This window comes from Pseudomonas sp. GD04058 (assembly GCF_029836855.1).
GTDB lineage: Bacteria > Pseudomonadota > Gammaproteobacteria > Pseudomonadales > Pseudomonadaceae > Aquipseudomonas > Aquipseudomonas bharatica.
In genome coordinates this window covers 1-42,677 of sequence record NZ_JAOECN010000040.1, presented here as the reverse complement: position 1 = coordinate 42,677, position 42,677 = coordinate 1, and the positions used below count along the sequence as shown (strand labels likewise).

Genomic DNA, 42,677 nt, shown 5'->3' with positions numbered 1-42,677 from the left:
TGCAACATGTTCTGGATCTGCTGCACCGACTCCTGGGTCCTGCGGGCCAGGTTGCGCACCTCGTCCGCCACCACCGCGAACCCCCGGCCGCCTTCCCCGGCGCGGGCTGCCTCGATGGCCGCATTCAACGCCAGCAGGTTGGTCTGTTCGGCGATCCCGCGGATCACCCCGGCGACCTGGGCGATATGCCCGTAGGTGGCCTGGATGCTGGCCTGCTCCCGGTCATGCAGGCTGGCGGCGGTCTTCTCGTCGCTGATCTCGCGCACCGCACCGGTCACCCAGGTCAGCCGTCCCTTGGCATCGCGCAGGCAGCGCCCGCGCTCGCGGAACCAAACCTCGCCACGGGTCTTGTGGCGCATGCGGTACTCCACCGCGTAGACACCGTCGCCACCACTGTCGACCATCGAGGCATTGAAGGCTTTCATCACGTTCTTCAGGTCGTCGGCATTGACCACGCCGAAGTAGCTGTCCCAGCCATCGGGAAACTCCTCGCGGCTGTAGCCGATCAGGGCGCGGAACTGCTCCGACCAGCGAATCACGTTGTGCGGATGGTCCGGATCACCGTTGACCACGTTCATCGCCCAGCAGCCTTCGGTAAGGGTGCGCTGGGTCAACTCCCAGACCTGGCGGTCTTCGCTCCAGCGCTCGCGCTCGGCACTCAACACCTGCAGTTGCTGTGCAACGGCATCGCGCTCCGTGGTCAGCTGCTGCACCCGCGCATCGGCCTCGGCCAGGCGCTGTTGCAGCGCATCCAGCTCATCCGCGGTGCACGGCGGTGCTACATAACCCTCGGCCTGCTGGCGAATCCGTTGCAGTTCGCTCCAGTCCCTTTGCAGATGTTCAAGCGTGCCGAGCAGCCGCGGCTGGCGCTGCAATAGCGGTGAATGGCCCGTAACAGAGCCATTGCGAGAAAGTTGTTCGAGCCACTGGCTGAGCTCGTTGGCCAGGTCGCTGGACGCTTTGCTGAACCACATCGTCAGGTTCTCCATGCAAAAGGGACAATCCCTGTCCCGATTACCTGCAATTTCCCATCCAGTTTCACGCACGCACCCGACGTTTTTCCGGATCGTAGGCGATGGTGCTGGCCGTCACGGTCGCGGTGATGCGTTTCTGCTGGCCATCGAGCTTGCCTACTTCGATCTGCATGCCTGGCGCGCAATGGGCCACGTCCAGGCGACACAGGGCGATGTTGCGCCCCAGCACGGGCGAGCGGGTGGCACTGGTGATGACCCCGACCTGGGCCCGGCCGACCCGCACGCAATCGCCGTGGGCCGCGGTTTCATTGCCCTCCAGCAGCAGCCCGACAAGGCGCCGCTGCGGCTCGGCACTGCGCCGCAACAGGGCGGTGCGGCCGATGAAGTCGGCCTGCTTGCTGTTCAGCGGTACGCAGAAGCCGATGCCGGCCTCGAACGGGTCGGTCTGGTCGCAGAAGTCGTAGCCGGAGAAGATCAGCCCGGCCTCGATGCGCAGCATGTCCAGCGCATCCAGCCCCAGCGGCACCAGCCCCAGCGGATCACCCAACTGCCAGAGCCGGGTCCAGATCGCCATGGCATCCCGTGGGTGACACCAGATCTCGTAGCCCAGCTCACCGGTATAACCGGTACGCGAAACCATCAGTGGCGGGCCGTTGTAGTCGTCGAGGCGCCCGGTGAGGAAGCGGAACCAGCCCAGGTCTTCCAGTGCCGGCTGGGTGCCCGGCGTCCAGATCATGCCCTTGAGCAGGGCACGGGCCAGGGGGCCCTGCACCGCTATATTGTGGATCTGCTCGGAAGCGCTCTTGACCCACACCTTCATGCCCAGCCGCGCCGCCTGCTCGCGCAACCAGTCGCCGGCATGCTCCTCGCCGCCGATCCAGCGGAACGCATCGGCGCCAAGGCGCAGGAGCGTGCCGTCATCGAGCATGCCGCCGTGCTCGTAGCACATGGCGCTGTACACTACCTGGCCCACCGCGAGCTTGCGCACGTCGCGGGTCAGGCAGTAGTCGAGCAGGGCCTCGGCGTCGGGGCCGAGCACTTCGAATTTGCGCAGCGCCGAAAGGTCCATCACCGCCACCCGTTCGCGGCAGCCATGGTACTCGGCGAGGGTGCCGTAGCCGTCGAACTGGCGCGGGGTCCAGAAGCCGCGGTATTCGGTGAATTGCCGGGTAAGGGCGCTGGTGCCGGGGTGGAAGCCGCTTTCGCGGGTCAGTTGCGCTGGAGCGTCGGGGGCTTTGCGAGTGGCCATGGCGAGACTGAAGCGCTCCTTGGCGCAATAGACGCGGATATGGATGTCGGTGGGCTGCCAGCCGTTGGCCGGGTCGATATCGTCCGGGCACGAGCTGCTGGCGCAGACCAGGTCGGTCATGGCGCGCAGCAGTACGTAGTCGCCGGGCCGCGACCAGGGTTCATCGACGGTCAGTTGCTGGTGGGCATCCACAGCGGTGTTGAAGAAAAAGTTGATCGCCGGCCAGCCCGCCCGCGGCGTCACGCCATGGCGGGCCAGCACTCGGCTGATGTTGTCGCTGCAGTTGTCATGGCCGAAATAGCCCTGGGCCTCGTAGTAGCGCGCCGTGCAGGCCAGGGCGAAAGTGTCGTGGCGGCCAACGGTATCGCGCACCACTTCGAGCATGGGTTGCAGGTTGCGGTCGTAGAAGCGGCTGAACAGGCCCGGGCCGGGATAGGCATTGCCGTTGAGCGTGCGCGTCACGGTCGGGTCCAGGTCGATCTGGGCGCCGCTGTCCAGGCCTCGCCGGTCGAAAGCGACGAAGTCCGAACACTGCCGGCCGGCCACATCCAGCACCTGGATGTACTGCCCGGCGCCGACCTGGTAGTCGCGGGCGGTGCCGGGGGTGATGGTGAACTCGTCCAGCACCTCGCCCAGCGGTGCGGGCAACGGCGGTACAAAGGCCGCCCGCGCAGTGGCCCGGCGTACCAGCAGGCGCAGTTCGCTGGCCCGCGCCTGGCTGTCCACCGGCGTGGCGCCGCCGGGGGCGGCCACCAGTACCAGCAGGTTTTCACCGCTATGGAACACCCGGCTGTGTCCCGCCGGTGTTGCCTCGGACCAGAGCCGTGCGGCGTCCGGCAACTGTCGGCAGTCGATGCCACGGCGGGCCAGTCCCGCCGTCACATGGGCTGCCTCGCGGCTGCCGTCATGCAGCAGATGGCCGATAAACGCCGCACCGGGGCTGGGGCGCAAGCCCAGGGCGCCGAGCGCCTGGCGGTTGCCGGCGAAGGCCAGTAGTTCGGCGCGCTGGTCGCCTTCGACGTCGATCACTTCCAGGCGATCACCGGGCTCCAGCTCCACTACCGTGAGCCCACCCGGCGCCACGCGGTGGCGTTCCACCAGCGGATTGCGGGCAAACAGCGCCGGCTCCTGCGGCCGTGAAATCACGGGTGCTTGCATGGGCTGCTCCTCAAGGTGCCGTGCGCTTGCCTGGGCCCGGCTGTTCGGCCAGGTAGGCCTCCAGCGAGTCGTCCAGCGCTTCCAGCCAGGGGGTGTGATGGGGCGTAGCGAGGGTTCCGGTGATCAGCGAGCGATGGCACTTGTCGCGGTAGCCCATGATGTTTTCGTACTTGTCATGCTTCCATTGCAGGAAGGTGCGGTTGACCTCGGCGATATCGAAGCTGGGATAGTCGGTGGCCGCGATCAACTGGCGAATGTATTCACCCTGGAATTCGAACATCTGCTGGGCGTTCTCCAGCTTCAGTTCCTCTTCGCGCCAGGCCTGGTCTTCGGCATGCATGGCGGCCTGGTCGGGCAGGGCGATGCGCCCGAGGATCACGTCGCGGGCATACCAGGCCTGGGCATCGAACATGTTGAAGCTGTACCACTGGTCCTGCATGCCGAGGTAGGCCAGCCGCGGGTTCTGCTCCCAGAACACGCCCTTGTACAGGTTCAGCGGCCACAGGCGGTTGTCGGTCTTCAGGCGCAGGTCTTCCGGAAGGAAGGGGAAATGGTGCTTGTATCCCGTGCAGAGGATGATCGCGTCGATGTGCTTGCTGCTGCCGTCGACGAAGAACGCGGTGCTGCCCGTGACGTGGGTCAACAAGGGTTTTTCCTCCCAGTTCTGCGGCCACTGGTAGCCCATGGGCGCGCTGCGGTAGCAACTGGTGATGCTGCGCGCGCCGTATTTGAAGCATTGCGAACCGATGTCCTCGGCGGAGTAGCTGCCGCCGACGATCAGCACGTCCTTGCCTTTGAATTCCAGGGCGTCGCGGAAGTCGTGGGCGTGCAGGATGCGTCCGGCGAAGCTTTCGAAGCCGGGGAAGCTCGGGACGTTGGGGGTGGAGAAGTGCCCGCTGGCGACCACCACGTAGTCGAAGGTTTCGCTGGAGGTCAGGTCGTCGGCGTAGCTGTGGGCGGTGACCACGAAGGTCTGGCTGTCGGCGTCGAAGCGCACATCGCGCACGGCGGTATTGAAGCGGATCAGCTCGCGCACCCCGGCTTTCTCCACCCGGCCCTTGATGTAGTCCCAGAGCACCTCTCTTGGCGGGTATGAGCCCATGGGCCGGCCGAAGTGCTCGTCGAAGCTGTAGTCGGCGAACTCCAGGCATTCCTTTGGCCCGTTGGACCAGAGGTAGCGATACATGCTGCCGTGAACCGGCTCGCCGTGCTGGTCGAGGCCGGTGCGCCAGGTGTAGTTCCACATCCCGCCCCAGTCGGCCTGCTTCTCGAAGCACACCAGCTCGGGGATGTCCGCGCCCTTGGCCCGGGCGGACTGGAAGGCTCGCAACTGGGCCAGGCCGCAGGGGCCGGCGCCGATGATGGCAACGCGTTGGTTCATGGTATCTACTCCGCATTCGGAACTGTAGTAATCCAGAGGGCGCCGCGGACCCTGTGGGAGCGGGTTTACCCGCGATGACGTCAGTGGGCCCTCCATCGCAATCGCGGGTGAACCCGCTCCCACAGGGTTCGCGGTGTGCTTGAGGGCTAGCGGAAAATCACCGTGCGCTCGCCGTTGAGGAACACCCGGTGCTCCAGGTGGTATTTCACCGCCCGCGACAGGGCCACGGTCTCGGTGTCGCGGCCGATGCGCACCAGGTCGTCGGGCAGCCAGGCGTGATCGACGCGCTGCACTTCCTGCTCGATGATCGGTCCTTCGTCGAGGTCCGAGGTGACGTAGTGGGCGGTTGCACCGATCAGCTTCACGCCCCGCGCATAGGCCTGGTGATAGGGCTTGGCGCCCTTGAACCCCGGCAGGAACGAGTGATGGATATTGATCGCCCGTCCCGAAAGCTGGCGGCACAGGTCATCGGAGAGGATCTGCATGTAGCGGGCGAGGACCACCAGTTCGGTGCCGGTTTCTTCCACCAGTTGCAGCAGCGCGGCCTCCTGCTGGGCCTTGGTGTCTTTGGTCACCGGCAGGTAGACGAAGCGGATGCCCTCGCGCTCGGCCATGGCCCGCAGGTCGAGGTGGTTGGAAACGATGGCGGTGATGCGCATGTCCAGCTCGCCTTTCTGATGGCGATAGAGCAGGTCGGTCAGGCAATGGTCGTACTTGCTGACCATCAGCAGCACCGGCATGGGCCGGTTGCCTTCGAACAGTTCCCAGTCCATGGCGAAGGGCACGGCGGTATCGGTGAAGCCTTCACGCAGGGCATCCAGCCCGGGCTTGATCCCGTCGTTGAACCGGAACACCGCGCGCATGAAGAAGCGCCCGGCCAGTTCGTCGTCGAACTGCGCCAGTTCGCTGATATAGCACTGGCGCCCGGCCAGGTAGGTGGTCACCGCCGCCACGATGCCGGAGGTGGCCGGGCAGCTGATCTTGAGGATGTAGTGGGTCATGGTCGTGGTCTCGTCAGCCCTTGGCGGTGCGCTTTTTCTTTTCCGGATCGTCGAACGGCAGGCTGTGGGCGATGGCCTTGGCGACGAGGCTGCCGCGCACTTCAAGGGGCAGGCCCTGGGTGGCGATCTGCGGCTCGACCCGGGCGATAGCCATGGAGCGTTCGGTCAGGCGCGAGTACATGGCGCAGGTGATCACCCCGACCTGGCGGCCGTCGTGCCACAGGGTGTCGCCGTTCTGCGCGGCACTGTGGCCGTCGAGCAGCACGCCGTAGATCCTGAAGCGCTCCTTGCCCTGCAGGCGCAGGTGCTCGCCGGCGCCACGGAAGTCCTGCTTGCCGGGGGACACGGTGAAGTCCAGCCCCAGTTCCCACAGGGTGTCGCCGGCCTTCTGGTCGGCGAAGGGGTACATCTGCGAGTTGTCGTAGGGGTAGAACAGCAGGTAGCTCTCGACCCGCAGCCAGTCCAGGGCCGTGAAGGCACAGGGAATGATGCCGTGGCCGGCGCCTTGCTCGAGGATGCTGTCCCAGATCAGCGGCGCATCGGCAGCCTTGCAGAAGATTTCGTAGCCGCGTTCGCCGGTGTAGCCGGTGCGGGAGATCATCACCGGGCGCTCGAACAGTTTGGTCTGCAGGTGATGGAAGTACGGCAGCTCGCGGATGCCGGGCACGTGCTCGGCGAGGAAGTCCACGGCCTTCGGCCCTTGCAGCGACAGGTCGTGCAGGTCGTCGTCGAACAGCACCGCCACCTGCCGGCCCTGGGCCGAGCGCACCAGCATCTCGTGGCCGCTGCCGGCGCCGTGGACCACCATGAAGGCATTGGGGCCGGTGCGGTAGACGATGCAGTCGTCGGCGAAGGTGCCGTCTTCATTGAGCATGCAGGCGTACACCGACTTGCCCGGATAGAGCCTGGAGATATCCCGGGTGGTGGCGTCCTGCAGCAGGCTTTCGGCGTGGGGGCCGACATAGTGGACCTTCTTCAGCCCGGAAACGTCCATCAGCCCGGCACGGGTACGGATGGCTTCGTGGTGGTCGGCAAGATCGCTGGCGTAGGTCCAGGCGGTGCCCATCCCGTTCCAGTCTTCGAGTTTCGAACCGAGCGCCAGGTGGCGTTCGCGGAGCGCGCTGATGCGCCAGGAGTTGGCCATGGTAAATGTCCTTTTGTCGTGATGAGTCGGGTTCAGGCTTGGGGATCGAACGGTCGTAGCCAGTCCAGCAGTGGCTGGCGGTACCGGCTGATGCCCTTGTAGTCGGCGATCGGCTCCGGCAGGTCGCGCATCACCCGGTACAGGCGTTGCGCCCAGGCCGGGTTGGTGACCAGTTCGTCCAGGCTGATGAGGTAGGTGCGGATGCTGAACATCAGCGCGTTGGAGCGCGGCAGGCGCACCATCAACTGCAGCTCGACCCGCAGGTGCACCAGGGCCCCGGCGTTGTCGGCGGTGACCTTGCCGCGGTCGCTGCCCCACTGGTGATACGTCTCGGGCGAGGTGTCCAGGCGCGGGTTGATGGTCAGGGTCCAGTTCAGGCGGCGCACCGGCTGGCCGACCTGGATGTTCAGCAGGTATTTCAAGGCCCGCTCGAACACGCCGGCGCGATGGGCCATGGGCACCGGCGCGTGCCATTGCTGGAAGCTCATGCCAGCGTCGAAGCGCAGCGACCAGTCGGCCGGGCAGGTGACCATGCCGGCGTCCATGAACAGGTCGTTGTCGCGCTGGTCGAGCAGGGCGAAGTCGCCCTGCATCTGCCGGGTGATGTACTCAAGAGGCTCGCACGGCAGGGTGGCCGGGTCGCCGAAGGTGAAGCGCTGGTCGATGCCCAGGGCCAGGTTCTGCCAGTGCCAGGCATCGCCGTCGCGGGCCAGGCGGAAGTATTGCGGGTAGTCCGTGGCCAGGCTTTGCATCAGCAGGGCCAGGCTGTCCCAGGCGGCCTGGGCCATGTGCGGCATCACCAGGCAGCGCTGCGGGTCCAGTTCGAGCACGCGGGCACGCTCGGCCATCTCCGAGACGTAATGCTCATCGACGTCGAACAGATGCTCGAACACCGAGCCGGGATCGCGGGAGGTGGCCGGCTCCAGGTTCACCGAGTACATGTACTGGTCTTCCGGGAACGGGAAGGGAAAGCGGGCGATGGCTTCGGCGCTGTTGGCGAAGCTGAAGTCGTCCCGGTAGGTTTCCAGTGGCTTGAAGGTCAGGGTCATGGCGAAGGCTCCGGGTCAGATATCCAGCAGGATCGGGCTGCCGCAGCCACGGGATACGCAGGGCATCAGGCTGGTGGCACGCTCGTTGGCGGCGAGGAAGTGGTCGCGGTGCTCGACGTCGCCTTTCAGGTAGGGCGTCTGGCACTGGCCGCACACGCCGCCACGGCACAGGTTGGGGATTTCGACGCCGGCGGCTTCGAGGGCTTCGAGCAGGCTTTGCTCGGCACCGACCTGCAACTGGCGGCCGCTGCGCTGCAGCTCGACGCTGAAGGGCAGGCCCGGTTCGGCCGCGGCAAAGGCTTCGCTGTGAACGCGGCGCGGACTCCAGCCCTGGGCGGCGGCCTGTTCGGCTATCGCCAGCAGCAGGGATTGCGGGCCGCAGCTGTAAACGTGGGCGCCCAGTGGGCGGTCCTTGAGCAGCGCCCGGGCATCCAGGCGACGGATGCCGGCGGGGTACTCGTGCAGGCGCGGGCCGAGCGACTGGCGCAGTTCGCCCAGGTAGGCATCGCTGCTGCCGCTGCGGTAGGCGTAGTGCAGCTCGAAGTCTTCGCCGCGGCGCAGCAGCTCGCGACTGTGGGCCATGAAGGGGGTGATGCCGATCCCGGCGGCCACCAGCAGGTGCTGCCGGGCCTTGCTGTAGAGCGGGAAGAGGTTGGCCGGGGCGCTGATGCGCAAGCGATCGCCACTGCACAGTACCTGGTGCAGGTAGCGCGAGCCGCCCCGGGAGTTGTCCTGATGGCGCACGGCGATGCGGTATTCGCTGTTGTCCGCCGGGTCGCCGAGCAGCGAATAGGCATTGCGCCGTCCATCGGGCAGGTGCACCTGGACGTGGCTTCCGGCGGAAAAGCCGGGCAGGGCGCCGTCGATGGCTTGCAGGCGGTACTCGCGGATCACCGGGGTCAGTTCATGGATGGCGGCGACGCGGACATCGATCATGGGCGGGGCTCTCCATTCGGCAGGTCGGCATACGGCAGGTCGGCATCGGCGCATACACCCAGGTAGGCGCCAAGGCGTTGCGAGAAGTGGCGCCGCACCTCCAGGTGTACGCCGCAGTGGGCGCAGGTCAGGGATTCGGCGGCGCTGGCCGGCTGGCACTGGGCGCAGTGCACGCAGAACACCCGGCGGCTGCCCGGCAGGCGGCTGAGAAGGATTTCATCGCCCTGCAGGCCGGCGGCCTGGGCCAGGGCTTGCAGCGGCCAGATGAACGCTTCGTCGCCGCGCAATTCCAGGCGCAGGCCGCAGCGGGCCAGTTCAAGGCGGGCGGCGAGGGCCTGCTGCAAGGCAGCGTTGCTGGCGTAATCGCCCTGCACCAGCTGCTGCGCGGCGGGATACCCGGCGTCGCGGTACTGCGTGACCAGCAGATCCGCCGGCCCGGCCTGGGGCTCGTAGCGGGGGACGCTGAAAGGATGATCGGTCATGGCTTTTCTCTGCGGCTGTTTCTTCTTGAGGGAAATAATTTCTCCTCAGGAAATTTCGCTCAATCCGCTAGAGGGGGTATGCCAAAAGGAGTAGTAGGCGCTGCAGGGCACGAAAGTTGCTGCCTTGGCAATCAATTCCCCAGGGGTGCAGGAGGAGAGGGATGGACAACGCCTTGCAGTCGCCCGTCGCGCGGGACGACCTCACCGAGCGCGAGGGCCAGACCCTGGCGCTGATCGGCGCGGGCCTGAGCAACAAGCAGATCGCCCGGGAACTGGGAATCAGCGACGGCACCGTGAAGATCTACGTGCGCAATCTGCTGCGCAAGTTCCGCCTCGGCTCGCGCCTGGCCCTGGCCACGAGGGTGCATCGCGGTGCACCGGTGATGCCTGCTGCACCGATTCCGTTCGCTTCCGGCCTGCTGGATGAACTGCCGGGGCTGATCTACCGCGGGCGCAACGACCGCACCTGGTACATGGAGTACGTTAGCGCAGGGTGCCTGCCATTGACCGGCTATCCACCGCAATACCTGACCTCCAGCCCGGAGCACAGCTACGGCTCGCTGATCCTCGATGAGTATGCGGAGTACATCTGGTACTGCGTGCAATGCGCACTGCTCAAGCACGAGCCCTATCAACTGAGCTACCGGATCCGCAGCGCCGGTGGGCAGATCAAGGACGTGTGGGAGACGGGGGTTGGCATCTATTCCGGCGACGGCGAGGTGCTGGGCGTCGAAGGGGCGATCTTCGAGCGGCTGGTGTGAGGTTCGCGTAGGCTGGAAAGCACTTGCCCGCATACGGGGCCTCGGTCATCCTGAGCCGCTTCCAGTCCCCGCCGAGGAACCCCAAGGTTTGCCCGAGTCACTGCCCAACCCGCTGTTGCAATACCTCGCCCGATTGGCCCCCTCCAGCCAGTTGACCATGAAATATGTGCTGCAGGACGCCGCCGACCGTCTCGGTTTCGACGAGTGCGATATCCGCGACGTGCCCTGGCATCAGCTCGAACCCGCGCATATCACCGATCTGGTTGCCGCCCTGCGCAGCGATGGCTACGCGCCTAACAGCACGTCGCTCTACGTCAATGCCGTTCGCGGCGTGATGAACGAAGCCTGGCGCCTGGGCCTGATCGACCAGGAGCGGCTGTTGCGCATTCGTGAAGTCAAGGGTGTGCAGGGCACCCGCCTGCCGGTGGGGCGCAACCTCAAGCGCAGCCTGATCCGCGAACTGATGGAGGTCTGCGCTGCCGATCCGCGGCCCCAGGGCCTGCGCGATGCGGCGCTGATCGCCTTGCTGTATGGCACCGGCATGCGCAAATCGGAGTCGGTGAACATCGACCTGGTGCAGGTGGACTTTGCCGAGCGCAGCCTGCAGGTGCTGGGCAAGGGCAACAAGCAGTTGATCAAGTACGCTCCGTCCTGGGCCTTCGAAAAGCTCGATGCCTGGCTGACGTTCCGTCGCCAGCAGTTACCGCCGGGCGTCCAGGACGATGGCTTCCTGTTCAACCGCATTCGCCGCGGCAGCCATATCACCCGCGAGCGCATCACCAAGCACGCGATCTACTACATCGCCCGCCAGCGCGGACAACAGGTGGGGGTGAAGATCATGCCCCACGATTTCCGCCGGTCGTTCATTACCCGGGTGATCGAGGAGCATGACCTGTCCATCGCGCAGAAACTGGCGCACCACAGCAATATCCAGACCACCGCCAACTACGATATGCGCGATGACAACGAGCGGCGCAGGGCGGTGGACCGGTATGACTATTGAAGCCTGGAAGACGCGGATGCCCTGGGTGAAATAGACATCAGGACCCGGCTTTCTGCAACGGTGCGGAAACGCTCTCCGTAGCCTGCCCGGAACGCCGCATCACATGGATCGCCGCCAGCGCCGCTACCACCAGCCCGGGCGAAGCGGCCAGCAGCACGCCGGCCGTCCCGGCACCGGCCGCGAGGATCTGCCCGGCCGCCAGCGGACCGCTCACCGAACCCAGGCGCCCGATGGCCACTGCCGCCCCGACACCGGTAGCGCGTACGGCGGTCGGATACAGCGGCGGGGCCAGCGCGTAGAGCACCAGTTGCGCGGCGATCACGAACAGTCCTGCGGCAAACCCGGCAATGGCCATGGCCGTCACGCCCACCGACAACCCCAGCCCGGCCAGCGATACGAGCAGGCCGGCATAGATGCACAGCGTGACCCGCTGCGGGCTGCCACGGTCCAGCAGCATGCCGCCCAGCAGCGAACCCAGCGCGCCGCCGATGTTGAACAGCATCTGCACCAGCCCGGCATCCGGCTTGCTGAAGCCCTGGCCGATCAGCAGCGACGGCAGCCAGTTGAGCAGCATGTACATCACGGTCAGGGTGAAGAAGTAGGCGAGCCACAGCATCAGCGTGGCACTGGCCCTGCCTTCGCCGAACAGCGCGCTGGACGTGGAAGGCCGTTGCAGCACCGCACCGGCCTGCTGGTAGGCGCGGGATTCCGGAAGCATGACCAGCATCAGCGGGACCGCGAGCAGAGGCGCGAGGCCACCGATGATAAAGGTCATCTGCCAGTGATCATGGGAGAACATCGCCACCACCGCTGCCAGCGCACCACCGAGCGGTACCCCGGAATACATGATGCTGATGGCGGTGCTGCGCCGTTGCTCGCCCACCGCTTCGGCGCACAGGGCGATCAGGTTGGGCAGGGCGGCACCCAGGCCCAGGCCGGTCATCAGCCGGGCCAGCAGCAACTGGTTATAGGTGGCGACATAGGCGGTCCACAGGGAGAACACGCCGAACAGGATGACCGCCGCCACCAGGACTTTCTTGCGCCCGATCCGGTCGGCCAGCCAGCCGCCGAAGAACGCTCCCGGCAACAGGCCGATGATGCTGGCACTGAATACCCAGCCGAGCATCTTCGGGTCCAGCTCGAAACTCTGGCGCAACCCGGCAGCTGCGGTGCCGGCCGATTGCAGGTCGAAACCCTCGATCAGCGCGACGATGAAACACAAAGCGATTGTCAGCGTCGGACGACGCAGTGAAGTGTCCATGGCATGGCCTCGTTCTTGTTGTTGTAGTTCTGCTTGCACCGGTCTCGGACACCGGCGTGAAAACAAGATAACAAGAATAACTATTTTTGCAGCTGGTTTTTTCTGATCGACGAGGCTTTTGAAGAGGCTTGCGCTAGACGCCGGCGCGACGGAAAATCCGTCGGTCTCGGCCGAATAGTTAATAAAATTAATGTTCGATTATCGGTCATTTACCGTTGACGGAGCCTGGCCGCCTTCCCATTCTCCGCTGCGAGGCGATGCCCGATGGATCGCCCGACTGCCAGAAAACAAAAACAACAAGAGTGGACTCCCCTTATGCAGCACTGCGTTCGTGATACCCGCGCTTTCCTGGCGCTGGCGGTGGCATTGGCCAGCACCCCGAGCCTGGCTGGCGGCTTCTTCGAAGACAGCCACGCCAACCTTGCGCTGAAAAACTACTACCTGGATCGCGACTACAAGGACGGCGGCGCCAAGAGCGCCGCGCGGGAGTGGGCACAGGGTTTCAATCTGTTCGTCGAGTCCGGCTTTACCGAAGGGCCGGTGGGCTTCGGCCTGGATGCCCGGGGCTTGCTGGGGTTGAAGCTGGATTCGGCGCCTGATCGCAGCGGCACCGAACTGCTGCCGGTGTCGAAAAGCGACAAGGTCGCGGCCGATGATTACTCGCGGCTGGCAATGACCGCCAAGATGAAGATCAGCCAGACCACGGTGAAGAGCGGCGACAACCTGATCTTCCTGCCGTTCGCCTTCGCCAGTCCGTCGCGCCTGCTGCCCCAGACATTCCGCGGCACCACCCTGAGTTCGAAGGAAATCGACGGCCTGACCGTCAACGCCGGCTACCTGGACCGTATCAACAAGCGCGACTCCACCAGCTACGAGCGCATGGCGATCGCCTCGCCCAATGGCCGCTTCCGTGGCGCGGAAACCTCGCCGCACATGCTCTATGCCGGTGCCGACTACCAGTTGAACAAGTCCCTCGGGTTTCGCGCCTATCATGCCGAGCTCAAGGACCTCTACCAGCAGGACACCCTGGCCGCACTCTACGAGCAGGGCATCGGTGACGGTACCTTCAGCGCCGACTTGCGCAGCTTCTTCAGCCGCGAGGACGGCCAGGCACGCGCGGGCAGGGTGGACAACGTCAACGCCTCGGCGATGTTCAGCTACCGCCTGGGCGGGCACAGGCTGGGTATCGGCTATATGCACTCCAGCGGCGATTCGGCCACGCCCTATGTGTCGGGTACCGAGTTGATGGGCATGAGCGAGCTGACCATGAGTTCGGACTTCCTCAATGCCAAGGAGCACACCTGGCAGGCGATCTACGACTACGACTTCGTCGCCCTCGGCGTGCCGGGGCTCAAGAGCCGGCTGCGCTACGTGCGCGGAGACAATATCGAACTGGCCTCGCTCAATGCCGACGACCGCAAGGAGCGTGAGTTCCAGATGGAGTTGGGCTACGTGATCCAGAGCGGGCCGATGAAGAACGTCGGGTTCCTGGCGAGGAAGTCGATCTACCGCAATGACTTCCCGACGGGCGCGGCGTTCAGGGACGAAAACCAGACCCGGTTCATCGTGACCTACACCTTGCCGATCTGGTAACCCGCATCTCACGGATGACACATGACCCTGTGGGAGCTAGCTAGATCAGACAGCATCATTGCCCTTGCCGGCCCCATCGCTGGCAAGCCAGCTCCCACAGGATTTAGAGCCTGGCACAAAACCTTGGCTGACTCGGACCTTGTGGGAGCTGGCTTGCCAGCGATTTGGCCAGATCAGGCAGCATCATTGGTCTTGCCGTCCCTATCGCTGCGGTGCTGCGGTTCGACAAGCCAGCTCCCACAGGGCCATGTGTTGTCCGTCAGTCCTGGTACACCTTCTTCAACAAGCGCAGCAACTCCGCGCGCTCGCTGTCATCCAGCGCCGCCGTGGCATCGCGGTCGCTGTCGCTGGCGATCTGCCGGAGTTCCTTGAGCAGCGCTTCCCCGGTCTTGCTCAGGAAGATCCCGTAGGAACGCTTGTCCGGCTTGCAGCGGATGCGCACCGCCAGCGCCCGCTCTTCCAATTTGTTCAGCAACGGCACCACCTGTGGCGGCTCGATGGCCAGGGCGCGGGCCAGGTCGGCCTGCATCAGCCCGGGGCTCTGGTCGATGATCGCCAGCGCGGAGAACTGCGCGGGGCGCAGGTCGTGCACCGCGAGCCGGGCGATCAGGTTCTGGAACAGCTTCAATTGGGCGCGGCGCAACGCGTAACCGATCAGGTCTTCGAGGGAGGCATCCAGCGCCGGGGCTGGCTCGGGGGCGGTGTCGGTGTTGCGGGCGGACCTTGCCATCGGAAGCAGAACTCCTTGGATCATGAATAAGAAAGTTACCCAGTTTGCCCGCCCGAAGGGGATATGGCTAGCGCGCTCAGCAAAGAAAGCCGTTCAACTGACTCACGCAAAAGGATAATTTTCATAATAGTTAATTGACATAACTAATTTGCTCGATTAGCTTGCTAACCATCACCTCGAACAACAAGAGTGCATCACATGAGCAACTACGAAGGCCGCTGGACCACCGTCAAGGTCGAACTGGAATCGGGCATCGCCTGGGTTACCCTGAACCGTCCGGACAAACGCAACGCCATGAGCCCGACCCTCAACCGCGAGATGGTCGATGTCCTGGAAACCCTGGAGCAGGACCCACAGGCCGGCGTGCTGGTACTGACCGGCGCGGGCGAGTCCTGGACCGCCGGCATGGACCTCAAGGAATACTTCCGCGAAGTGGACGCCGGCCCCGAGATCCTCCAGGAAAAGATCCGCCGCGAAGCCTCGCAATGGCAATGGAAGCTGCTGCGCATGTACGCCAAGCCGACCATCGCCATGGTCAACGGCTGGTGCTTCGGCGGCGGTTTCAGCCCGCTGGTGGCCTGCGACCTGGCAATCTGCGCCGACGAAGCCACCTTCGGCCTTTCGGAAATCAACTGGGGCATCCCGCCGGGCAACCTGGTGAGCAAGGCCATGGCCGACACCGTGGGCCATCGCCAGTCGCTGTACTACATCATGACCGGCAAGACCTTCGGCGGGCCGAAAGCCGCCGAGATGGGCCTGGTCAACGAAAGCGTGCCATTGGCGCAACTGCGCCAGACCACTCGCGAACTGGCGCTGAACCTGCTGGAAAAGAACCCGGTGGTCCTGCGCGCTGCCAAGAACGGCTTCAAGCGTTGCCGCGAGCTGACCTGGGAGCAGAACGAAGACTACCTGTACGCCAAGCTCGACCAGTCGCGCCTGCTGGACACCGAAGGCGGTCGCGAGCAGGGCATGAAGCAATTCCTCGACGACAAGAGCATCAAGCCGGGCCTGCAGGCGTATAAACGCTGAATGCCCACGGCGACGTCCAGCGACGTCGCCATCGCGTGCTTCCCGATAAAGACAACCAACGAGGAACGAGCATGTTGCAGGTGCCTTTGCTGATTGGCGGCGAGTCGCGTCCCGCCAGTGACGGACGAACCTTCGAACGGCGCAACCCGGTGACCGGCGCAGTGGTGTCGCGGGTGGCCGCCGCCACCCTGGACGACGCCGACGCGGCGGTTGCCGCGGCCAGTGCCGCTTTCCCGGCCTGGTCGCGCCTGGCCCCCAACGAACGCCGCAGCCGCCTGCTGGCCGCCGCCGATGCCTTGCAGGCGCGTACTTCGGAGTTCATCGCCGCCGCCGGCGAGACCGGCGCCATGGCCAACTGGTACGGATTCAACGTCAAGCTGGCCGCCGGCATGCTGCGTGAAGCAGCCTCCATGACCACCCAGATCACCGGCGAAATCATCCCCTCCGACGTGCCAGGCAGCCTGGCCATGGCCGTACGTGCGCCCTGCGGCGTGGTCCTGGGTATTGCGCCATGGAACGCCCCGGTGATCCTCGCCACCCGCGCCATCGCCATGCCTTTGGCCTGCGGCAATACCGTGGTGCTCAAGGCCTCCGAACTTAGCCCGGCGGTGCATCGGTTGATTGGCCAGGTGCTGCAGGACGCCGGCCTGGGCGATGGTGTGGTCAACGTGATCAGCAACGATCCGGCCGACGCGCCGAAGATCGTCGAGCGCTTGATCGCCAACCCGGCGGTGCGCCGGGTCAATTTCACCGGCTCGACCCATGTCGGGCGCATCGTTGGCGAACTGGCGGCGCGGCACTTGAAGCCGGCGCTGCTGGAACTGGGTGGCAAGGCGCCGTTCCTGGTGCTGGACGATGCCGACCTCGACGCCGCCGTCGAAGCGGCGGCCTTCGGTGCCTACTTCAACCAGGGCCAGATCTGCATGTCCACCGAACGCCTGGTGGTGGACGAGAAGATCGCCGACACCTTCGTCGACAAGCTCGCCGCCAAGATCGCCACCCTGCGCGCCGGCGATCCGCAGGACCCGGCCTCCGTGCTCGGTTCGCTGGTCGACAGCGGCGCCGGCGAGCGCATCAAGGCGCTGATCGACGATGCCGTGGAAAAGGGTGCACGCCTGGTCTGCGGCGGCCAGCTGGACGGCAGCATCCTGCAGCCGACCCTGCTGGACCGGGTGGACGCCAGCATGCGCCTGTATCGCGAGGAGTCCTTCGGTCCGGTGGTGGTGGTTCTGCGTGGTACGGACGACGAGGCGCTGTTGGCCCTGGCCAACGACTCCGAGTTCGGCCTGTCCTCGGCCATCTTCAGCCGCGACACCAGCCGCGCCCTGGCCCTGGCCCAGCGGGTCGAGTCGGGCATCTGCCATATCAACGGACCGACCGTGCACGACGAGGCGCAGATGCCGTTCGGCGGGGTCAAGTCCAGTGGCTACGGCAGTTTCGGCAGCCGCACTGCGATCGACCAGTTCACCCAGTTGCGCTGGATCACCCTGCAGCACGGTGTCCGTCACTACCCCATCTGATCCGCCCGGCAGTACCCGCCGCCTGGCGCATCCGGGTGGCGGCACGACAGACAACAAGAACAAGGAGCAACCTGCGTGAATTCCGAAGCCAGTCCACGGCCGACCGACCGTGCCCAACCTCCGCGCTATCGGCAGGTGTCCATCGGTCATCCCGAGGTTGAAGTCAGTGATGTCGGGGGCATCCTGCGCATGCGTGCGCTGGAGCCTTTGGCGCCGCTGCCTGCGCGCCTGCTCGAACGCCTGGAATACTGGGCCGAAGTACGCCCCGGGCAGACTTTTATCGCCGCCCGCGAAAACGGCGGTGCCTGGCGCGAGATCAGTTACGCCGCGATGCTCCGGCAGGTGCGGACCATCGCCGCTCACCTGCTCGACCTGGGCCTGAGCGCCGAGCGCCCGCTGGCGCTGTTGTCCGGCAATGACATCGAGCATCTGCAGATCGCCCTCGGCGCCATGTACGCGGGCATTCCCTATTGCCCGGTGTCGCCGGCCTACGCCTTGCTGTCGCAGGATTTCGCCAAGCTGCGGCATGTCTGCGAGGTGCTCACCCCGGGCGTGGTCTTCGTCAGCGATAGCCTGCCGTTCCAGCGTGGCATCGACGCGGTGCTGGAGCCCTCGGTGGCGGTGATCAGCGTGCGCGGCGTCGTCGAAGGGCGTCAGACGATCGATTTCGCTTCGCTGCTGGAGCCCACCGACCTGGACAGGGCCGATGCTGCCTTTGCCGCCACCGGCCCCGACACCATCGCCAAGTTCCTCTTCACCTCCGGCTCGACCAAGCTGCCCAAGGCGGTGATCACCACCCAGCGCATGCTCTGTGCCAACCAGCAGATGCTGCTGCAGACCTTCCCGGTGTTCGCCGAGGAGCCGCCGGTGCTGGTGGACTGGCTGCCGTGGAACCACACCTTCGGCGGCAGCCATAACCTCGGCATCGTCCTGTACAACGGCGGCAGCTTCTACCTCGATGCCGGCAAGCCGACGCCCCAGGGCTTCGCCGAGACCCTGCGCAACCTGCGCGAGATTTCGCCCACGGCTTACCTCACCGTGCCCAAGGGCTGGGAAGAGCTGGTCAAGGCGCTGGAACAGGACGCCGGGCTGCGCGAGGTGTTCTTTGCCCGCATCAAGCTGTTCTTCTTCGCCGCGGCGGGGCTGTCGCAAAGTATCTGGGACCGGCTCGACCGCATCGCCGAGCAACACTGCGGCGAACGCATCCGCATGATGGCCGGGCTGGGCATGACCGAGGCGGCGCCGTCCTGCACCTTCACCACCGGGCCGCTGTCCATGGCCGGCTATATCGGCCTGCCGGCGCCGGGGTGCGAGGTCAAGCTGGTGCCGGTGGGCGACAAGCTCGAAGGCCGTTTCCGCGGTCCGCACATCATGCCCGGCTACTGGCGCGCAGCGCAGCAGACCGCCGAAGTGTTCGACGACGAAGGTTTCTATTGCTCGGGCGACGCGATCAAGCTCGCCGACCCGCAGCAGAGCCAGCTCGGCCTGATGTTCGATGGCCGCATCGCCGAGGATTTCAAGCTTTCGTCCGGGGTCTTCGTCAGCGTCGGGCCGCTGCGCAACCGCGCGGTGCTGGAGGGCTCGCCCTATGTGCAGGACATCGTGGTGGCGGCGCCGGATCGGGAATGCCTGGGCATCCTGGTCTTCCCGCGCCTGCCCGAATGCCGGCAACTGGCGGGCCTGGATGGGCAGGCCAGTGACGCCGAGGTGCTGGCCAGCGCCGCGGTGCGCGCCTGGTTCGCCGACTGGCTGGAGCGCCTGAACCGCGATGCCCAGGGCAATGCCAGCCGCCTGGAATGGCTGGCCCTGCAGGACGAAGCACCTTCGATCGACCAGGGCGAGATCACCGATAAGGGCTCGATCAACCAGCGCGCCGTGCTGCAACGGCGCGCTGCCCAGGTCGAGGCGCTGTATCGCGGCGAGGCACCGGGCATACTGCGCGCCGGAGAAAAACCATGAGCCTGTGCAGCCGCTTCGACGATGTGGCGATCGTCGAGATGGCGCGTACGCCGTGGGTCGACCTCGGTGGTGCGCTGGCCGGCGTGTCGCCCATCGACCTGGGCATCCATGCGGGCAGGGCGGTGCTGGAACGGGCGGCGGTCGCCCCGGGCAGCGTCGACAGCGTGCTGGCCGGCAGCATGGCCCAGGCCAGTTTCGATGCGTACATGCTGCCCCGGCATATCGGCCTGTACAGCGGCGTGGCGCAGGCGGTGCCGGCGCTGGCGGTACAGCGGATCTGCGGCACGGGGCTGGAATTGCTGCGCCAGGCCGGCGAGCAGTTGCGTGACGGCGTGCAGCGGGTGCTGTGCGTAGGCGCGGAGTCGATGTCGCGCAACCCGATTGCGGCGTACGAGCACCGCGGTGGCTTCCGCCTGGGGGCGCCGGTCGGGTTCAGGGATTTTCTCTGGGAGGCACTGTACGACCCGGCGGCGGGCGTCGACATGATCGGTACCGCCGAGAACCTGGCCCGGGAATACGGGCTGGACCGGGAAGCGGTGGATGCCTGGGCCTTGCGCAGCCATCAGCGGGCCCTGTCCGCCCAGGCGGCCGGGTGGTTCGACGAGGAAATCGCCGCCGTACGCAGTGCAGTCTTCGAAGCGGACGATTGCCTGCCACGGGGGATCGAACTGCCCCGGGGCGTCAGCGAAGTCGTTCGTGACAGCCATCCCCGTACTACCGATGCCACCGCGCTGGCCCGGCTGCGGGCCATCCACGGGGGCGGCGTACAGACCGCCGGCAACAGTTGCGCGGTGGTCGATGGTGCAGCGGCGGCGCTGGTCTGCCGTTACTCGGCCTGCGAGCGGCCACCCTTGGCCCGGCTGTTGATGGCCACGGCCGTCGGCGTGCCGCCCCGGACCATGGGCATCGGTCCGGCCCCGGCGATCCGCCTGCTGCTGGAGCGCAGCGGCTTGCGCCTGGAGCAGATCGACCGCTTCGAGATCAACGAGGCACAGGCGGCACAGGTGCTGGCGGTGGCCCGTGCGCTGGAGCTGGACCCCGAGCGCCTGAACGTCCATGGCGGTTCCATCGCCCTCGGCCATCCGCTGGCGGCCACCGGCCTGCGCCTGGTGCAGACCCTCGCTCGCCAGTTGCGCGAAGGCAACCTGCGCTATGGCATCGCCGCGGCCTGCATTGGCGGCGGCCAGGGCATGGCGCTGTTGATCGAAAACCCCCAATTCGCTGCTTGAACGAGGTAACCCATGGCCTACCGGGCGCCCTTGGGCGATATGCAATTCGTGCTGCAACATTGGCTGCGCGCCGACCGCGACTGGCGGGAAATGCCGGCGTTCGCCGAGGTCGATCTCGACCTTGCCGGGCAGGTGCTGGAAGAGGCGGCGCGCTTCGCCAGCCAGGTCCTCGCTCCGCTGAACACCCCGGGTGATCGCCAGGGCTGCCGGCTGGTGGATGGCGAAGTCATCACCCCGGAGGGTTTCCCGGCGGCTTACCGCGCCTATGTCGAAGGCGGCTGGCCGGCGCTGGCCTGCGCGGTGGAGCAGGGCGGCCAGGGCCTGCCCCAGGTACTGGATGCGGCGCTGCTGGAAATGCTCTACGCCAGCAACCATGCCTGGGCCATGTACACCGGGATCTCCCATGGCGCCTATCTGTGCCTGAAGACCCACGCTTCGCCCGAATTGCAGGCGCGTTATCTGCCCGGCATCGTCAGCGGCGAGACCTTGCCCACCATGTGCCTGACCGAGCCCCAGGCCGGCAGCGATGTCGGTCTGCTGCGCTGTCGCGCCGAGCCGCTGGACGACGGCAGCTATGCAGTCAGTGGCAACAAGCTGTTCATCTCCGGTGGCGAGCATGACCTGAGCCACGACATCCTTCATCTGGTCCTCGCCCGCTTGCCGGATGCACCTGCCGGCAGCAGGGGCGTGTCGCTGCTGCTGGTGCCGAAATGGCTGGACGGCGGCGAGCGCAACGGCGTGCATTGCGATGGCCTGGAACACAAGCTCGGCATTCGCGGCAGCGCCACTTGTGCCTTGCGTTTCGAAGGCGCTCGCGGCTGGCTGGTGGGCCGGCCCCACGGCGGGCTGGCGGCGATGTTCGTGATGATGAACTCGGCGCGCCTGCATGTTGGCTTGCAGGGGCTGGGACATGCCGAAGCGGCCTGGCAAGTGGCCCGGGACTACGCCCTGGAGCGACGACAGATGCGCGCCCCCAGGCATCCCGAGGGCGTCGCGCCGGCACTGGCCGACCCGATCCACCTGCACCCGGCCATGCGCCGGATTCTTCTGGAACTGCGGGTGCGTACCGAAGGCATGCGCGCCATCTGCTACTGGGCCGCGCATTGGCTGGATATCGCCGCCGAAGCGGCTGACCCGGCGCAGCGTGACAAGGCCGAGACCCTCGGAGCGTTGCTCACGCCTATCGTCAAGGCCAGCTTCACCAGCCAGGGATTCGAGCTGGTGAGCAAGGCGTTGCAGGTGTTCGGCGGGTACGGCTACACGGCGGAGTTCCCCATCGAACAGACCCTGCGCGACAGCCGCATAGCCATGATCTACGAAGGCAGCAACGAGATTCAGGCCAACGACCTGCTGCTGCGCAAGGTGCTCGGCGATGGGGGCGAGGGCTTCGGCCTGCTGCTCGCCGAGCTGCGCGCGGAAGCGCAGGCGAGCGGCTCGGTGTACGCCGATGCGCTGGGCGAGGTGTGCGACGGGCTGGAAGGATTGCTGCCGGAGCTGCAGGCGTTCAGTGCCGGGGATAGCGAATATCCGTACCGGGCCGCGGGGGACTTCCTGCAACTGTGTTCGATCAGCCTGCTGGCCTTTGCCTGGGCCAGAAGCGCCCGCTGTGCCGAGGGGCTGGCGCAGCCGCTGCGGCGGGAGAAGCTGGAGAGTGCCGGGTTCTGCTTCGATTATCTGTTGCCGGAGTTCGATCGGCAGATGGCGGCTGTGCGGGCGGCGCGGGCGCCATTGCCCTTCATTGGCTGATCCGGCCTCATCGCTGGCAAGCCAGCTCCCACAGCGGACACTGTGGGAGCTGGCTTGCCAGCGATGAGGCCCGAGAGATTTCACAAAAATTTCACTTTATTTCGAACTTTCCTACAGACCATGCCCTCGAAGCCCTGCATTCGTTAATACGTTTACCGTCATGGAGGCTTCACCAATGCGTACCCGTAACCTGCTCGCCCCGACCTGCATCCTGGCCCTGCTGGGGGCTCCCCTGGCTGCCGTCGCCGCGCCGAGCACCGACCCGCTGTTTACCCTCGGTCTGACGGGCAGCTACGACAAGTTCAAGTTCGAAGGCGGCAGCGAATCCGACGACAGCCATATGGGCCAGGGCGGAGTATTCGCCACCTTCGGCAACAAACTCACCGCCGAATCCGGTTTCATCTACCAGATCGGTGCCGAGGCCAAGTACGGCAAGAAGAACGACAACAAGCTCAAGGAAGCCCAGGCCGACCTCGACCTCGGCTGGCGTGCCGCGCTGGATGCGCGCAACTTCGTCGATGTCAGCGTGGGTGGCGGCTACGGTTGGTCGCGCTTCGAGCCGGACATCAACGACATCGACACCAAGCTCACCGTCAAATCGCCATTCGCCAAGGCTGCACTGGGCTACAACCACCAGTTCGATGCCTCGACCCTGCGCGTCGAAGTCGGTGCCCGCCACACCATCGATGGCCGTGCGCGCCTGAAGGTCGAGGATTTCGGCAGCGATAGCGTCGACCTGAAGGACCGCACCAACCCCTACGCCGAAGTCAGCCTGCTGATGAACCAGCAGGGCGGCATGCCGATCCAGGTCGGTGCCTACTACACCCGTACCGAATACAAGCTGGACGAGGATTCGGCAGTGGCCGACAACACCAAGCTCAAGCGTGACGAGTTTGGCGTGAAGGTGGGTCTGGCGTTCTGATGCAGTAGCAAATCCCTGTGGGAGCTGGCTTGTCGGATCGCCGCACCGCAGCGATGAGGCCAGACCGGACAACTGTGTTGCCAGTGGGGCCCTATCGCTGGCAAGCCAGCTCCCACAGGGTCCGAGGTGTTTGTTCGAGAAGCAGCAATCCACTGCTGAGTCACTGTTCCTGACAAAGCAGTCAAATCCCCATCCCCGCCACAGCCCTTGATTCACAAGCCCCCCAGCCTCTGGCACGGGCATTGCCATGGTGCAGCCAGTCCGTAATCAGAGAGCTGCCCATGACCCTCCCTTTGCGCCGCCAGCCCCTGGCGCTGTTGATCGCCACGACCTTGCTACCCATCCACGCCGCCCTGGCTGATGACACCGACAAGCCCGATGCCCTGCCCACCGTGACCGTCACCGCGCAGAAGCGCGAAGAATCGTTGCAGGACGTCGCCGCTGCGGTTTCCGCGGTGTCCGGCAAGAGCATCGAACAGACCGGTGGCGGCTTTACCGCCGGCAAGGCCCTGCAGGATGTGCCCAACGCCATCGCTCCCGAGTTCGCCGGCAACCAGCGGCCACGCTGGTACATCCGCGGCATGGGCTCCGGCGATATGGCCTCGACCACCGTTTACCCGGTGGGCATCTATGTCGATGACACCTATATCAGCCCGCATATCGCCACCGGCGGTCCGCTCTACGACCTGGAACGGGTGGAAATCCTGCGCGGGCCCCAGGGCACCCTGTGGGGCAAGAACACCACGGGCGGGGCGATCAACTTCGTCTCGCGCAAGCCGCAGTTCGAAGAGGGCAACGGCTACTTCAAGCTCGATGCCGGGAATTATGATTCGCGCCTGTACGAGGGGGCCTATGGCGGCACGCTCGTCGATGATCGCCTGGCCGCCCGGGTGGCCTTCGTCGACCAAAGCAAGGACGGCCAGTTGAAGAACATCGTCGATGGCCACACCGTCGGCGACGTGCATGACCAGGCGGTGCGCGCGCAGATCCTCGCCCGCCTGAGCGACGACCTCGATGCCACCCTGCAGATCCGTTCCCGCGACTACAAGGGCCAGGGTATCGCCACCCGTGCCTGGGGCGCTGGCCCTGGCGGCACCACGCTGTTCGGCCCGGCGCCTGCGCTCAAGGACGATGAAGCCGCCTTCACCGGCAAGGGCGAGGACCGCATCGAGCACAACGGCGTGCAGCTCAACCTGCACTGGGACCTTGGCGAGCTGGCCCTGGATTCGATCACCGCCTTCGACGACATCCAGGAAAAGGCCCAAGGTCCGAACATGGGCATCTACGAGTTCGGCCGCTCCTGGGGTGACGATCACTGGCGCCAGGTGTCCCAGGAACTGCGTCTGTCCTCGGCCAGGAACCAGCCTGTGAGCTGGATCGTCGGCACCCACCTGTTCCACGAAAGCCTCGACAGCACCAGCAGCAGCGCGATCCTGCCCACCGCCTACAATGCGCCTTTCGGTGTTGCCAGCTATGGCCGCACCGACCTCGACCAAAGCACCACCAGCTACGCGCTGTTCGGCAGCAGCACCTGGCAGGCCAGCGATGATCTGAGTTTCACCCTGGGCTTGCGCTGGACCCGCGAGACCAAGGACATCGACCTAAATCGGGTCGCTTCGCCGGATGCTGCGGACGTGTCCTTCGCCAGCAGCAACCGGTGGTGGAAGACCTACACCGGTACCCTGGCCACGGTCGCCACCCAGGACGAGAAACGCACCTGGAACAAGCTGACCTACGACTTCACCCCCGAGTACCAGCTCAATGACAACGCCCGGGTGTACTTCCGTTATGCCAAGGGCTTCCGCTCCGGCGGCTTCAATGGCGGCGCTACGGTGCAGGCGGAGACGTCGGTGGTGGCGCCGGAGAACGTCGATGCCTACGAACTGGGGATCAAGAGCGAATGGTTCGACGAGCGCCTGATCGCCAACGCCAACGTCTTCTATTACGACTATGCCGATATCCAGGTGAACACCGTCTCGGTGAGCAACGGGCAGGTGGTGTCGCTGCTGACCAACAGCGGTGCGGGGGTGATTCGCGGGGCCGAATTCGAACTGCAGGCACTGCCGTTGCAGAACCTGCAACTGCGCGGCTCGCTGGGCCTGCTGCATACCGAACTGAAGGACTTCTCCTCGCCGGGCGGTCCGGACTACTCGGGCAACCGCATTGCCCGCTCGCCGGAGCGGACCCTGTCGGTGGGGGCGAGCTACCGGATCCCGCTGGAAGGCGGTGATGCCGTGACCCTGGACAACAGCTGGCGCTACCAGAGCCGCATCTACTTCCTGCCGACCGCCCAGGAGGACCATAGCGTGTCGCAGGGCGGGTACACGCTGGGCAATGCCAGCCTGACCTATCACTTCGCCGGCAAGCAGGACCTGGACCTGAGCGCTTATGTGAACAACCTCACCGACAAGCGCTACAAGACCGACAGCGTGCCGCTGCCGTTCGATATCGCCTGGGATGCGCGAGGGGATCGCAGGACTTATGGGGTGTCGGTGACTACCCACTTCTGATGGTGTCTGTACTGGCCTCATCGCTGGCAAGCCAGCTCCCACAGTGTCCGCGGCGCACGCAGAACCTGTGGGAGCTGGCTTGCCAGCGATAGGGCCCTCAGCACCCACATCATCCAAACCACCGGGCCAACCCGCTCGGCGTCAACCCGGTCCACCTCTTGAACGACCTGCGGAAATTGGTCGTATCACTGAACCGCAGGTAGTTGCACACCTCTTCGTTGGTGTACCCCTTCATCTGGTACAGGTACAACGCCACGTGCCTTCGAACCAGGTCGAGTTGCTGCTGGAAGTGGGTGCCATGCTTGCTCAGCTTGCGCTTGAAGGTGGTGGGACTGATGCCGAAGGCGGCCGCTACGCGGTCGAGATTGATCGGCTCGTGGATATGCGCGTGCAGGTGATCGAACAACAGGTCGAGGAAGCTCGAACCACCGCCCAGCGCGGCCAGCTGCTCGAGGCACGCCTGTCGCGCCACCAGCCCCGGCGTGGCCGCCGCATTGGGCAGCGGTCGGTGGATATGCTGCCGTGGCAAGGAGAGCAGGGTGATCTGCGCATCGAAGCGCACCTCCTCACCGAGATACACCCAGTACTGCTCGATATGCCGCGGCTGGCTCCAGGCGCACTGGATACGCCACGGCAGATGCTCGCCCACCAGCCGCCGGCTCATCGCCAATACCGCGCTGAGACAGGCCTCGCCTAGAAACTGCGCCTGGTTGCCAGCGCCACACGCGTCCTGCCAGTAGAGGTGCAGGTAATGCTCTTCGAGCATCAACCGTGGTGTCAGCAACGGGCTGAGCAGCGCATGGAATTCGCAGAGGTGTTCCAGCGCCTGGTACAGGTCTCGGGCATGCAGCAGGGTCTGGCTGGCCTCGCCGTAGTGCCCGGGCAGCAGGCGCTGGCCGAACAGGAAGGCGCTGTCATCAGCATCCAGCAGGCGCCGGGCGTTGTCGATCAGGGTCAGGAACTGCTGCTGGCTGAAACGCGTGGTGCCTCGGCTGAGGTCCTCGTAGAACACCTCGCAGCCGCGCAGCAGACGATGGCTGTCGATGCCCCTGGACAGTGCCAGGTCGATCAGGGTGGCAGGCTGGTAGTGACCGACGATAAATCGCTGGTCGCGCTCGTAGCCGCTCATGCCGCGCCCCGCTGCGGTGCTTGCCGCCTGGCCTTGGCGATGCCGAGATTGACCCGCCTGAGCAGGCTTTCCACATCGTCGTCGTAGGCCATGGCTGCAGCCACGCTGGCGCGCAGTTGCAGGCGCTCGCCGTGGCGCAAGGTCTTGTAGGCGAAGCCGGCGACCGCCTGTTGCAGCTCCTGCGCCAGCCAGCGGGCCTGGGTTTCGCCGGTGTTGGGCATGACCACGACGAAGCGGTCGCCGGCCAGGCGGCAGAGCACGTCCTGCTGGCGCAGGTTGAGCACCAGCAACTGGGCCAGCATCTGCAACAGGTGATCGCCCTCGGCCTCGCCATGCACCAGGTTCACCGCGCTGAAATCATCGATGTCCAGCACCACCAGCGACAATGGCTGCTGCGCGCGTTCGGCCTGCTCCAGGGCCAGTTGCACGTGCTGGCGCAGGTACTGGGCGCCGCCCAGCGGGGTAAGCTTGTCGAACAGCAGGTGCTCGCGGAACAACCCCTCGCGCTTGCTCATCTGCGCGTTGATCGCCTGCTGCTCCTTGTGCAGGTGATAGATGCCGAAGGTCACCAGGAGCAGACCCACCGGCATCGGCGCGGTTTCCAGCCAGTTGTCCCAGACCGCGTCCGGGGCCAGGCGGATAAACTCGTCGAGCACATCCATCCACCAGGAAAAACACACGCAGGCCATGCCCACCGCGAGCAGGCGGCTGACCCGGCCAGCGGGGCGGCTGCGCATCAGCATTACCAGCCAGACCAGCCATATCAGCCCCGAGCCGCCTTCGCCGATCACGTCCATCCTGTTGATCTGCGCCCACGGCTTGACTTCGCCGAAGGCAAGGTACACCTGCAAGCCCAGGTTGGCGGCGACGGCCAGGCCGACAAAGGTCAGGGTGTGCAGCTTGAGCAGTGATTTCATCGAAGGTCTCCGCACCGGGTCCGTCCAGCGTGCCCGATCTGGGTCACAGGAGTGTTACAAGGATTTGCTGCGTGATGTGCAGGGCAACTGGCCCGGGCCTGCTTCACCGCTGCAGAAGCGTTCGACGGGCAGTTTCCCGGCCGGCTCGCTCAGGCGATTGCGGCCCTGCTTGTCGCGGTTCAGGTCGAAGGCGTCGTAGAGCGTGCCGCTGGCAGTGAAGCTGCGCACTTCAAGGCGCGTCGGCAGCACCTCGACGGTCTGGTACAGCTGGGTGTCCTCGGCGCTGCGGTCCGGCTGCCGGCGGGCGCGGTCGTTGAGGCCGTACATCTTCGAGCCGGCCACCGAAACCAGGTACACCGGGCCCTGGACCTTGCCGGCGGAGCGCGCCTTCTTCGCTGCGGCACGCCCGTTTTCATTGCTAAGGCGGCTGTAGCAGTGATCGTGCCCCTGCAGCACCAGGTCCACCTTGTAGCGCTCGAACAGCGGTTTCCACGCCGCCTTCAGCGGCCCGGTGTCTTCCGGGCGAGCGCAGGTGAACAGCGGCTGGTGGGTGACTACGATCTTCCAGCGTGCCTGGCTTTCCTTCAGGCGCTGTTCAAGCCACTGGCTCTGCCGGTCGAGGGTGCTCAGGTCGAGAGCGGCCGTGCCGTCGAGGACGATGAAGCGCACACCCTGGTAATCGATGAAATAGGTGGTGCTTTCCAGTCCCTTCACCCCGTTACCCGGCAGGGCGAACTGTTTCGCCCAGTGCGGGCCGAGCACGCGGCCTTCGCTGCCATCGGGGTTGAGGCTGTCCAGGTATTCGTGGTTGCCGGCGGCGACCACTTGCGGCACTGCGGCGTAGTGGAAGCCGCCGGCCTGGTTCCATTCGCCCCATTCGTCGTCGTGCACCAGGTCGTCGCGCTGCGAGGTGAGATCGCCCGCATGGACCACCAGCGCCGGGCTGGCGGTGGCGTGCAGGGCCTGGCGCACGCTGCGCGAGGCAATGGAGAGAATGTCGTTCTGGGTGTCGCCCAGGTAGATGAAGCGGAAGGGCTTGAAGCCCTGGGCGGCGGTACGCAACTGCAGCCATTCGCTCCAGCCTTCGGCGCCCTTGACCCGGTACACATAGGGGGTGTCCGGTTGCAGGCCGGTGAGACGTACCTGGTGATACCGGGCCGCACCGTTTTCCGTGTCCAGCGGTTGGCTGCTGCCTTCGACCAGGGTGGCGCGTTTTTCCAGTTGCGGGCCGTCCAGCGCCGGCGCCAGTTGCAGTTGGCTGCTGGTCTGGCGACTGTCGGTACGGAAGGTCACGGCCATTTCCCGGGCGGGATTGGCCCCGGGAGTCAGGACAATGCGGTCGGCCAGGCCCATGGCGGCATAGGGCGCGCCAGGGGAATGGGGCAGGGGTTCGGCGGCGGTGGCGCTGCCGATGCAGGCGGCGAGGGCGAGGGCCAGCAGGCTCGGGCGGTACATGGAGGATCCTTGATCGGTGGGTTCTGGCGGCCAAGGAAACAAAGGCAAATGACGCTTGGGTTACAGGGTGGGGGGTCTATTTGGACGCTGGGAGATGTGAAAAAAATGGTGGTTATTCCAGTGTTCTCAAGGGCCTCATCGCTGGCAAGCCAGCTCCCACAGGGGGCGCATGCACCGCTGAACCTGTGGGAGCTGGCTTGCCAGCGATGAGTCCAGTCCAGTCAACAGAGCACCAAAGGGGGTCATATCAGGCCAATTCCCCACGAAAACCACCCGAAAATGCCCCGATCCGGCCGCCCTGGACATTCCTGTCACAGATCTGCCACACACCCGCCCTAGCGTGCCCCTCAGTTTCCGCCCCGGTGTGGCGGACCGACTTCAGGGGAGCAATAACGTGGCAATCGTCAGATTCAAGATCAGCCTGCTCGGCATGGCCATCGCCGCCAGCCTGCCGGCCTTTGCCGAAGACAAGGTGGAGCACGTCAACGTTGTCGGCCAGGCCGCGAGCCTGGACCAGGCGCTGAAGGAGCAGAAGGCCTCGGACAGCATTCGCAGCGTGGTCCACGCCGACGCTGTCGGCCAGTTGCCCGACGATAACGCCGCCGAAGCCCTGCAGCGGATTCCCGGCCTGTCGGTCGAGCGCGACCAGGGCGAAGGGCGTTTCGTCAGCGTGCGTGGCATCGGCCCGGACCTGAACAGCGTGACCATCAACGGCACCCTGCTGCCGGCCCCGGAAGCCGACCGTCGCGCCGTGGCCCTGGACGTTCTGCCCACCGAACTGGTGCAGTCGCTGTCGGTGGTCAAGTCGCTGACCCCGGACATGGACGCCAACTCCCTCGGCGGTACGATCGAGGTGGAAAGCCTTTCGGCCTTCGATCATCCGGGCCTGTTCTATACCGCCAGCGGCGAAGCCAGCCATGACGAGAACACCAGCCAGACCAGCCCGAAATTCTCCGGCGCCTTCAGCAACAAATTCAGCCTCGGCGACGGTATCGATAACTTCGGGGTGGCCGCAGCGTTCAGTTGGCAGCAGCGCGATTTCGGTTCGGACAACGTCGAGACCGGCGGCGCCTGGGACTTCGATGGCGACCAGGCGCGCCTGGAAGAGGCCGAGCAGCGCGATTACAGCATCCGTCGCGAACGCACCGGCGCCGGGCTGAACTTCGACTATCGTCCGGACGATGTCTCCAGCTACTACCTGCGCACCCTCTACAGCCGCTTCAAGGACACCGAGACCCGCAACGCCGCCGGGGTCGAGTTCGAAGATCCGCAAGCCTCCGGCGAGCGCGGTGACGGCGAGGGCTGGCGCGCCCTGAAGTCCCGCGAGGACACCCAGGAAATCCAGTCCTATGTATTCGGCGGTGAACGCCTGATCGATGCCTGGACCCTCAGCGGCCAAGCCGGCTTCAGCCGGTCCAGCGAGAACGACCCGGGCGGTATCGCCAATGCCAGGTTCGAAGGCGACTTCAGCGGCATCGGCTTCGATGGCACGCGCAAACCACGCCTGGGCACGGGCGCTGACTTCTACGACGCGGACGCCTTCACCCTGGACAAGGTGGAATGGGAAAAAGCCAACTCCACCGACGAGGAAAAGAACGTGCGCCTGGATCTGGCCCGTGACTACGACCTGGCCGGCAATGCCTCCCAAGTGAAGTTCGGCGCCAAGGCCAGCCGCCGCGACAAACGCGCCGACACCGACGTCTGGGTCTATGACGATTTCGACGACGTGACCCTGGCGGGCTACCAGAGCGGCAAGGTCGATTACGCCCTTGGGAACTTCGGCAACGGCATCAGCGCCGGGGCGATCAAGGGCCTGATCGGCGGCATGGACCGCGATGCCTTCTACGACGAGGAAGAGTCGCGGATCAACGACTTCAGCATGCGCGAAGACATCAACGCCGCCTACCTGATGAACACCGTCGATATCGACGCCTGGCGCCTGATCGGCGGGGTGCGCTACGAGGGCACCGAATTCGAGGCCAAGGGCACCGGCCTGCGCGATGGCGTCTACAGCCCCAACGAAAGCCGCAAGCGCTACGACCACTGGCTCCCGGGCTTGCATGCACGCTACCAGTTCACCCCGCAGACCCAACTGCGTGCGGCCTGGACCAACACCGTGGTGCGCCCGACCTTCGGCCAGCTGGCGCCGGGCTTCATGATCGACGACAGCGAAGGCGAGGCCAGCTTCGGCAACCCGAACCTCAAGCCGCTGGAATCGATGAACCTCGACCTCGGCATCGAGCACTACATGGGACGTGCCGGCACCGTCTCGGCCTTCCTGTTCTACAAGGACATCGACAATTTCGTCTACAACACCGACCTGGCCGGGACCGGCGAGTGGGTCGACTTCGACGAGGCCAAGACCTATGCCAACGGCAGCAGCGCCAAGCTGTACGGCCTGGAACTGGCCTACTCGCAGAAACTCGACTGGCTGCCGGCGCCCTGGAACGGTTTGCTGCTGGGCGGCAACCTGACCCTGAGCAAGTCCCGCGCGGACATCGAAGGCCAGGGCCTGACCCGGCGCATCGACTTGCCGAACCAGTCCGACACCGTCGGCAACCTGACCCTGGGCTGGGAAGACGACAAGCTCAGCCTGCGCCTGGCGGCCAATTACAAGTCGAAATACCTGGCGGAAGTCGCCGCGGTGGACGACAAGGCCCACGACCTGTACTCGGACGACCAGCTGTTCGTCGACTTCAAGGCCGGTTACTTCCTCACCCCGAATCTGCAGCTCACCTTCGAGGCGCAGAACATCACCGACGAGTCCTACTACACCTACACCGGGCGCTCGCGCTTCAACTCGCAGTACGAGGAATACGGCCCGACCTACAAGGTCGGCCTGACCCTGACCCACTTCTGACCGCCAGCCGAGACCCGAACATGTTCAATGCAAGACCTTTCACCTTCGCCGGCGGCCTGCTGCTGTACCTGGCGCTGTCCCAGGCCGTGGCTGCAGCGCCGCTCCTGACCCTCGGCGAGCGCCTGCCCGGCAGTGTCGAGAATGCCCGACTGTTGGCCAGCGACGGCTTCTGGCCCGGTGCCGACCGTGTGGTCGCCGGCAAGCATGGCCTGCAACTGCTCAAGGCCGATGGCCAGGTGCTTAGCCAGCTGGATGGCCGCTACAAGGGCCTCGACCTGCGCAGCGGCCAGCACGCGTTGCTGGTCGCCAGCGTCGATACCAAGCGCCAGCAGGCTTTGCTGGTGCAACTGCACAGGGACACCGGCTGGAGCACGCCGCTGTACCTGCCCAAGCGCGATTTTCCCGTCGAGGGCCTGTGCCTGTATCGCGACAGCGCGCGCAACAGCTTCGTCTTCCTGATGGGCGCGGAGGGCGTGGGCGAGCAGTGGCTGGTGGCAACCGCGGATCAGCCGTTGAGCGAAGCCCGTCGCGTTCGTGGCCTGAGCCTGCCGCCGCTGAGCGAGCACTGCCAGGGCGACGATAGCGGCGACAGCCTGTTCGTCGATGAACAGAACGTGGGTTGGTGGCGCTATGGCGCGGCGGCCGAGGCGCCGCTGCAACGGCGCCCGGTGGACCTGCGCGCGCCGTTCGGCGCCATCGCCAAACGTGCCGCCGGCATGGCCGTGGTGCCCGGCGGCCTGCTGGCCCTCGACCCGCTGGCCGGAAACCTGCACCTGTACCGCCAGACCGGCGCCGGTTGGAAAGCCGAGGCGAGCCTGCCGCTGGCCGCTCTCAAGGAACCCGAGCAACTCAGCGTGCGCCGCGACGCCAAGGGCCTGGACCTGCTGATCGTCGATGACGAAGGCCAGCGTCGCGCCCGGCTCGATTGGGACCTGCCGCTGGCCAAGGTCGCCGCGCCGGTCCCGGTCTTGCCGGCCCGCATGCAGACCGAGCCGGTGCCGAGCTTCGGCGATGCGGCGGACGATCCGGCGATCTGGGTCAATGCCGCCAACCCGCAGCAGAGCCGGATCCTCGGCACCGACAAGAAGGGCGGGCTGCTGGTCTACGACCTCGCCGGCAAGCAGTTGCAGGACCTGCGCGCCGGCCGGCTCAACAACGTCGATGTGCGCAACGGCTTCAGGCTCGGCGAGCGCACGGTGGACCTGGCGGTGGCCAGCAACCGTGATCACAACAGCCTGCAGCTGTTCGCCATCGAGCCGCGAACCGGCGAAGTCAGCCCGTTGGGCGAGGTTTCCACCCCGCTCAAGGACATCTACGGCCTGTGCCTGTTCAAGGACGCCGGCGGAGCGATCCACGCCATCGTCAACGACAAGGACGGCAGCTTTTTGCAATACCGCCTCGGTGCGGCGCAAGGCCAGGTCCAGGGCGAGCTGGTGCGCCGCTTCGCCACCGCGACCCAGCCGGAAGGCTGCGTGGCCGACGACCGTGGCCAGCGCCTGTTCATCGGCGAGGAAGACAAGGCGGTCTGGACCCTGGATGCCCGCGCCGACGCCCCCACCACGCTTGAAAAAGTCATCGCCGTGGGCGGCGCGATCAAGGCGGATATCGAAGGCCTGGCCTTCTATCACGGCCAGAAGCGCGACTACCTGGTGATCTCCAGCCAGGGCAACGACCGCTACGTAGTGGTCGAGGCCGCAGCGCCGTATCGCCTGCGTGGTGCCTTCGCCATCGGCCTGAATGCCGAGCGCGGTATCGACGGTGCTTCGCAGACCGACGGCCTGGAAGTGACCTCGGCCAACCTCGGTGGGCCGTGGAGCCAGGGCCTGCTGGTGGTGCAGGACGGCCGCAAGCGCATGCCCGAAGGGCGGCAGAACTTCAAGGCGATTGCCTGGAGCCAGGTAGTGGAAGCGCTGCAGCTCGATTGAGCCGCTGTCATCAGCCGGCAATACCGGTGTCATCCAATTACACGACGCCCCGCCTGGCGCGGGGCCAAGGAGCAAGAACATGCACGCAAGCGAACCCATGAGCATCTGGGGCCTGGTCAGCGACGCCAGCCTGGTGGTGCAGGCAGTAATGGCCTGTCTGGTATTGGCCTCGCTGCTGAGCTGGTACCTGATCGTCCAGCGTGGCTGGAGCCTGGGCCGCAGCGAAAAGGCCTCGGACGGTTTCCTCCAGCGATTCCGCGCCAGCGGCGACCTGGCCCAGTTGTACCGCGAGAGCCAGGCGAACACTGCCGAAGGCGATGACCAGACGCCGTTGCAACGCCTGTTCGTCGACGGTTACCAGGCCTTCGCCCAGTTGCAGCGCCAGCCGCAGATCGAACACGGCGCCGTGCTCGAAGGCGTCGAGCGCAGCCTCCAGGTATCCCTCGCCGAGCAGGACGAGCGCCTCGACAAGGGCCTGGCCTTTCTCGCCACCGTGGGTTCGGTCAGCCCTTATATCGGCCTGTTCGGCACCGTGTGGGGCATCATGAATGCCTTCCTCGGCCTGTCCCAGGTCCAGCAGGCGACCCTCAACACCGTGGCCCCGGGCATCGCCGAAGCGCTGATCGCCACGGCTATCGGCCTGTTCGCGGCGATCCCGGCGGTCATGGCCTACAACCGCTTCAGCGCCCGCGGGCAGATGCTCAGTGCCCGCCAGTACGCCTTCGCCAATGAACTGCTGGCACGCCTGCACAAGCGTCTGCATTGCACCCCGAGCATGGCCGCAGTGGCCTGAGAAGGAGTTTCCGATGTTGCTCAAACCCCAGCGCAAGCACGCCGTGAAGGCGGAAATGAACGTGGTGCCCTACATCGACGTAATGCTGGTGCTGCTGGTGATCTTCATGGTCACCGCGCCGATGCTGGTGCAGGGCGTCAAGCTCGAACTGCCCAAGGTCGCCGCCCGGGCCATGCCCGCCGACAGCGAGCGGCAGGTGCTGACCCTGTCGGTGAAGGTCGATGGCGGCTTCTACTGGAATGTCGGGCCGGACCTCAAGCTCGACGGGCAAAGCGATAGCGCGGTCAGCCTCGAAGAGATGCGCGACAAGGTCGGGCGGATCATTGCCGAGCGCGGTGACACCCAGGTCTATGTGCGTGCCGACCAGGGCGCCGACTACGGGCGGGTGGTTGCCGGGATCGCCGAGTTGCAGCGCGGCGGGGTGAGCAACCTGGGCCTGATTACCGAGGAGCCTTGAGATGAATGCGATGAGTCTGCCGCTGCCCGCTGCGGGGCCTTTCGTCACGCTGCCGCAATGGCGCGTCAATGCCGGGGCCGCCGGGGTGGCGGTGGCTCTGCATGTGGTGTTGGCGGTGGCCTTGCTCGGGCATGGCTACACCCCGCGCTTGCCGGCTCCGGTGGTACCGGTGATCACTACGCAGTTGGTCAGCGTGGCGGTGCCTGAGCCGGTCGTCGAGCCTGTGGTTGCACCTGAGCCGCCTGCGCCTGCGCCGGCGGCGGTCGAGCCTGCACCGCCGGAAAGGGTGAAAGCCCCGGCGCCGGTGGTGTCGAGCGAGGCGGAGCTGGCGTTCAAGCGCGAGCAGCAGGAGCGGGTGGCGGAGCAGAAGCGCCAGCGTGAAGAGAGTCGTCAACGGGAAGAAAGCCGTCAACGGCAGGAGCAGCAGCGACAGGAACAATTGGCGCGGGAAGCAGCCGAGGCGCGGCTGGCTGAGCAGCGCCTGGCTGCCGAGCGCCGGGCGGCGGACGAGCGTGCCCGTGCCGCAGCGGCGGCGAGCAAGCAGTACCTGCCGATCACCAAGAAGGCTCCGGACTATCCGCAACGGGCGCTGGACAAGGGCATCCAGGGGGATTGCACGGTGAGCTATACCGTCGATACCCAAGGGCGGGTGCGTGATCCACAGGTGGTGGAGGGTTGTCATCCGTGGTTTGCCCAGCCGTCGTTGCAGGCGGCGCGGAGCTTTCGGTACCAGCCGAGGATCGTGGATGGTAAGGCGGTGGAAGTGCCCGGGATCAAGAACACCTTCCACTACAGCATCGAACAAGGCTCACGATAGAGGGTGTTGCTGATGGCCTCATCGCTGCATGGGTATCTAACATCTCTCGCCCAGGCTCGGATGATGGGGCAAGCCACGCTCCTACCTGAACCGCGCCCGCCATCGGCCGAGATGTGTAGATACCCATGCTCATCGCTGGCAAGCCAGCTCCTACAGGACTTGTGGGAGCTGGCTTGCCAGCGATGAGGGCCTCAAGGCAAGGTCGCAGGTCGCAGGTACTCAGGCTGCAAGGTGTTGAACCAGAACAGGATCATGCTCACCAGGATGGTCACCAGCACCAGCAAGCCGACGCCCCATACGGAAGCCGCATAGAGGAACCCCTTGTCCTGGTTCAACCGCATGAACTTCGGCAGGCCCACGAACAGCAGGTAGGTGGCATAGGCTCCGGCCACGATCAGCGCGGCCACCGCCAGCCAGCGGCTGGGATAGAGCCCGGTAATACCGGCCAGGAAGTAGGGCGTGGTGGTGTACGCGACGAAGCCGATGCATTGGTTCAGGGTTGGCCGCGCTTCGAAGGTTCGCGACATCCAGCGGATGAAGCCGCCCATGATCAGGGTGCCGAGGAGCATGGTAAGGTACAACAGCACCCCGAGTTGCAGTCCGCTGGCGACACTCACCCGTACCCGGTCGCCTTCGGCCAGGCTCCAGCCGGTCCAGGTGACCCCGATGAACAGGCAGATCGCCGGGAGCAGCGCCCAGAGCAGCAAGTGCGGGAGGTACTGACGCGGCTGCCGTTCTTCTTCGCTGCGGATGTCGACCCAGGCGTAGTCCGGGTGGGTGAGCAGTTTGACCAGGTGAGCTTTCATCGGAGCGATCTCCTGTACGCGATGAACATCTGGAAACGACGCAGGTTTGCGGTGTTCCTTTTTTGTCCGCTTCGGGCGCCGAATGGTCGTCAGCGTGCCGGTGGTCGTGTCCGGGGATCTTTTCGCCAAGCGCAGCGGTCGGTTCCTGCATCGCTCATCGACGGAGAACAACCATGGCCAACAGCAAGCACACCGGCGCCGCACCCGACCAGCAGATGCCCGGCGAAGTGGAACGGGATAACGACGCCCGCCGGCCAGATGAACCCGGACATGGCAATCGCGATTCCACCGCGCAGGAACATGCGAAAAGCCACAGCGGTGCCCCTGGAAAATCCTCGGGTTAAAAGGTTTTATTGATTGAAATGGTTATTTCGATATGCCACGAAAGTTCAAAGGAGTTGCTGAATTGTTCGCTGTGGCAGTAACTGTTAACCGGTCGTCAGTTATTCACGAATAATGACCGGGCTTGTTGGCGGAAACAATTCTGGGCGTTAGGCTCAGCAGGGTACTTAAATTAAAAACGGGCACAGGAGTGTGGTCATGAAATATCGCGGAAAGCATTATTGGGCCTGGGCCGAAGCACCTTTGATGAGCCGATCCCATGAAGAAGTGCTGGAAGGCGGCGAGACCGTCGATGTGCAGGTGCGCCTGTCCCGGGTAGGCGCAACCCAGCTGTTCATAGGCGTCTATTCTGCGGCCGGCGCACTGCTGGTCGAGGAAATCTACGATTCCCGCCCGGGTGAAACCATGACCCGGGCGATGAATTGGGGCGCGGCACGCGCGCGGCACCTGGCCGGTGTTTCGGTCGGCATGGGGATGGCCGCGGCTGTTTGAAGGGGCGTCATTAGTTAGCGCAACAGTTAATCGACTGACTGCTGCGCAATAAAATTTGAACCCGGATCCGCCGGTGATGACCCAACTTTGAAACAGCCCTGTTTCAGGAGAATCATCATGTCGGATCCGGTCAGCTATTTCTGGATCGCTGTTGCGGTCATCATCATCCTGGTGGACCTCTGGGCCATCGTCAGTATCTTCCGAAGCGACAAGCCGGACGGGGTCAAGGTGGCCTGGTTCGTCGGTATCGTGTTGTTCCCGGTGCTCGGGTTGATTGTCTGGGGCATCTGGGGGCCACGCGGGATCAAGGCCGGTACCGGGCCAAGTTCGCCGGAGCACAGCAAGGGTTGAACGGGGTGAGCGACTGATCTGCATCCAACTGTCCACCCAGCAACAGCAGCCCAACATTTTGCTGGCCGACCAGCCGGTAGAAGTGTTGGGCTTCTAATTCAAGCCATTGAAAATAAAGGTTTTTATCTGTTGGCATGGGATGTGCGATAGCCCCTTGGTCATCGCATTCCAGGATTCAACCTCCCATGTCCACACCTGCCGTTTCCGCCCACTACGACATCCGTCAACCGGACGCCCATATCATCCGCGACGATGCCGAAGCGATCGCTGTTGCCCACCGTATCGCCGCGTTGCTGCGCGAAGGTGCCGCCGAGCGCGACCGCCAGCGCCGGGTGCCGGCCGATGTGGTCGATGCCTTTTCCAACAGCGGCCTGTGGGGCATTACCGTGCCCCGTGCCTACGGGGGCGCCGAGGTGTCTTTCGCCACGCTGGCCCGGGTGATCGCCATCGTTTCCGCCGCCGACCCGTCCCTCGGCCAGATCCCGCAGAACCACTACTGCCTGCTGGAGGACATCCGCCTGCAAGGCACCGAGGAGCAGAAGCGCTTCTTCTTCGACCTGGTGCTCAAGGGTCATCGCTTTGCCAACGCCTTGTCGGAGACCGGCGGCAAGACCGTGACCGACATCCGCACCCGCCTGGTCGCAGAGGGCGAGGGCTATCGCATCGACGGGCGCAAGGGTTACTGCACCGGCTCGCTCTACGCCCACTGGATCGGCGTGCTGGCCCTGGACGAACAGGACCGTGCGCAACTGGCCTTCGTCGAGCGCGGCACGCCGGGCCTGGTGGTGGTCGATGACTGGGACAGCATCGGCCAGCGCACCACCTCCAGCGGCACCGTCATCGCCGATGGCCTGCGCGTCCCGGCCTTCAATCTGTTTCCCAGCTACCGCTCCTATGAAGTGCCGACCCTGGCCGGACCTTTCGCCCAACTGACCACCGCCGCCATCGACGCAGGTATCGGCCGCGCCGCACTGGACGACACCATCGCCTTCGTTCGCGAGCATGCGCGGCCCTGGGTGGACGCCGGGGTCGAAAAGGCCGGCGATGATCCGCTGACCATCATCCAGGTCGGCTCGCTGGAAATCCGCCAGGAAGCCGCCGAGGCCCTGCTCGAGCGCGCCGGCTGGGTGCTCGACGCGGCCAAGCCGGCTCCAGACGAAGACAACGTGGCCGCCGCTTCGGTGGCCGTTGCCAAGGCCAAGGTGCTGACCACCGAAGCCGCCATCGAGGCGACCAACCGCCTGTTCGAACTGGGCGGCACCCGATCCTCCCTGGCCCGGCACAACTTCGACCGGCACTGGCGCAATGCCCGGGTGCATACCCTGCATGACCCGGTGCGCTGGAAATATCACCTGGTCGGCAACTGGGCGCTGAACGGCATCAAGCCGGCGCGGCATGACTGGAACTAGGGGCCGGCCATGAGCAAGCAGATCCGTCTCAATGCCTTCGCCATGAATACCGTCGGCCATCTGTCCCCGGGCCTGTGGCGCCATCCCCGCGACCAGTCGCGGCGCTACACCGACATTCATTATTGGGTGGAACTGGCCAGGACCCTGGAGCGTGGATGCATCGATGGTCTGTTCATCGCCGATGTACTGGGGGTCTATGACGTTTACGGCGGCAATGCCGACGCGGCCCTGAGCAGCGGCGCCCAGGTGCCGGTCAACGATCCGCTGCAACTGGTCCCGGCCATGGCGGCGGCCACCGAGCACCTGGGCTTCGGGGTGACCGCCTCGGTGTCCTTCGAGCATCCGTTTCCCTTCGCCCGGCGCATGTCCACCCTCGATCACCTGACCAAGGGCCGCGCGGGCTGGAACATTGTTACCTCCTACCTGAGCAGCGGTGCGCGCAGTCTTGGCCAGCGCGAACAACTGTCCCATGACCAGCGCTATGCCCTGGCCGAGGAATACCTGCAGGTTTGCTACAAGCTGTGGGAAAACAGTTGGGAGGAAGACGCGGTCCGCGCCGACCGCGACAGCGGGGTGTATGCCGATCCGGCGAAAGTGCACGGCATCGAACATGAGGGCACCTACTTCAAGGTTCCCGGCTTCCACCTCAGCGAGCCGTCGCCGCAGCGTACCCCGGTACTCTACCAGGCCGGCGCTTCAAGCCGGGGCCGGGCCTTTGCCGCAGCCAACGCCGAATGCGTGTTCGTTGCAGCACCGAGCAAGGCGGTGCTGAAGAAGCAGGTCGCCGACTTCCGTGCCGCAGCCGTGGCTGCCGGACGCGCGGCCGAGGATATCGTCATCCTTGAACAGTTGACGGTGATCGTCGCCGAGACCGACGAGGCGGCCCTGGCGCGCTTGCGCGAGTACCGCGAGTACGCCAGCGCGACCGGGGCGCTGACCCTGATGTCGGGCTGGACCGGGATCGATTTCTCCCGCTACGCACCAGAGCAGATCCTCAAGGAAGTACCCAGCGATGCCATCCAGTCGGCGGTCGAGGCCTTTACCCGGGCCGACCCGACGCGCACCTGGACCACCGCCGAAATCGCCGACTACTGCGCCATCGGTGGCGACGGTCCGGTGCTGGTCGGTTCGGCCCGGACGGTGGCCGACCAGTTGCAGGAATGGGTCGAGGAAACCGGCGTGGACGGCTTCAACCTGGCCAGCGTGGTCGCCCCGGAAACCTTTGTCGCCGTGGTCGACCTGCTGGTGCCGGAGTTGCAGGCCCGTGGTCTGTTCAAGCGTGAGTACAGCGAGGGCACCTTGCGCCACAAGCTGTTCGGCCAGGGCGACCGCCTGCGCGCGCCGCATCCCGTAGCGGCATTGCGCCGGGAGCGCGGGCAATGAACGAGTTGCTGGTCAACCTGAACTGGAGCGAAGTCGGCCAGGCCAGCCTGGAAACCCTGAGCATGCTGGCCGCTGCCCTGGGGTTTACCGTGCTGCTGGGCCTGCCCCTGGGTGTGCTGCTGTACCTCACTGGGCAGCGCCAGTTGCTCGCCAGCCCCGGCCTTTACCGGGTGATGTCGCTGGTGGTCAACGTGCTGCGCTCGCTGCCTTTCATCATCCTGCTGATCGTGCTGATCCCGGTCACCACCTTGTTGACCGGTACCTCGCTGGGCGTGCGCGGCACCATTCCGCCGCTGGTGGTGGGCTGCACCCCGTTCTTCGCGCGGCTGGTGGAAACCGCCCTGCGCGAGGTCGACCGCGGCCTGGTGGAAGCCAGCCAGGCCATGGGCGGCAGCACCTGGCAAATCATCCGCTACACCCTGTTGCCGGAGTCACGCACCGGACTGATCGCGGCGGTCACGGTGACGGCCATTGTCCTGGTCGATTACACCGCCATGGCCGGGGTGATCGGTGGCGGCGGACTGGGCGACCTGGCGATCCGCTTCGGCTACCAGCGGTTCCAGACCGATGTGATGGTGGTCACCGTGCTGCTACTGATCCTGCTGGTGCAGGCCCTGCAGATGAGCGGCGACCGCCTGGTGCGGCACTTTACCCGACGTTGAAACCCGTTTTTTTACAGTCCATTGGAGTCAGAACCATGTTCAAGCAGTCCCTGGCGGTCCTGGCCGCCGCACTCATCAGTTTCTCGGCACATGCCAATGAAAGGCTCACCGTCGGTGCCACCCCGGTGCCGCACGCGGAGATTCTCGAATTCGTCAAGCCGGTGCTGGCCAAGGAAGGCGTTGACCTGGATATCAAGGTGTTCACCGACTTTATCCAGCCCAACCTGCAACTGGCGCAGAAGAACCTCGACGCCAACTACTACCAGTACCGGCCGTTCCTCGATGATTTCAACAAGACCCGTCACACCGACCTGGTGCCGGTGGTGGGCGTGCATATCGAGCCCTTCGGTGCCTACTCGACCAGGATCAAGGACCTCAAGGACCTGCCCGACGGCGCCAGCGTCGCCATTCCCAACGACCCGGTGAATACCGGTCGGGCCCTGGTGCTGCTGCACGAGGCCGGGTTGATCAAGCTCAAGGACCCGAGCAACACCCTGGCCACCCAGCGCGATATCGTCGAGAACCCGAAGAAGCTGAAGATCCGTGAACTGGAAGGCGCGCTGCTGGCGCGAGCGGTGAACCAGGTGGACCTGGCCTTCGTGTTCGCCAACTACGCGCTGGAGGCCGGAATCGACACCAGCAGTGCGCTGATCGTCGAGAAGGGCAAGGACCTGTACGTCGAGTACCTGGTCGCGCGGCCGGACAATATCCAGGACCCGGGCATCCAGAAGCTGGCCAAGGCGTTGAACACGCCCGAGGTCAGGCAGTTCATCCTGACCCGGTACAAGGGGCAGATCGCGCCGGGGTTCTGAGCCTGGATCTTCATCTGCCTCGAGGGCCTCATCGCTGGCAAGCCAGCTCCCACAGGGACCTTGTGGGAGCTGGCTTGCCAGCGATTGGCACTCAGCAACAACACAACAATCCCGGACCCGCCCCATGACCAGCTTCCCCCCGGAAACCCTCACCACCCATCTGCACCTCCAGGGCATCGGCAAGCGCTACGGCAACCTTACCGCCCTGGCCGATATCGACCTGCATATCCAGCGTGGCGAGATCTTCGGCATCATTGGCCGCAGCGGCGCCGGCAAGTCCTCGTTGCTGCGCCTGATCAACCGCCTGGAAACCCCCAGCGCCGGCCAGGTCCTGATCAACGGCCAGGACATTGCCCGGCTGGGCAGCGCCGAACTGCGTCCGCTGCGCCGCCAGGTCGCGATGATCTTCCAGCACTTCAACCTGCTGTCC

The 42,677-nt window shown here is 65.4% G+C and carries 36 protein-coding genes and 2 pseudogenes; 23 read left to right on the top strand and 15 right to left on the bottom strand.

Annotated features, from left to right (window positions below):
- From N7650_RS23730 to N7650_RS23690, 9 genes and pseudogenes are all read right to left on the bottom strand, one after another.
- Window positions 1–167 (bottom strand): annotated as a pseudogene (locus N7650_RS23730) (methyl-accepting chemotaxis protein); the annotation flags it as partial.
- Between the two features lie 126 nt (window positions 168–293).
- Window positions 294–578 (bottom strand): annotated as a pseudogene (locus N7650_RS23725) (PAS domain-containing protein); the annotation flags it as partial.
- A gap of 460 nt (window positions 579–1,038) precedes the next feature.
- Window positions 1,039–3,381: a DUF1989 domain-containing protein gene (locus N7650_RS23720; RefSeq protein WP_009397867.1), complete on the bottom strand. Its 2,343-nt coding sequence runs from the start codon at window positions 3,379–3,381 to the stop codon at window positions 1,039–1,041.
- A gap of 10 nt (window positions 3,382–3,391) precedes the next feature.
- Window positions 3,392–4,762 (bottom strand): NAD(P)/FAD-dependent oxidoreductase, encoded by a 1,371-nt coding sequence (locus tag N7650_RS23715; RefSeq protein WP_009397866.1) that lies wholly within the window; start codon window positions 4,760–4,762, stop codon window positions 3,392–3,394.
- 146 nt (window positions 4,763–4,908) lie between these two features.
- Complete coding sequence (gene purU, locus N7650_RS23710) at window positions 4,909–5,763, bottom strand: formyltetrahydrofolate deformylase (protein WP_009397865.1); 855 nt, start codon at window positions 5,761–5,763, stop codon at window positions 4,909–4,911.
- Window positions 5,764–5,776: 13 nt separating this feature from the next.
- Window positions 5,777–6,907, bottom strand: coding sequence for an aminomethyltransferase family protein (locus N7650_RS23705; RefSeq protein ID WP_009397864.1), 1,131 nt, complete (start codon window positions 6,905–6,907; stop codon window positions 5,777–5,779).
- 32 nt (window positions 6,908–6,939) lie between these two features.
- Entirely contained in the window at window positions 6,940–7,956 is a 1,017-nt protein-coding gene (locus N7650_RS23700; protein WP_009397863.1) for a DUF3445 domain-containing protein, read from the bottom strand.
- Between the two features lie 15 nt (window positions 7,957–7,971).
- Window positions 7,972–8,892 (bottom strand): PDR/VanB family oxidoreductase, encoded by a 921-nt coding sequence (locus N7650_RS23695; RefSeq protein WP_009397862.1) that lies wholly within the window; start codon window positions 8,890–8,892, stop codon window positions 7,972–7,974.
- The gene (locus N7650_RS23690; protein WP_009397861.1) at window positions 8,889–9,374 is read right to left on the bottom strand and encodes a dimethylamine monooxygenase subunit DmmA family protein; all 486 of its coding nucleotides are present in this window, start codon (window positions 9,372–9,374) and stop codon (window positions 8,889–8,891) included. The genes N7650_RS23695 and N7650_RS23690 overlap by 4 nt, the downstream gene beginning before the upstream one ends.
- A gap of 161 nt (window positions 9,375–9,535) precedes the next feature.
- Here N7650_RS23690 and N7650_RS23685 point away from each other — a divergent pair, with 161 nt between their 5' ends.
- Window positions 9,536–10,135, top strand: coding sequence for a LuxR C-terminal-related transcriptional regulator (locus N7650_RS23685; RefSeq protein WP_279900262.1), 600 nt, complete (start codon window positions 9,536–9,538; stop codon window positions 10,133–10,135).
- Window positions 10,136–10,223: 88 nt separating this feature from the next.
- The gene (locus N7650_RS23680) at window positions 10,224–11,138 is read left to right on the top strand and encodes a tyrosine-type recombinase/integrase (protein WP_279900261.1); all 915 of its coding nucleotides are present in this window, start codon (window positions 10,224–10,226) and stop codon (window positions 11,136–11,138) included.
- A gap of 37 nt (window positions 11,139–11,175) precedes the next feature.
- On the opposite strand, the gene mhpT is transcribed toward N7650_RS23680, so the two are convergent.
- Entirely contained in the window at window positions 11,176–12,399 is a 1,224-nt protein-coding gene (mhpT, locus tag N7650_RS23675) for a 3-(3-hydroxy-phenyl)propionate transporter MhpT (RefSeq protein ID WP_009397855.1), read from the bottom strand.
- 315 nt (window positions 12,400–12,714) lie between these two features.
- On the opposite strand from mhpT, the gene N7650_RS23670 reads away from it, so the two are divergent.
- Window positions 12,715–13,992, top strand: a complete 1,278-nt coding sequence (locus N7650_RS23670; protein ID WP_009397853.1) for an OprD family porin — start codon at window positions 12,715–12,717, stop codon at window positions 13,990–13,992.
- Window positions 13,993–14,251: 259 nt separating this feature from the next.
- Here N7650_RS23670 and N7650_RS23665 read toward each other — a convergent pair whose 3' ends face one another.
- Window positions 14,252–14,722 (bottom strand): MarR family transcriptional regulator, encoded by a 471-nt coding sequence (locus N7650_RS23665; protein ID WP_009400867.1) that lies wholly within the window; start codon window positions 14,720–14,722, stop codon window positions 14,252–14,254.
- A gap of 198 nt (window positions 14,723–14,920) precedes the next feature.
- Here N7650_RS23665 and N7650_RS23660 point away from each other — a divergent pair, with 198 nt between their 5' ends.
- The 7 genes from N7650_RS23660 to N7650_RS23630 all read left to right on the top strand — a co-directional run bounded on the left by N7650_RS23660 (window position 14,921) and on the right by N7650_RS23630 (window position 25,637).
- Window positions 14,921–15,751 (top strand): p-hydroxycinnamoyl CoA hydratase/lyase, encoded by an 831-nt coding sequence (locus N7650_RS23660; protein WP_009400868.1) that lies wholly within the window; start codon window positions 14,921–14,923, stop codon window positions 15,749–15,751.
- Window positions 15,752–15,822: 71 nt separating this feature from the next.
- Entirely contained in the window at window positions 15,823–17,271 is a 1,449-nt protein-coding gene (locus tag N7650_RS23655) for an aldehyde dehydrogenase (RefSeq protein WP_279900258.1), read from the top strand.
- A gap of 75 nt (window positions 17,272–17,346) precedes the next feature.
- Window positions 17,347–19,230 (top strand): feruloyl-CoA synthase, encoded by a 1,884-nt coding sequence (locus N7650_RS23650; protein WP_279900257.1) that lies wholly within the window; start codon window positions 17,347–17,349, stop codon window positions 19,228–19,230.
- Window positions 19,227–20,459, top strand: a complete 1,233-nt coding sequence (locus N7650_RS23645; RefSeq protein WP_279900256.1) for a thiolase family protein — start codon at window positions 19,227–19,229, stop codon at window positions 20,457–20,459. Before N7650_RS23650 ends, N7650_RS23645 begins: the two co-directional genes overlap by 4 nt.
- 12 nt (window positions 20,460–20,471) lie before the next feature.
- On the top strand, window positions 20,472–22,205 hold the full coding sequence (locus N7650_RS23640; protein WP_279900255.1) for an acyl-CoA dehydrogenase: 1,734 nt from the start codon (window positions 20,472–20,474) through the stop codon (window positions 22,203–22,205).
- A 175-nt stretch (window positions 22,206–22,380) separates the two neighbouring features.
- Window positions 22,381–23,127 carry an outer membrane beta-barrel protein gene (locus N7650_RS23635; RefSeq protein WP_009400890.1) on the top strand — a complete coding sequence of 249 codons (747 nt, stop codon included), beginning with the start codon at window positions 22,381–22,383 and terminating at the stop codon, window positions 23,125–23,127.
- A gap of 281 nt (window positions 23,128–23,408) precedes the next feature.
- Window positions 23,409–25,637, top strand: a complete 2,229-nt coding sequence (locus N7650_RS23630; RefSeq protein WP_009400892.1) for a TonB-dependent receptor — start codon at window positions 23,409–23,411, stop codon at window positions 25,635–25,637.
- 109 nt (window positions 25,638–25,746) lie between these two features.
- Here the strand turns inward: N7650_RS23630 and N7650_RS23625 are convergent, their stop codons facing one another.
- The 3 genes from N7650_RS23625 to N7650_RS23615 are packed head-to-tail and all read right to left on the bottom strand — an operon-like array spanning window position 25,747 to window position 29,138.
- Window positions 25,747–26,766, bottom strand: a complete 1,020-nt coding sequence (locus N7650_RS23625; protein WP_009400893.1) for an AraC family transcriptional regulator ligand-binding domain-containing protein — start codon at window positions 26,764–26,766, stop codon at window positions 25,747–25,749.
- Window positions 26,763–27,683 carry a GGDEF domain-containing protein gene (locus N7650_RS23620; protein ID WP_279900253.1) on the bottom strand — a complete coding sequence of 307 codons (921 nt, stop codon included), beginning with the start codon at window positions 27,681–27,683 and terminating at the stop codon, window positions 26,763–26,765. Before N7650_RS23620 ends, N7650_RS23625 begins: the two co-directional genes overlap by 4 nt.
- A 54-nt stretch (window positions 27,684–27,737) precedes the next feature.
- Window positions 27,738–29,138, bottom strand: a complete 1,401-nt coding sequence (locus tag N7650_RS23615; protein ID WP_279900251.1) for a metallophosphoesterase family protein — start codon at window positions 29,136–29,138, stop codon at window positions 27,738–27,740.
- Between the two features lie 430 nt (window positions 29,139–29,568).
- Here N7650_RS23615 and N7650_RS23610 point away from each other — a divergent pair, with 430 nt between their 5' ends.
- From N7650_RS23610 to N7650_RS23590, 5 genes are all read left to right on the top strand, one after another.
- Window positions 29,569–31,998, top strand: coding sequence for a TonB-dependent receptor (locus N7650_RS23610; protein ID WP_279900265.1), 2,430 nt, complete (start codon window positions 29,569–29,571; stop codon window positions 31,996–31,998).
- Between the two features lie 20 nt (window positions 31,999–32,018).
- Complete coding sequence (locus N7650_RS23605) at window positions 32,019–33,923, top strand: phytase (protein WP_279900250.1); 1,905 nt, start codon at window positions 32,019–32,021, stop codon at window positions 33,921–33,923.
- Between the two features lie 79 nt (window positions 33,924–34,002).
- Window positions 34,003–34,716: a protein TolQ gene (tolQ, locus tag N7650_RS23600; RefSeq protein WP_279900248.1), complete on the top strand. Its 714-nt coding sequence runs from the start codon at window positions 34,003–34,005 to the stop codon at window positions 34,714–34,716.
- A 13-nt stretch (window positions 34,717–34,729) separates the two neighbouring features.
- Window positions 34,730–35,173: an ExbD/TolR family protein gene (locus N7650_RS23595; protein ID WP_064304198.1), complete on the top strand. Its 444-nt coding sequence runs from the start codon at window positions 34,730–34,732 to the stop codon at window positions 35,171–35,173.
- Window position 35,174: 1 nt separating this feature from the next.
- Window positions 35,175–35,990 (top strand): energy transducer TonB, encoded by an 816-nt coding sequence (locus N7650_RS23590; RefSeq protein ID WP_347815657.1) that lies wholly within the window; start codon window positions 35,175–35,177, stop codon window positions 35,988–35,990.
- Between the two features lie 191 nt (window positions 35,991–36,181).
- Here the strand turns inward: N7650_RS23590 and N7650_RS23585 are convergent, their stop codons facing one another.
- Entirely contained in the window at window positions 36,182–36,796 is a 615-nt protein-coding gene (locus tag N7650_RS23585; RefSeq protein ID WP_279900246.1) for a Yip1 family protein, read from the bottom strand.
- A gap of 173 nt (window positions 36,797–36,969) precedes the next feature.
- Between N7650_RS23585 and N7650_RS23580 the strand changes: the two genes are divergently transcribed.
- The 8 genes from N7650_RS23580 to N7650_RS23545 all read left to right on the top strand — a co-directional run.
- Window positions 36,970–37,140: a hypothetical protein gene (locus N7650_RS23580; protein ID WP_279900245.1), complete on the top strand. Its 171-nt coding sequence runs from the start codon at window positions 36,970–36,972 to the stop codon at window positions 37,138–37,140.
- Window positions 37,141–37,336: 196 nt separating this feature from the next.
- Window positions 37,337–37,630 (top strand): hypothetical protein, encoded by a 294-nt coding sequence (locus tag N7650_RS23575; RefSeq protein WP_081263243.1) that lies wholly within the window; start codon window positions 37,337–37,339, stop codon window positions 37,628–37,630.
- A 117-nt stretch (window positions 37,631–37,747) separates the two neighbouring features.
- Window positions 37,748–37,981, top strand: coding sequence for a PLD nuclease N-terminal domain-containing protein (locus N7650_RS23570; RefSeq protein WP_009400910.1), 234 nt, complete (start codon window positions 37,748–37,750; stop codon window positions 37,979–37,981).
- A gap of 185 nt (window positions 37,982–38,166) precedes the next feature.
- Entirely contained in the window at window positions 38,167–39,390 is a 1,224-nt protein-coding gene (locus tag N7650_RS23565) for an SfnB family sulfur acquisition oxidoreductase (RefSeq protein ID WP_064304201.1), read from the top strand.
- A 9-nt stretch (window positions 39,391–39,399) separates the two neighbouring features.
- Entirely contained in the window at window positions 39,400–40,773 is a 1,374-nt protein-coding gene (locus N7650_RS23560) for an LLM class flavin-dependent oxidoreductase (protein ID WP_279900241.1), read from the top strand.
- A complete protein-coding gene (locus tag N7650_RS23555; RefSeq protein ID WP_009400913.1) occupies window positions 40,770–41,435 on the top strand; it encodes a methionine ABC transporter permease in 666 nt (221 codons plus the stop codon). Before N7650_RS23560 ends, N7650_RS23555 begins: the two co-directional genes overlap by 4 nt.
- A gap of 35 nt (window positions 41,436–41,470) precedes the next feature.
- Entirely contained in the window at window positions 41,471–42,247 is a 777-nt protein-coding gene (locus N7650_RS23550) for a MetQ/NlpA family ABC transporter substrate-binding protein (protein ID WP_009400915.1), read from the top strand.
- 124 nt (window positions 42,248–42,371) lie between these two features.
- Window positions 42,372–42,677 (top strand): ATP-binding cassette domain-containing protein (locus tag N7650_RS23545; RefSeq protein WP_279900240.1); only part of this gene is annotated, 306 nt, incomplete at its 3' end.

Excerpts from the sequence above, each read along its gene's own strand:
- N7650_RS23580 (WP_279900245.1), top strand. The coding sequence starts at position 36,970 with ATGGCCAACAGCAAGCACACCGGCGCCGCACCCGACCAGCAGATGCCC.
- N7650_RS23585 (WP_279900246.1), bottom strand. The coding sequence starts at position 36,796 with ATGAAAGCTCACCTGGTCAAACTGCTCACCCACCCGGACTACGCCTGG.
- N7650_RS23625 (WP_009400893.1), bottom strand. The coding sequence starts at position 26,766 with ATGAGCGGCTACGAGCGCGACCAGCGATTTATCGTCGGTCACTACCAG.
- N7650_RS23565 (WP_064304201.1), top strand. The coding sequence starts at position 38,167 with ATGTCCACACCTGCCGTTTCCGCCCACTACGACATCCGTCAACCGGAC.
- N7650_RS23660 (WP_009400868.1), top strand. The coding sequence starts at position 14,921 with ATGAGCAACTACGAAGGCCGCTGGACCACCGTCAAGGTCGAACTGGAA.
- N7650_RS23615 (WP_279900251.1), bottom strand. The coding sequence starts at position 29,138 with ATGTACCGCCCGAGCCTGCTGGCCCTCGCCCTCGCCGCCTGCATCGGC.
- N7650_RS23575 (WP_081263243.1), top strand. The coding sequence starts at position 37,337 with ATGAAATATCGCGGAAAGCATTATTGGGCCTGGGCCGAAGCACCTTTG.
- N7650_RS23620 (WP_279900253.1), bottom strand. The coding sequence starts at position 27,683 with ATGAAATCACTGCTCAAGCTGCACACCCTGACCTTTGTCGGCCTGGCC.
- tolQ (WP_279900248.1), top strand. The coding sequence starts at position 34,003 with ATGCACGCAAGCGAACCCATGAGCATCTGGGGCCTGGTCAGCGACGCC.
- N7650_RS23665 (WP_009400867.1), bottom strand. The coding sequence starts at position 14,722 with ATGGCAAGGTCCGCCCGCAACACCGACACCGCCCCCGAGCCAGCCCCG.
- N7650_RS23690 (WP_009397861.1), bottom strand. The coding sequence starts at position 9,374 with ATGACCGATCATCCTTTCAGCGTCCCCCGCTACGAGCCCCAGGCCGGG.
- N7650_RS23670 (WP_009397853.1), top strand. The coding sequence starts at position 12,715 with ATGCAGCACTGCGTTCGTGATACCCGCGCTTTCCTGGCGCTGGCGGTG.
- N7650_RS23705 (WP_009397864.1), bottom strand. The coding sequence starts at position 6,907 with ATGGCCAACTCCTGGCGCATCAGCGCGCTCCGCGAACGCCACCTGGCG.
- N7650_RS23700 (WP_009397863.1), bottom strand. The coding sequence starts at position 7,956 with ATGACCCTGACCTTCAAGCCACTGGAAACCTACCGGGACGACTTCAGC.
- N7650_RS23685 (WP_279900262.1), top strand. The coding sequence starts at position 9,536 with ATGGACAACGCCTTGCAGTCGCCCGTCGCGCGGGACGACCTCACCGAG.
- N7650_RS23550 (WP_009400915.1), top strand. The coding sequence starts at position 41,471 with ATGTTCAAGCAGTCCCTGGCGGTCCTGGCCGCCGCACTCATCAGTTTC.
- N7650_RS23720 (WP_009397867.1), bottom strand. The coding sequence starts at position 3,381 with ATGCAAGCACCCGTGATTTCACGGCCGCAGGAGCCGGCGCTGTTTGCC.
- purU (WP_009397865.1), bottom strand. The coding sequence starts at position 5,763 with ATGACCCACTACATCCTCAAGATCAGCTGCCCGGCCACCTCCGGCATC.
- N7650_RS23630 (WP_009400892.1), top strand. The coding sequence starts at position 23,409 with ATGACCCTCCCTTTGCGCCGCCAGCCCCTGGCGCTGTTGATCGCCACG.
- N7650_RS23605 (WP_279900250.1), top strand. The coding sequence starts at position 32,019 with ATGTTCAATGCAAGACCTTTCACCTTCGCCGGCGGCCTGCTGCTGTAC.
- N7650_RS23655 (WP_279900258.1), top strand. The coding sequence starts at position 15,823 with ATGTTGCAGGTGCCTTTGCTGATTGGCGGCGAGTCGCGTCCCGCCAGT.
- N7650_RS23610 (WP_279900265.1), top strand. The coding sequence starts at position 29,569 with ATGGCCATCGCCGCCAGCCTGCCGGCCTTTGCCGAAGACAAGGTGGAG.
- mhpT (WP_009397855.1), bottom strand. The coding sequence starts at position 12,399 with ATGGACACTTCACTGCGTCGTCCGACGCTGACAATCGCTTTGTGTTTC.
- N7650_RS23635 (WP_009400890.1), top strand. The coding sequence starts at position 22,381 with ATGCGTACCCGTAACCTGCTCGCCCCGACCTGCATCCTGGCCCTGCTG.
- N7650_RS23555 (WP_009400913.1), top strand. The coding sequence starts at position 40,770 with ATGAACGAGTTGCTGGTCAACCTGAACTGGAGCGAAGTCGGCCAGGCC.
- N7650_RS23560 (WP_279900241.1), top strand. The coding sequence starts at position 39,400 with ATGAGCAAGCAGATCCGTCTCAATGCCTTCGCCATGAATACCGTCGGC.
- N7650_RS23570 (WP_009400910.1), top strand. The coding sequence starts at position 37,748 with ATGTCGGATCCGGTCAGCTATTTCTGGATCGCTGTTGCGGTCATCATC.
- N7650_RS23645 (WP_279900256.1), top strand. The coding sequence starts at position 19,227 with ATGAGCCTGTGCAGCCGCTTCGACGATGTGGCGATCGTCGAGATGGCG.
- N7650_RS23715 (WP_009397866.1), bottom strand. The coding sequence starts at position 4,762 with ATGAACCAACGCGTTGCCATCATCGGCGCCGGCCCCTGCGGCCTGGCC.
- N7650_RS23595 (WP_064304198.1), top strand. The coding sequence starts at position 34,730 with ATGTTGCTCAAACCCCAGCGCAAGCACGCCGTGAAGGCGGAAATGAAC.
- N7650_RS23695 (WP_009397862.1), bottom strand. The coding sequence starts at position 8,892 with ATGATCGATGTCCGCGTCGCCGCCATCCATGAACTGACCCCGGTGATC.
- N7650_RS23590 (WP_347815657.1), top strand. The coding sequence starts at position 35,175 with ATGAATGCGATGAGTCTGCCGCTGCCCGCTGCGGGGCCTTTCGTCACG.
- N7650_RS23640 (WP_279900255.1), top strand. The coding sequence starts at position 20,472 with ATGGCCTACCGGGCGCCCTTGGGCGATATGCAATTCGTGCTGCAACAT.